This window comes from Clavibacter davisi (assembly GCF_052751415.1).
Genome location: NZ_CP199882.1, coordinates 1737142 through 1792862, shown reverse-complemented (window position 1 = coordinate 1792862; position 55721 = coordinate 1737142). Strand labels below are relative to the sequence as shown.

The window sequence follows — 55721 nt, the reverse complement described above, 5'->3', positions numbered from 1 at the left end:
CGCGGGACGGCTTCGACTTCGGGATCGACCTGCTGGTGCGCGGCCTGGCGTCGCTCCGCGGGCGGGAGACGGGATCCGGGGTGGGCCCTGCCGGGCTCGAACCGACGACATCCACGGTGTAAGCGTGGCGCTCTACCAACTGAGCTAAGGGCCCGGGCGGCCGGGGATCCGACGCCCCGCCATGCTAGCCGACCGCGTCGGCGCGCCCCCGCTCGGGGGACGGGGAGCGCCGTAGCCTCTCCCCCGTGCCCACCCACCCCTCGCGCCGCACGGTCGCGGAATCCCGCTGGCCCGCTGCGGCCGGCCTCCTCGCCGCGGTCGCGCTCTACGGCGTTGCGCCGACCGCCGTGCCCCCGGGCGTGCGGATCGCCGTGGTCGTCGCCGCCGTCGCCCTGCTCGTCCCGCTGGTCGTGCTCAACCCGCGCCGCCTCGATCGGGAGACCGCCTGGTCGCGCGGGCTCGGCCTCGCCCTCGGCGGTCTCCTGCTCGTCGCGAACCAGGTGAGCCTCGTGGTGCTCGTGGTGGCCCTCGTCGACGCCTCGGAGGCGGGTCCGGAGCTGCTCCTGACGGCGCTGCAGGTGTGGACGACGAACATGCTGGCCTTCGCGCTCGTCTACTGGGAGATGGACCGCGGCGGCCCCGTCGCGCGCCGGGCGCACGCCCGGGCGTCGCTCGCGCCGGCGGACTTCCGCTTCCCCCAGGACGAGGACGCGGGGGCCGTCTCCGAGGTGGCCAGACGGTCGTCGGAGCACGCCGACTGGGTGCCGGGCTTCGTCGACTACGCGTACTTCTCGCTGACGAACTCCATGGCGTACAGCCCCACCGACGTCATGCCGCTGTCGCACCGGGCCAAGGGCCTCATGGCGCTGCAGGCGTTCGCGGGCTTCGTGATCCTCGCGCTCGTCATCGCCCGGGCCGTCAACATCCTCAGCTGACGGCGGGCGACGACGGCATCAGGCGGGGACGAGAGCCAGGTCGCGGATGGCGGAGCGGTAGGCGTCGAGCTCGCGCGCCTCGCCCGGAGCCGTGATGAAGCTGCGGCGGATGATGCCCCGCGTGTCGATGAGGAACGTCGCGCGGTTGGCGAAGCCCTTCCCCTCCAGGAACACGCCGTACTCCTTGGCGACCTGGCCGTGGGGCCAGAAGTCGGCGAGGAGCTGGAAGTCGATGCCCTGCTGTTCGGCCCAGGCCCGCAGGGTGTGCTTGCTGTCGACGCTGATGCCGATGAGCTCCACGCGGCTGTCCGCGAACATGCCGAGGTTCTCCTCGAGCTGGCACATCTCGCCGGTGCACGTCCCGGAGAACGCCAGGGGGAAGAAGACGAGGGCGACCGCGCGATGACCGCGGTACTCGCTCAACCGGACCCGCTCGCCGAACTGGTTGGCGAGCTCGAAGTCGGGAGCCTGTGTGTCGTTGGCCAGGGCCATGGGGTGCGGTTCCTTCCGTGCCGGCAGATGTCCCCTGTCTGGCACGAGGACCGATCCTACGCCGGGGTCCCGCGATGTCCAGCGCCGCCGCCGCGCCGCTCCCGGCCGCCGTCGGTGACCGTCGGTCCGCATGGGTAGGCTTGCCCTCGGCGTACGCGCGGTCTCGCACCCTTCGAGCCCCGTGGCACCGAAGACGATGTCTGCACACCACAGGAAGAGGTCGAGGGTGACTGTCAACGACCAGGATCCGTACTCGGTGAACCACACCGACAGCGATCCGGAAGAGACCGCCGAATGGAACGAGTCCCTCGACGGGCTCGTCGAGGCGCAGGGTCGGGGTCGCGCGCGCGACGTCATGCTCAGCCTCCTCAAGCGCTCGAAGGAGCTGCACCTCGGGGTGCCGATGGTCCCGACCACGGACTACATCAACACCATCGCGCCGGAGAACGAGCCCGACTTCCCCGGTGACGAGGACCTCGAGCGCCGCTACCGCGCGTGGATCCGCTGGAACGCGGCCGTCACCGTGCACCGGGCGCAGCGTCCCGGCATCGCGGTCGGCGGGCACATCGCCACGTACGCCTCCTCCGCCGCCCTCTACGAGGTCGGCTACAACCACTTCTTCCGCGGCCAGGACCACCCGGGCGGCGGCGACCAGGTCTTCGTGCAGGGCCACGCCTCCCCCGGCACCTACGCGCGCGCCTTCCTGGAGGGACGTCTCAGCGAGCACCAGCTCGACGGGTTCCGCCAGGAGAAGAGCCACGAGGGCGGTGGGCTGTCGTCCTACCCGCACCCCCGCCTCATGCCGGAGTTCTGGCAGTTCCCCACGGTCTCGATGGGCCTCGGCCCCATCAACGCCATCTACCAGGCGCAGGCGAACAAGTACCTCACCAACCGCGGCATCAAGGACGCCTCCGACCAGCAGGTCTGGGCCTTCCTCGGCGACGGCGAGATGGACGAGGTCGAGAGCCGCGGACAGCTCCAGGTGGCGGCGAACGAGAAGCTCGACAACCTCAACTTCGTCATCAACTGCAACCTCCAGCGCCTCGACGGACCCGTCCGCGGCAACGGCAAGATCATCCAGGAGCTCGAGAGCTTCTTCCGCGGCGCCGGCTGGAACGTCATCAAGGTCGTCTGGGGTCGCGAGTGGGACGACCTGCTCGCCCGCGACACCGAGGGCGCGCTCCTCGAGCTGATGAACCGCACGCCCGACGGCGACTACCAGACCTTCAAGGCCGAGAGCGGCGCCTACATCCGCGAGAACTTCTTCGGGCGCGACGAGCGCACCGCGAAGCTCGTCGAGGGCTACACCGACGACCAGATCTGGAACCTCAAGCGCGGCGGCCACGACTACCGCAAGGTCTACGCGGCGTTCAAGGCGGCCAGCGAGCACACGGGCCAGCCCACGGTGATCCTCGCCAAGACCGTCAAGGGCTACGGCCTCGGCCCGAGCTTCGAGGGCCGCAACGCGACCCACCAGATGAAGAAGCTCACGCTCGACAACCTCAAGCAGTTCCGCGATGAGATGCGCGTGCCGATCACGGACGCCCAGCTCGAGGAGGACCCGTACCTGCCGCCGTACTACCACCCCGGCCAGGACGACGAGGCGATCCAGTACATGCACGAGCGCCGTCGCGCGCTCGGCGGGTACTCCCCCGAGCGCCGCACGAAGCACACGGCCATCTCGCTGCCGGACGACTCGGCCTACCGCATCTCCAAGAAGGGCTCCGGCACGCAGGAGATCGCCACGACCATGGCGTTCGTCCGGCTGCTCAAGGACCTGATCCGCGCGAAGGACTTCGGCAACCGCGTCGTCCCGATCATCCCGGACGAGGCCCGCACGTTCGGCATCGACGCCTTCTTCCCGACGGCGAAGATCTACAACCCGAACGGCCAGCACTACACGTCGGTCGACCGCGAGCTGCTGCTGTCCTACAAGGAGAGCCCGCAGGGCCAGATCGTGCACGTGGGCATCAACGAGGCGGGCGCGCTGGCGGCGTTCACGAACCTCGGCACCACGTACTCGACGCAGGGCGAGCCGCTCATCCCGATCTACGTCTTCTACTCGATGTTCGGGTTCCAGCGCACGGGCGACGCGATCTGGGCGGCGGGCGACCAGATGGCGCGCGGCTTCCTCATCGGCGCGACCGCCGGCCGCACCACGCTCACGGGCGAGGGCCTGCAGCACGCGGACGGCCACTCGCTGGTCCTGTCGGCAACCAACCCCGCGGTCGTCTCCTACGACCCGGCGTACGCCTACGAGATCGGGCACATCGTGCGCACCGGCCTCGAGCGCATGTACGGCGGCGAGCACGAGGACCCGAACGTCATGTACTACCTCACGGTGTACAACGAGCCGATCATCCACCCGGCCGAGCCCGAGGGCGTGGACGTGGACGGCATCGTCCGCGGCATCCACAAGCTCAAGGACGGCTGGGTCGACGGCCCGAAGGCGCAGCTCATGGCTTCCGGCGTCGCCGTCCCGTGGGCCCTCGAGGCGCAGCAGCTCCTCGCCGACGACTGGGGCGTGTCCGCGGACGTCTGGTCCGTCACGTCCTGGGGCGAGCTCCGCCGGGACGGCCTGGCGGCCGAGGAGCACAACCTGCTCCACCCGCACTCCGATGAGCGCGTGCCGTACCTGGAGGAGAAGCTCCGCGGATCCGAGGGCCCGTTCGTCGCGGTCACCGACTTCTCGCACGCGGTGCCCGACCAGATCCGCCAGTTCGTCCCCGGCGACTACTCGACGCTCGGCGCCGACGGCTTCGGCTTCTCGGACACGCGCCCGGCGGCCCGCCGCTTCTTCGCGATCGACGGCCCGTCGATGGTCGTGAAGACGCTGCAGCGCCTCGCCAAGCAGGGCAAGGTCGACCGGGACGCGCCGAAGTGGGCGATCGACAAGTACCGCCTGCTGGACGTCACCGCCGGCACGACCGGATCGGCGGGCGGCGAGGCGTGAGCTGCGCCGACCTGACGTGACGACGAGCGACCGGCACGACACCGACGTGGAGACCGGGGAGACGAAGGCGGAGACGCTGACGTGGCTCCGGTCCCTCTCGGGCGAGCTGGCGAGCGCGACGCTCAAGCGGCTCGAGGACACGCTGCCCTGGTACGGCGCGATGCCGCCCGGGCGGCGGTCCGCGGTCGGGCTCGTGGCGCAGGCCGGCATCACGTCGTTCATCCACTGGTACGACGACCCGGACTCCACGCCCTGGATCGCGGCGGACGTCTTCGGCGCGGCGCCGCGCGAGCTCCTGCGCTCGGTGACGCTGCAGCAGACGCTGCAGCTCATCCGCGTCACCGTGGAGGTCGTCGAGGATCGCGTCCGCGACCGCCACCGCACGGTGCGGGACGCGATCCTGCTCTACTCCCGGGAGATCGCCTTCGCCGCGGCCGACGTGTACGCCCGCGCCGCCGAGGCCCGGGGCCTCTGGGACGCTCGGCTCGAGGCGCTCGTGGTCGACAGCATCCTCTCGGGCGAGTACGACGACGAGCTGCCGTCCCGCATCGCCGCCCTCGGGTGGCACGGACACGGCGAGGTGTCCGTCCTCGTCGGCACGGCGCCCCCCGTGCTCGACGTCGACCAGCTCCGGCGCACCGCGCGGCACCTCGACGCCGACGTCCTCATCGGCGTGCAGGGGAGCCGACTCGTGCTCGTGATCGGGCGCGCGTCGCCCGCGGTGGCGGATCCGGAGGTCCCGGAGGCGGAGGCGACGCAGGTCGCGTTCCTCGAGATCGCCACGCAGCTCGAGCCGGAGTTCGGGAACGGCCACCTCGTGCTCGGCCACGAGGTGCCGAGCCTGGTCGAGGCCTCCCGCAGCGCGCGGGCCGCCCTCGCGGGGTTCGCCGTCGCGCGCTCCTGGCGCAACGCCCCGCGACCCACGCTCGCCGACGACCTGCTCCCCGAACGCGCCCTCGCCGGCGATCCGCTCGCGCGCTCGACCCTCATCAACCGCATCTACAAGCCCCTCCAGGCGCACTCGACCGAGCTGCTCGCGACGCTGTGGTGCTACCTCGACACCGGTCGGTCGCTCGAGGCGACCGCGCGGGAGCTGTTCGTGCACCCGAACACCGTGCGGTACCGCCTGAAGCGCGTGTCGGACGTCATCGGCTGGGATGCGACGGGGGCCCGCGAGGCGCTCATCCTCCAGGCGGCGCTCATCATCGGCAGCATCGCCGAGGCGGGGACCGTCGTGCCCAAGCAGCAGACGCCCGGTCGGACGCGGCCGAAGCGCCAGGCGGCCCGGTGACCCGCCGATCGTGTGGCCTCGTCACAACGTCGTGGAGGATCCTCTGTAGGACCTCGACTCCGACGCGGCTCGCGCACGCTGGGAGGATGGACGGATGATCATCGTCGTGTGCCCCGGCCAGGGCTCCCAGAAGCCCGGATTCCTCTCCCCGTGGCTGGAGCACCCCGATCACGCCCGGCTCCTCGGCGAGCTCGGCGACGCGGCCGGGCTCGACCTCGTCACGCACGGCACCACGTCGGACGCGGACACCATCCGCGACACCGCCGTCGCGCAGCCGCTCATCGTCGCGGCGGGCATCATGGCCCTCCGGGCGCTCCTCGCCGACGGCCGGGACGCCTACGTGGCCGGCATCGCCGGGCATTCGGTGGGCGAGATCACCGCGGCGGCGGGCGCCGGGATCCTCACGGACACGGAGGCCATGGCCCTCGTCCGCACGCGGGGCGATGCGATGGCCGAGGCCGCAGCCACCACGCGCACGGGCATGAGCGCCGTCGTGGGCGGCGACCAGGACGCCGTCCTGGCGCGGCTCGCGGAGCTGGGCCTGGAGCCCGCCAACTACAACGGCGGCGGCCAGATCGTCGTGGCCGGCGAGCCGGAGGCCCTCGCGGCCCTCCAGGCCGACCCGCTCCGGGGGACGCGCGTCATCCCGCTCCAGGTGGCGGGGGCCTTCCACACCCACCACATGGCGCCCGCGGTGGACGCGCTCCGAGACGCCGTCGCCCCGCTCGCGCCCCGCGACCCCCGCTTCCCCGTGTGGACGAACCGCGACGGCAGCCGGGTCGACTCCGGTGCCGCCTACCTCGACCTCATCGTGGGCCAGGTCGCGAGCCCGGTGCGCTGGGACCTCTGCATGGAGGCCTTCGACGCCGCCGGCGTCACCGGGCTCATCGAGGTCGCTCCCGCGGGCGCCCTCACCGGACTCGCCAAGCGCGGCCTCAAGGGGCTGCCGACCCTCGCGCTCTCCACGCCCGACGACCTCCCGGCGGCCATCGACATGCTCGACGCGCACGCCTGATCCCGCCGCACCCGACACCGAACAGGGACACATGACCGCCCAGCCCCGCCCCACCATCCAGACCGCGCCCGTCGTCGAGCGCTTCACCCGCATCTGGGGCCTCGGCGCCGCCCGCGGCGAGCTCGACGTCCCCAACGACGACCTCGTCGGGCCCATCGACTCGTCCGACGAGTGGATCCGCCAGCGCACCGGCATCGTCACCCGCAAGCGCGCGGGCGCGGACGTCGACGCCGTCGACCTCGCGACCACCGCCTCGCTCGAGGCCATCGCGAAGGCCGGCATCCGGCCCGAGCAGATCGGCATCGTCCTCGTCTCCACGGTGAGCAACACCGTGCAGACGCCGTCGATGGCCGCGCTCCTCGCCGACCGCATCGGCGCGAACCCGGCGCCCGCCTACGACATCTCGGCCGCGTGCGCCGGCTACACGTACGGCATCGCGCAGGCGGACTCCTTCATCCGCTCGGGTCTCGCGGAGTACGTGCTCGTGGTGGGCGCGGAGAAGCTGTCCGACATCGTCGATCCCACCGACCGCTCCATCTCGTTCCTGCTCGGCGACGGCGCGGGCGCTGCGATCGTCGGCCCGAGCGACACCCCCGGCATCTCCGCCACCGTGTGGGGCTCCGACGGCTCCAACTGGGACGCCGTCGGCATGACCGGCACCCTGAAGAGCATGCGCGACGGGTCCGCGTGGCCCACCCTCCGCCAGGACGGCCAGAAGGTCTTCCGCTGGGCGGTCTGGGAGATGGCCAAGGTCGCCAAGGAGGCGCTCGACCGCGCGGGCATCACGGCTGACCAGCTGGCCGCGTTCATCCCCCACCAGGCGAACATGCGCATCGTGGACGAGTTCGCCAAGCAGCTCGGCCTTCCGGATACGGTGGCCATCGCGCGCGACATCGAGACCACCGGCAACACGTCGGCCGCCTCCATCCCGCTCGCCACCCACCGCCTGCTCGAGGAGGACCCGTCGCTCTCGGGCGGCCTCGCCCTGCAGATCGGATTCGGCGCCGGACTCGTGTTCGGCGCGCAGGTCGTCGTCCTGCCCTGAGTCCCGCCCCATAAGCTGTTCCGGTCATCACGAACCACGAGGAGATACACATGGCACTGTCCACCGAAGAAGTCCTGGCCGGCCTGGCCGAGCTCGTCAACGACGAGACCGGGATCGCCACCGACACCGTCGAGATGGACAAGTCGTTCACCGACGACCTGGACATCGACTCGATCTCGATGATGACGATCGTCGTCAACGCCGAGGAGAAGTTCGACGTGAAGATCCCGGACGAGGAAGTCAAGAACCTCAAGACCGTCGGCGACGCGGTCACGTTCATCACCAACGCGCAGTCCTGACCGCGCGGAGGATGGCCGGCCCCGACCTCGGGGCCGGCCATCCCCCTCCCCTGTTCCCGACGTCGAGGAGACGCCACGCATGACCACCCCCAAGAAGATCGTCGTCACCGGCATCGGCGCGACGTCGCCCCTCGGCGGCACCGCCGAGGAGACCTGGCAGGCGCTCCTCCGCGGCGAGTCGGGCATCACCACCCTCGAGCAGGACTGGGTGGCGAAGTGGGACATCCCCGTGACGTTCGCCGGCCAGGCGAAGGTGCCCTCCTCCGAGGTCATGGCGCGCATCGAGACCAAGCGCCTCGACCCGTCCAGCCAGTTCGCCCTCACGGCCGCGCGTGAGGCCTGGGCCGACGCGGGATCCCCCGAGGTCGACCCGCTGCGCTTCGCCGTCGACTGGGCCACCGGCATCGGCGGCGTGTGGACCCTGCTCGACGCCTGGGACACCCTCCGCGAGAAGGGCCCGCGCCGCGTCCTCCCCATGACCGTCCCCATGCTCATGCCCAACGGACCGGCCGCGGCGGTCGGCATGGACCTCGGTGCGCGCGCCGGCATCCAGACCGTCGTCTCCGCCTGCGCGTCGAGCACCGAGTCGATCGCCAGCGCCTACGCGCACCTCCAGGCGGGCCGCGCGGACATCATCGTGGCCGGCGGCTCCGAGGCTTCCATCCACCCGCTGCCCATCGCGTCGTTCGCGGCGATGCAGGCCCTCTCGAAGCGCAACGACGACCCCGCGGGCGCCTCGCGTCCCTACGACATCTCGCGGGACGGCTTCGTCCTCGGCGAGGGCGGTGCCGCGCTCGTGCTCGAGACCGAGGAGCACGCCATGGCGCGCGGGGCCCGCATCTACGCGGAGCTCGTCGGCGGCGCGGTCACCAGCGACGCGTTCCACATCACGGCGCCCGACCCCGAGGGGACGGCGGCCGCGCGCGCCATGATCGCGAGCATCGAGGGCGCGGGCTACTCGCGCGGCGACGTCTCGCACATCAACGTCCACGCGACCAGCACGCCGGTCGGCGACATCGCGGAGTACAAGGCGCTCGAGCGCGTGTTCGGCGAGGCGGTGCACGGCATCCCCGTGAGCGCGACGAAGGCGTCCACCGGGCACCTGCTCGGCGGCGCCGGCGCGATCGAGGCGGTCTTCACGGTGAAGGCCCTCGCCGAGCGCACCGCTCCCCCGACGATCAACCTCACGGAGCTGGATCCCGACATCCGGCTCGACGTCGTGACGTCGCCGCGTCCCCTCGGCGACGGCGACCTGCTGGCGATCAGCAACTCGTTCGGCTTCGGCGGGCACAACGCGGTCATCGCGTTCCGCAGCGTCTAGCCCGCCACCGCACGCGAAGAGGCCCCGACCAGCAGGTCGGGGCCTCTTCGCGTGCGGTGCCCGGAGAAGATGACCGGGACTCTCGCGGGACGCGCTGACGGGTCAGGCCTGCATCCGCATCCCGGTGCTCCCCGCCGGACCGGGTGTCAGGCGGTGCGCGATGGCGGCCGGTTCCTCGTCGGATGCGGACGGCGTCCCCTGCAGCGTCTTCGCGTGCAGGCCGCTCGCGATCGCGACCGTCGCGAGGAGCAGGGTGAATCCGAAGCCGCGGTCCTCGAGCGGCGTGCCGAAGGGGATGTTGCAGAGCATCACCAGGAGCAGGCCCCACCACGCGGTCGTGGCGGGAGAGGGGCCCATGGCGCGCGTGGCCTTCCAGATCGACCAGCCCATCGCGGCGATGAAGGCCGCGACGGCTGCCGTGCCGAGCCAGCCCAGGCGGACGACCGTCAGGAGCGGGGTGTCGAGGACGATGGGGATGGTGTAGCCGAGCCCCATGCCGAACACCGGGCTGCTGTCGATGAGGCCCGTGGCCACGACGTAGGCGTTCTGCCTGATGGCATACGACTGGTCCGCACCGCCCTGGCCGTTGAGGACGGTCAGGGACGCCCGGATGCGGCTCTGCAGGAAGTCCGGATCCGCGATCGCCACGGAGGCGACGATCGGGAAGACCAGACCTGCCAGGACACCGCCGATCACGAGGAGCCCGAGCATCTTGCCCGGCGGCACGCGCATGCTCCGCTGGAGGCCCAGGACGGCGAAGACGGCCGCGAACACGATGAGGTTGGTGCGCGTGCCCGTGATCAGCATCGCGATGGGGATCCCGACGACGGGCACCAGCCAGAGGATGCGCGCCAGCCGCTTCTCCGCGTGGAACACCATGACGAGCGCCAGCGCGAAGGCGAAGGACGGCAGCATCAGGCTCGAGAGGATGAACCGACCCGTGGAGAGGGCGGTGACGCCCCGCCGGTCGAGCCAGTCGAAGGCGAATCCGACGGCCGCCACGAGTCCGAGGACACCCACGAGGGGGTACGTGATCCGGGGCGGGATGTCGCGTCCGGCGTCGAGCCCGATGACCGGACCCAGCACGATGAGGAGGTAGAAGATCGCCTGCCGGCCGAAGGTGCCCAGGTCGGAGCCCTCGGGTGAGGCGAGGAAGCTCAGGCTCACGATCGCGAGCAGGGCCAGTCCGACCCACACCAGCGACTTGAAGTGGCGCGCGTACGAGGGGGGCGAGGCGATGAGGCGCACCACGGACACCGCGGCGCACACGACGAGCAGTCCCGCGTAGACGATCTTGTTGGCGCTCAGGTCGCCGCTCGAGCCGAGCACGAGCAGGCCTCCGACGACGACGAAGAGGAACCGGACCACGGAGTTGCGGATGATGAAGAACAGCACGATCGGCGCCAGCCCGACGGCGGTGCCGACGAACGGGTCCCAGGCGAGGACGTACGTCGACCCGAGGATCCACAGGGCGCAGCCGAGCACGAGGGCCGGGCTCGAGAGGCCGGCCAGGCCGGCGGTTCGGGTCGAGAGTCGTTCCCGCATGGTGTCGTCGCCGATCTCGCTGTGCTCGTCGCACGTCCGGTAGGAGGGATTGCCCGCGAAGCCATCCGGTCGGACTGCGCTCCGCGTGCCCCGAGCATCGCCGGCGAGGCCCCCCGGTCTCTTCACGTGGAACCTATCACGCACCGTCGGCGCCGTCGGGCCGGGCGGTCGGCGTCGTTCGGCGGCGGACGGGAGGAGGCGCCCGCCGCGCGTACGGGTCAGCCGACCTTGTGCAACCAGACCACGGGGCTGAAGTCGCTCGCGTGGCGGAACGCCTCGAGCTCGTCGTCCCAGGCCTGTCCCATGGCGAGGCGGAGCTCGCGGTGCAGCTCCAGGGTGTTGGAGCCGGCGACGTCGAGGGCGTAGCGGATCCTGTCCTCGGGGATGACGGTGTTGCCCGCCGTGTCGGTCTGGGCGAAGAAGACGCCGAGGTCGGGCGTGTGCATCCACCGGCCCCCGTCCCGGCCGGGACCCGCGTCCTCGGTGACCTCGTAGCGCAGGTGCTCCCACCCGCGGAGGCCGCTGGCGATGGCGGCGCCGGACCCCTCCGGGCCCTCCCAGTAGTACTCCGCGCGCATGGCGCCCTTCAGCACGGGCTGCGGATCCCAGGTGAAGTTCACGGCATGACCGAGCGCGCGACCCGCTGCCCATTCGACATGGGGGCAGAGCGCGCGAGGAGAGGAGTGCACGTAGAGCACTCCTCGAGCCGGTCTTGAGTTGGCGACGGGTGCTTCCATGGGTCTCCTCCATCCGATCAGATGCGTCTTCCCCAACGATCTGCGTGCGATGGACGAGCTCCACACCTGCCGGTGCGGCCGGCGCGGACGCCGACGGTCCTCATCATGGCGGGTGATCCTGGGGATCGGCAACATCGCGGACGCGACGCGCCGAGGGAGACGTCATCCGGGCGATCGGGCGCCGGGGACGGCGGCGGGTCCCCCGGGCGTGCATGCCGGGAATGCCTATGCTCCAGGGGGCGGCCCGCCGGGCCGGGGGCGGAGGACGCATGTCGGTGCGGCACGCCCTCCTCGCGATCCTCACCGAGGGCACGTGCTACGGGTACCAGCTCCGCACGGAGTACACCGCTCGCACCGGGACCGCGGCGCCCCTCAACGTCGGTCAGATCTACAACACCCTCGACCGCCTGGAGCGGGACGGCCTCGTCGTGAAGGGCACGACCGACGAGGCCGGGCACGTGCCGTACACGATCACGGACGAGGGCCGAGCGGACGTCGGCGCGTGGCTGGACGAGACGATCGGGCCGCCGGCGACGCGCGACGAGCTGCTCGTGAAGGTCGCGCTCGCGCTGTCCCTGCCCGGCGCGGACGCGGGCGCCCTGGTCCGTGCCCAACGCGAGCGCTCGCTCGCGGACGCCCGCGAGCTCGCGCTGTCCCGCGAGGCGCACGACACCGACGTCCCGCTCGCCGTCTCCCTGGCGGCGGACGCGGTGGAGGCCGCCCTGACCGCGCGGCTCGCCTGGCTCGACGCGGCCGAGCGTCGGATCCTCGACGCCGGTGCCGCGGGCACCCGACCGACGGGCTTCGCCGCCGCCCCGCGACGCGGTCGACCCGCGCGACGCGACGCGCAGCCGTAAGGCCGCGCAGCCGTAGGGCCGCGGAGCAGGTCCCGAGGGCGGCTCAGTGCAGGAGGCCGCCGTCCTTGGCCAGCACGTTCTTCTCCCCGGCCTCGATGGGCACGGCGAAGCGGTTCTGCTTCGGCGGCATCGGGCAGTTGAAGTTGTAGCTGAACGCGCACGGCGGGAGGTAGGCGCGGTTGAAGTCCAGCGTGATCGTGCCGTCGGGCGAGGGCGCCACCATCAGGAAGCGGCCCACCCCGTAGGTCGACTCGCCGCTCGTGGCGTCGGAGAAGACGAGCAGGAGCGCGCGGCCCTCGCGGAACGCGGCGAGCGAGTACTCCACGCCGTCCTTGGTGAACGTGATCTCGCCGGGGACCACCTTGTCCTTGGTCGCCCCGTCGTCCTTGAGATGCTCGAAGCCCATCGCGCGTCCGCCCTCGATGGGCGTGAAGTCCGCCGTCACGACCCACTCCTCGGAGTAGGGGAACGCGTCGATGCCGCCGAAGTCGCGGATCGCCTCGCTCTGCGCGTCCCAGACGCGGAGCGCGTAGGTGCCCTCCTCGCTCGCGATGACGAAGGCGGAGACCGTGTCGCTCGCGACGACGGTGGAGGGGGCCGCGTCGTCGCGGCCGCGGACGACCGCCTCGCCGTCCACGAGCACGCCGTCCACGATGAGCCCGTCCGCTGGGGACGCGTGCACGCGCAGGCCGGAGGACCCGGGCTCGAGCGGCGACCAGGTGCCTGGGATGCCGTAGACGGGCTGCGGCGCGGCATCGTGCGAGATCCACTGGGTGTTGACGAGGGCCAGGTTGCCCTGCGGGAGGACGACCATCTGCTCGCGACGCGCGCGGAAGACGGCGAGGACCTCCGCCGGATCGGTGGGCGCGGGGGCGACGGGGGCGACGGGATCGGTCATGCCCCCATCCTCGCCGCCAGGAGGTCGGCGGCCAAGTCGACGCGGGCCGAATCGGTCGTCGTCGGCGGGGTTCCCCCGCGCGGGAGGCGGGCGTACGGTCGGGGCATGAGCACAGACCGAGAGAGCACCTCGACCGACGACGACGGCACGACGACGCACACCGAGGAGCACGTGGAGTCCTCCTCGATCACCGAGGAGAGCGGGTCCGCGGGATCCACGCCCGACGGCTCGGGCAGCAACACCTCGGAGGGCGAGGACCACGAGGGCGACGTCGGCTCCGGCGGCTGATTCCTGCCCACCGCTCCACCCGACGCCCGGTCCCCGTGAGGGACCGGGCGTCGTCGCATGCGGACGGGGAGGCGCTACTTGGCCTGGGCGTAGTCGTCGACCACCGCGATCGTGACCGGGAAGTCGACCGGTGCATCGCCGAAGAGCAGGCGCCCGGCCTCCGCGGCGGCCTCGGTCACGGCGTCGCGCACCTCGTCGACGCGGTCGTCGGGTGCGTGGACCATGACCTCGTCGTGCAGGAAGAAGACGAGGTGCGGACGGGACCCGGGCCGTTCGAGCGCGGCGAGCCGTCGACGCAGGCCGGCGAGCCAGCTCAGCGCCCACTCGGCGGCGGAGCCCTGGACGACGAAGTTCCGCGTGAAGCGGCCCTGGTCGCGCGCCGAGGTGCGTGCGCGGGCGGCGTCGGCCGGCGACGCCTCGGCGCCCTGACCGCGCTGGCGGACGTCCCGCCACGCGTCGGTGGGAGGCGGGGAGGAGCGGCCGAGCCGGGTGCTGACGATGCCGCCGCTCTCCCCCACCCGAGCCGCCTGCTCCACGTAGCCGGTGGCCCGCGGGTAGGCGCGGACGAGGCGCGGCATCAACCGGCCGCTCTCGCCGGAGGTGGCCCCGTACATGGCGCCGAGCATCGCGACCTTGGCGTGCGCTCGGGTGTCGACCACGCCGGCGTCGACGAGCCCCTGGTAGAGGTCCGTGCCCCGGCCCGCATCGGCCATCGCGCGGTCCTCGGCGAGGGCGGCGAGGATCCGGGGTTCGAGCTGGGCGGCGTCGGCCACCACGAGGCGCCACCCCCGATCCGCGCGCACGGCCGAGCGGATCTGCCTGGGGAGCTGCAGCGCGCCGCCCCCGCTCGCGGCCCACCGCCCGGTGACCACGCCGCCCGGCACGTAGCCGGGGTGGAAGCGGCCGTCGCGGATCCACGTCTCCATCCACGTCCAGCCGTTGGCCGTGAGCAGGCGGGACAGCTTCTTGTACTCCAGGAGGGGCGCGATGACCGGGTGGTCGATCTCCTGCAGCTCCCACTGCCGCGTGCTGGAGGCGTCGATCCCGGCGCGACGCAGGGAGCGGAGCACGTCGGGCGGGCTGTCGACGTTGAGGTCCGGGGCGCGGAGGATCTCCCGGATCCTCGTGCCGAGGCGCAGCAGCGCCGGAGAAGTGCCGCCGGGCGCCGGGCGCGGCCCGAGCGCGTCGACGAGGAGCGCGTCGTGCACGGCCGTGTCCCACGGGAGGCCGTCGTGCTCCATCTCCGCCGCGACGAGGGCGCCGGCGGACTCCGCCGCCAGCAGCAGGCGCAGCCGTCCGGGCGCGGCGCTGCCGGCGACGGCCGCGAGCTGGAGACGCAGCTCGGCGACGAGCTCGTCGGCGGATCGCCCCTCGGCCGCGTCGAGGTCGTCGAAGAGCGTCTCGCCCTGCGCCGGGTCGCGTTCGACGCCCGCGGGGCGGTCCCACGGGCCGGGCGGCGTGCGCGCCAGGGCGCTGTCCGCGGTGAGGGTGGAGAGGCGGAGGATCGCGTGGCAGAGCCGCAGGTCGTGGCACCGCGCGACGCGGACGCCCGCGGCCAGGAGCGGGCGCGCCCAGGTGCGGGTGTCGTCGAAGACCCAGCGCGGCGGGTCGGCGGAGCGCTCGCGTTCGGCGGCGACGCGCGGCCAGTCGGCGGATGCCACGTCGCGGGCGGCGACGACCCGGCCCGTCGCGTCGAGGTCGACGAGCCGCACGCCGTCGGGCGTCCTCGCGACCAGGATGTGCACTCCCCCATCATGGCGGCCGCCTCCGACGCCGCCGTCCCCGGAGGCGGGATCCGGATCGCGGCGGTCCGGGATGCGGCCCCTCCACCGCGTCATGCAGGGAAACACCGCACGCGAATCTGCCCGCATCCCCCTTTTGCGCCGCGGTACCCGCTAGGGTTGCTCACAAGTCGTCAGGTCCTCGAGATCCGCCCGGTCCGCCGGAGTCGTGTCAGAGGGGCGGACGACCCGCGGTCCCGGGTCCCGGGATCGATGCATCTCTTTTTGAAGGAAATTTCGTCATGGCAACAGGCACCGTCAAGTGGTTCAACGCTGAAAAGGGCTTCGGCTTCATCGCTCCCGACAACGGAACCGCGGATGTGTTCGCTCACTACTCCGCGATCGCGACGGGCGGCTACAAGTCGCTCGACGAGAACCAGAAGGTGGAGTTCGAGGTCGCCCAGGGCCCCAAGGGTCCCCAGGCTGAGAACATCCGCCCGCTCTAACGCCACCCGCCCACCCCTGGTGGGCGACGCACGCTGAGCTTCCGGGAACGGCTCCGACCATGCGGTCGGAGCCGTTCTCCCGTTAACGGGTGGCTCCGGGCGTGGGGGATCATGGGGCCGTGCCCTCCTACCGCATCACCATGACCGTCGGAGCGCTGCGGCCGGGCGCCGATCCCGCCGACGTGCTGCCGGCCGCCGCCCGCGAGGCCGCCGCGCGCGCCACGCTCGAGGCGAACGACATCCAGGTCGTGCGGGGCGAGGCCCGCCTCACCGTCCGCTTCACCGCCGACGACGACGCCATGGCCGAGCGCGTCGCCGGAGCCGTCCGGGCGCGGACCGCGGAGCTCGTCGCCGTCCCGCGGGCGAGCATCACGCGCCGCGACGGCGGCACGTGGACGCGCATCTGACCCCGTGATCCGCGTCCGCGGATCGCTGTGCTCCCGTCCGGAGAGCGCCATGCCGCCGGGCATGCGAGGGGTTCGCCTGTAGTCTCGGATCCTGGAGCCGATGACGCCTCAGGGGACGCACCATCGGCTTGGGGGGACAGTGATCGGACAGAGGGCGACGCACGGACCGGATGCTCAGGACACGGGCTCCCCGTCGCATCCGGAGGAGCGCGCCGCGCGCGGCACGCGTCCCGACGTCGGGCCCGTCACCGCGGCCGACGGCGCCCGCGCGAACGACTGGCGTCGCACCTACGCGTTCGGCCTCGTGATCACCGACCTCCTCGTGCTCATCTGGGTGGTATTCGGCGTGCAGATCGCCTGGTTCGGCGTGACGACCTCCGACGTCGCCTTCAACGGCGACTACGACGGCGTCACCGTCAGCTACTCCCTCATCTCCATCGTCATCGTCGCCTGCTGGATGCTCGCCCTCGGCATCTACGGCACGCGCGGCTACCGGGTGCTCGGCACGGGACCGCAGGAGTACCGGCTCATCCTCTCGGCCACGGTCCGGCTCTTCGGCATGGTCGCGATCGTCGCGTTCCTCGGCCGCATCGACTTCGCGCGCGGCTACATCATCCTCGCGCTGCCCCTCGGGCTCGTGACCCTCGTGCTCAGCCGCTGGATGTGGCGGCAGTGGCTCAACGTGCAACGCGCGAAGGGTCGCTACTCCTCCCGCGTGCTCCTCATCGGATCCGAGGCCTCGACCGGCTTCCTCGCCCGGGAGCTCGCCCGCCAGCCCTACGCCGGCTACCTCGTGGTGGGGGCCTGCATCCCGTCGGGCGTCATCGCGGCCACCCTCCCCGGCACCGGCATCCCCGTCCTCGGCAAGCTCGACGACCTCCCGGCCGCCATGCGCGCCGTCGACGCCGACACCATCGTCATCGCGAGCAACGACGAGCTCGCGCCGGAGCGGATCCGGGAGCTCAGCTGGTCGCTGGAGCCCGGACGGCAGCACCTCGTGGTCGCGCCGAGCCTCACCGACATCGGCGGCCCCCGCATCCACACCCGACCTGTCGCCGGCCTGCCGCTCATCCACGTGGAGACGCCGCGCTACGAGGGCACGAAGCTCTTCGCCAAGAGGGCCTTCGACATCGTCGCGAGCGTGCTCATCCTCGTGTTCGCGTCGCCGCTCTTCCTCGCGATCGCCGCCACCATCCGGTTGAGCACCCCGGGCCCGGTCCTGTTCCGCCAGGAGCGCGTGGGGATCAACGGTCGCCCGTTCCCCATGCTCAAGTTCCGCACCATGGTGACGGACGCGGAGGCGCGCCTGCTCGACCTGCAGGAGCAGAGCCGGGACGCCGGCAACTCGGTGCTCTTCAAGATGAAGGACGATCCCCGCGTCACCCCGGTCGGGCGGTTCCTCCGGCGCTACAGCCTCGACGAGCTGATGCAGCTCGTCAACGTCCTGAACGGCACCATGTCGCTCGTGGGGCCCCGGCCGCCGCTCGCCCGCGAGGTGGAGACGTACGAGATGAAGGTGCACCGTCGGTTCCTCGTGAAGCCCGGCATCACCGGGCTGTGGCAGGTGAGCGGCCGCTCGAACCTCTCCTGGGAGGACAGCGTGCGGCTCGACCTCTACTACGTGGAGAACTGGTCCATCGTGGGCGACCTGGTGATCCTCTGGAAGACGGCGCGCGCCGTGCTGCAGCGCGAGGGGGCGTACTGAGCTGACCCGGCTCGCGGTCCACGACGCGGGACGCGTCCGGCGAGCCGGGTCAGCCCGCGTCGGCCTCCCGGGGGCCCGCGACGCCGGCGATGCGGAGGTAGGCGCCCGCCGTGGCGCCGATGCTGAACTCCGCGCGGACGCGCGCGCTCGTCGAGGCCGCCCGGTCGAGCGCGGCGGGGAGGTCCGAGAGGACGGACCGGATCGCGGCCTCCGCCGACGAGGCGTCGCCGGACGCGAAGGTCGCGGCGGGCACGTGGGAAGGGAGGGTGGCCGCGACGTCCGCGCTGCACACCACCGGCAGCCCGACGGCCGCCGCCTCGAGCACGCCGATGCTGTGCGCCTCCCGGCTCGACGGGTGGAAGCACAGGTCGGCGGAGGCGAGGTCCGCACCGACGTCGTCCGAGGGCCCGGGGAGCAGGCGCTCGAGGCCGCGCGCCCGCACGTCCTCCCAGAACCGCGCGATCCTCGGGTCGGTCCGGAGGATCGGGCCCAGCCAGGAGAACGCGACGGCGGCGTCACCCCGCGCGAACCGGTCGACCACGTCGAGCCACAGCTCGGGTTCCTTCTGGCTGGCGACGCGCGCCATGGTGATGACGCGGGCGGGCTGACCCGGGGCCCCGGACCGGCGCGGCAGCTCGCCGGACACGCCGTTCGGGACGAGGACCGGGCGGGCCCTCCGCGGGAAGTGCGCCGCGTACTCGTCCACCTGCTTCCGGCTCACCGCGATGACGGCGCGCGCGCGGCGGCGGCTGTGCGCCTCCGCCTGCCGCAGGAGGGGGGAGGCGAAGTCGTCGGTCGCGCTGTGCAGCACGGACAGCAGCGGCGTGCGGCGGGGGGTCACGATGGCCGAGTAGAGGTTCGGGAGGGCGGAGTGGCTCACCACCAGGTCGGGGTCGATGTCGCGGATGACGCGCCGCAGCCGCCGCCCGCGCGCGACCTTGCCCGTGGAGGCCCCCTCCGGATCGAGGTAGGCCAGCTCGGCGGTGTGGCCGAGCCGACTCCACTCCGCGGCGAGGCTCGCGACGAGCGTCTCGGCGCCGCCGATCTGCGGCCGGAGGAGCAGCTGCAGGATCCTCACGATGCGTCTCCCCCGCCGGCCCGCGCGCGCCCCGTGCGGGTGAGCAGCAGCAGGAGGAGGAGCATGCACGCCTGCGTGACCAGGAAGGCGAACGCGGCCCCGACCGCGCCGGAGAGCGACGCCAGGACCGCGACGAGACCGAGCTGGATGGCGACGAGGGAGAGCGTCACGAACGACACCGCCCTGTCCCGACCGAGGCTCTGCAGGAAGACGGCGACGGGCTGGTTCACGATGGCGAACAGCGTCCCGAAGGCGAGGACGCGGAGGACGGTGGCGGACTCCGCGTAGGCGTCGCCCACCAGCACGTCCACGAACACCGGGGCGCCGATGATCACCACGAGGCACGCGGCCAGGGCGGCGCCGGGCAGCCACAGGGCCCTCTTGACCTGCGGCCACGCCGCGCTCCAGGACCGTGCGCGGGCGACCACGGGGACGGCCGCGGCCGCGAAGGCCGAGACGGCGAGCCCCATGGGCTGCGTCCAGCGGTTGACGGCCCCGTAGATCCCCGCGGCGGCGGGTCCCGCCACGGCTGACATGATGGCGACGTCGAGGACCTGGGACGTGGCGGCCATCGAGCTCAGCCCGTAGAACCCGGAGCCGCGCCACGGGTGGCGCCGCAGCTCGGGGGTGACCAGGAGCCGGCGGCGCCCCGGCATCTGCGACACGAGCAGCAGGGTGCCGCCGATGGAGCCGCAGACGAGGGCCAGCCACAGGGAGGCCGCGCCGTCCGCGCCGAGCAGCATGCCGCCGAAGAGGACGAGCATCCCCACCAGGCGGTCGACGACCAGGGACAGCGAGACGACGCCGATGCGCGAATGCGCGCGGAGCGGGACCTGGGCCGTCTGCGAGATCAGCAGGAACATGGCGATGGGCGCCGCGGTCCACAGCCACGGATTCGGTGAGAGGGCGTGGAGCAGGACGCCGCCGATCGTGAAGGCGACCAGCGCGATCAGCGTCTTGGCGAGCGCGCGGCGGGCGAGGTCGTGCGTGGTCAGCGCACCCTTCGCCGTCTCGCGGATCCAGAGCGAGTTGGTGCCGAAGTCGAGGACGCCGACGGCGCTCGTGGCGATCGCGATGGCCGTGACCACCTGCCCGAACGCGGTGGGGCCGCTGACCCGCGCGGCGAACAGGTAGATGAGCGCCGTGAGGATCTGCGCGAACGCGGTCGACGCGGCCAGGAAGGTGGCCTGCCGTCCGAGACCGCCGGACGGCGCGGGAGCGGGTGCCGCGTCCGTCACAGCAGCGCCGACGTGAAGCGGGAGGTGCCCATGTCGGGGACCGGGGCGGGACGGTCCGCGCGGCACGCATCGGCCATCCCCGACGCGATCGCGTCGACCGTGAGCGGGGTCCAGGTCGCGTGGGCGGGCACGGCGTCCGCATCCCTCCGGAGGCTCGCGGCCCCCGACAGCAGCAGGCGCGTGCCCGACATGACGGCCTTGCCGAGGATGCCGCTGGGGCCCTCGTTCGAGTGCGCGAGGACGACGCAGTCCACGGCGCCGATGGCGGCGTCGAGCTCGACGTCCTCGAGCATCCGGTCGACGACCACGATCCGGGCACCCCGCCGCCGGGCCTCCTCGAGATGCGGCTCGGCCGCGGCCAGCTGACCGTCGTAGACGGAGCCGCCGACGAACAGGCCGGTGCCCTCCCCGGCGATGCGGGCGAACGCCTCGGCGACCAGGGGCAGGTTCTTGCGCGCGGTGATCGCGCCGACCACGCCGAACCACCGGCGCTCCCCGTCGATGCCGAAGCGCTCGCGGAAAACCGCGACGTCCGCGGTCGCGGCGGCCAGCGTCACCGGGTCGTTCGCGACGGGGAAGCGGGACCTCCCGGCCCAGACCGAGGACTTCAGGACGGTCACGGTGGTGGATCGGCGCAGGCCGGCCAGCGCCATCGTCGCGCGCTTGGACCACTGACGGGCCAGCGGACGGAGCGCCTGGTCGCGACGCAGCACCGGTTCGCGCATCACCAGCGCCGTGACATGGGGCAGGTCCCTGCCACGGCGCGTCACCAGCGACACGAGGTGGCGGTCGCCGTCCGGGATGACGATGCGGCGGGCGCCCTCCCGGAGCGCCACCCGCGAGGCGGACGCCACGTCCGCGCGGGGGACGTCGACGACGGTGAACGCCGACGGCAACCCGCCGAGGAACTCCGCCGCATGCGGCCCGTCCATCTGCCCGGGACGGGTCACGAGCACGGGTCGCCCACCCTCGGCGAGGATCGCGTCCGCGAGGAGGCGCACGTAGTAGAAGCGGTGGCCGTCGCCGTTCCCCTCGAGGATGAGGACGGGTGCGCCGGTGGCGTCCGGCGCGGGTCGTCCGGCGCTCATGCGCGGAGCTCCTCGGCGTCCGACCGCAGCCGGGCTGCGCGGGTGGCCGGGATCAGCACGCGTGCCCGGGTCGTGTCGTGCGCGGGGAGTCCGGTGCGCACGGCACGGCCGCGCGCTCGGACTCCGACGACAGCTCCGGACATGCCCGTACCCCCATGCGACTCGTCCCCTCCCGACGTCGGCGAGAGGGACGAGCCCCCTGCCCGGACCAGTATGCCCGACCCCGTGCGGGTGTCCGCCCCGTGCTGCCGTCGGGGACCGGGACGCTCCGGCGACGCCGGGCTAGGGTCGTTGTGAGGGGTGGCGCCGTCGCGATGACGCGCACACCGGTCCGATCCACCGACGAGCTGGGGCCGTCGGGCGCATCACGGGTCGTCGGGCACCCCCGATCGTCGAAGGGGGAGACGATGGAGGACATCGTGCGCACGGGATCAGCAGACGAGGGCCGGACGTGAGCCGCCGGGTGGCGGTGACGCAGCCGTACGTGCCGGGGTACCGGGAGCGGCTGTGGTCCACCGTGATCGAGGAGCTCCGCGAGGCCGACGTGGACTGCCGGGTGTTCTACGGCGGGGACCGCGAGCAGGAGCGGGACGTCGCGGCGCGCGGCGACGGGATCGAGCCGGGCTGGGCCAGCCGCATCGGCGTCCTCACGCTGCAGCCGGTGCGCTCCGTGCCGAAGTTCGTGTTCCGGCGCCTCCCGCGCACCTGGCGGGGCCGGGACGTGCTCCTCGTGACCGAGATGCAGGGCACCAACCTGAACGCCTGGCTCCGTGCCGGGCTGCGTCAGAAGTACGTGACGCTCGGGCACGGGATCTCGGCGACGACCACCCAGTCCCCGCTCGCCGACGCCGCGGAGAACCTCCTCAACTCGCAGGCCACCCGCGCCCTGACCTACACGGAGACCGGTCGTCGCCACGTGCTCGCCTCGACACGGCTGCGCGACGACCAGGTGTCGGCGTTCCGCAACTCCACGGACACGTCGCGGCTGCAGCGGGCGATGGACGACGTCACCCCCGCGGACACGGCGGCGTTCCGCGAACGGCACGGCATGCCCGCCGACGCGCGCGTGTCCTTCTTCCTCGGCGCCCTCAACCGCTTCAAGGCCGTCGACCTGCTCGTGGAGGCCGCCCGCATCGTGTTCGCCGCGGATCCCGCGCAGTGGCTCGTGGTGGCGGGTGACGGGGAGTCCCGCGGGCTCGTGGAGCGTCTGGCGCGCGAGACGGGACGCGTCGTGCTCCTGGGGCAGGCGGGTCCCGCGGACTTCGCCCCGGCCGCCGCCATGTCGCACTCCCTGCTGAACCCCGGACGTGTCGGCCTCGTCGCGGTCGACGCGCTCGTCATGGGCCTCCGGGTGGTGACGACCTCCGGTGCCGCGCACGCTCCCGAGCACGAGTACCTGCGACCGGGGGTCGACGTCGTCGAGGTGCCGCCGACCCCGGAGGACTACGCACGTGCCTGGATGGCGGAGGAGGAGCCGGCCGACGCGCCGGCCGCCGACCACCCCACCATCGAGGCCGCCGCCCGCACCATCAGCGCGACCATCCTCGACGCGCTCGGACCGGCCTGAGGGGAACCGGGCGGGTCGGGACTCGACGCTGGCGGGACATCAGCGGCATCCCGGTGGAGAGATCGCGCGGAAGACGGGCCCTGCGCTCCTAGACTGCAGCCGCCGCGCCATTCCCACAGTGACGGACCAACCCGGGTCCGCAGTGGGTCTGCGTCGAGGGAGAGCAGTGAAGCACCACCACGCCCATGCCCGGGGGCCGTCGCACACCGTCCTGCGCGACTCCGCGCCGACACCCCGCCATGAGGACCGGCGCCTCCCCCGATGAGGATCGTGCAGTTCGTCTCCGCGGGCCCCGCGGAGCATGCCCTCGACGGTGCCCTCCCGGAGGCCGTCGCGCAGTGCCGCGAGCTGGAGCGCCGCGGCCACGACGTCATCCTGCTCGTCGCGCGCCTCGGCGACGCCGACCTCCGCGTCGCCGGCGTGCGGATGGTCCTGCAGCGCGTGGAGGCGATCCCCGGATCACCCGTGCTGCGCTCCCCCGCCGTCCGCGCCTGGCTCATCGCGCACGCGCGGGAGATCGACGTGCTCCACGTCCACGCGGGACCGGACCTGCTCCACCTCGAGGTGGCGTCCACCGCGCGGCGACTCGGCATCCGCTACGTCATGCAGGCGCACGTGACCGAGAGCCCGGGCGGCGGGACGCCATCGGCGTCCGGCCTCCGCGGCCCCGCCGCCCGGGCCATCCGGGGAGCGGCCGCCGTCCTCGCCCGGTCGGACGACGAAGCCGCGACGCTGCGGGCGCGGTTCGCCCACGTCACCGTGCTGCGGGTCGCCGACGGCCTCGTCGACGCCGGCCCCCTCGTCGAGACGCTCGAGGACGGGATCCCGGACGACCTCCGCGAGCTCGGGCCCGTCATCGTCCCCGACGCGCCGTCGGAGGTCGTCCCGCGTGCCGTCGGGGCGGTCCTCGCCGACAGCGCCCTCCGCGAGCGCGTCGCCGACGGGACGGACGCGGTCCTCCCGGAGCTCTCCTCGATCGGCGCGACGGTCGACGCGCTGCTCGCCCTCCCCGAGTCCGGCCGGAGCGCGGCGACCCGGCCGTCGGTCGTGTGGATGACCAACCTGGCACCGCCCTACCGCGTCCCCGTCTGGGACGCGCTCGCCCGCGAGGTCGACCTGGAGGTCTGGCTGCTCGAGACGGACGAGCGCCTCCGCAGCGACGACAACAACCGGGGCGACGACTGGACCGCGGGCGACCGCGCGGCCGCGTACCGCACGCGGTTCCTGCCCAACCGCGTCGTGCGGCGCGGCGAGGCCCGGCACTACGTGACCGGGTGGCTCCCGCGTTCCTCGCTCCGCGGCAAGGACGCGATCCTCATCGGCGGGTGGGACTCCCCCGCCTACTGGGTGGCGTCGTGGTCCGCGAAGCTCGCCGGCGTGCGGCGCGTGGGGTTCTACGAATCCCACCGGTTGTCGCAGCAGCACCACGGCGGCGTCGTCGCGCGCGTGCGCCGCGCGTTCTTCCGGAGCATGGACGAGATCGTCGTGCCGGGCATCGCCGCGTGGGAGGGCCTCGTCGCCGAGGGCATCCACCCGCAGCGCATCCGGGTCGGGTTCAACGCGGTCGACGTCGAGGGCATCCACGCGCGGACCCGGGCGGCGCGACTCGCCGCCGGCCGACCCACGGGGCCGGTGGGCTCGCGACTGCTGTGCGTCGGACAGCTCATCCCCCGGAAGAACGTCCTCAGCCTCATCGAGGCGCTGGCGGCGCCCGAGCTCGCCGCGTGCACCCTCACCGTGGTCGGCGCGGGCCCGGAGCGCGAGGCGCTGGAGGGTCGTGCCGAGGAGCTCGGCCTGGGCTCGCGCATCACGTTCGCCGGCTACGTGCCCGTGGCGGATCTCCCCGAGCAGTTCGCGCGCCATGACGTGCTCGTGCACCCGGCGCTCCAGGAGGTGTGGGGCCTGACGGTGAACGAGGCCCTGGCTGCCGGGCTGACGGTGGTCGTCGGCGAGCACGCCGGTGTCACCCCGTCCGTGCGGGACATGGCCGGCGTCATCGTCAGCCCGGTGTCCGTCGAGGGGCTCCGGACCGGGATCGCCGCGGCCGTGCCGGCCGTGCTCATCGACATGCCGGAGATCCTCCTGCGGACGCCCGCGGAGTTCGCGGCCACGTTCCGCGACGCGATGCTGGTCGACCGCGTCGGGTCCCGCCGCCCCGAGCGCGCACGCGGCACGCGGGCGTGACGGGCGCCGGGTCGTCGCACCGTCCCTGACGGGGATCCGTCCACCGCGTCCGCGCACGCGCATCCGGCGAGCCCGGGCGGCGCCGCGGTCGCGGGTACAGCGGTCACCGGGCGACAGCCTCCGCGGCGGGCCTCGATCCCGGTCGCCGCCCCCGGAGGAGCCGGTCGCCGGGCAGCTCCACCAGCCGGTGCAGGAGGAACGCGCCGACCAGCCCGAGGGCGAGGGCGAGCGCGAAGGCCGGCGCCCCGTCGATCCCGAGGTCGCGGAACCCGGGCTGGGCGAGGCGGATGACGAAGACGTGGTGCAGGAGGTAGAAGCAGTACGACGCCTCCCCCAGCCGCACCGGGAGCCGTGCCCGGAGCACGCCCGGCACCCCCGCGATGTCGCGCTGGGCGGCCGCGACGATGAGCAGCCCGAACGGCAGCACCACGAGCGCGGCGACGCCGTACGCCGAGGGCCAGATGCCCACGGAGAGGTACACGGCCGCCGCTAGCGCGACCGCCGCGTGCCAGTCCACCGCGGGGAGGGCGTCCCTCTTCGCCAGCACGCCGAGGATCATGCCCACCACGAACTCGGGGAGGCGCGACGGCGGGAAGTAGTACGCGAGCCAGATCGAGACGGTGTCCGCGTCGAGGCCCATCTCGCCGGCGTCCCCGGACACGAGGGCGGCGAGGGCCACGGGGACGGCGACCATCGCCAGCAGCAGGACCGCGAGCGCCCGGTTCGTGAGGCGCCGCAGCCCCCGGATGAGGAACGGGAACACCACGTAGAAGAACGCCTCGACGGAGAGCGACCAGGCCGGCACGTTGATCGCGAAGTAGGAGTCGGACGTCGGCGCCCACGCCTGCAGGAGGAACGGCGCGAGGGGTCCCCGCCCCAGCGAGCGGGGGTCGAGCACGGCCCAGAGCGCGGCCGCGAACAGCAGCGACGCGAGGTAGGCCGGGTAGATGCGCGCGAAGCGCCTCCGGTAGAACGGCACCGCGCGATCCGCGGGTCGTGACGACCAGGCGAGCAGGAAGCCGCTGAGGACGAAGAAGAAGGTCACCCCGCTCCGGCCCTGGCCGAACAGGACCTCGAGGACCCTCGCCGTGTCGCCCTCGAAGAACACCAGCCCGTGGAAGCCGAACACCACGAGCGCGGCGACGAACCGGAGGCTCGTCAGGCGGTCGAGGCGGGCCGGTGGCCCGGGCGCGACGACGGGGGGGGGGGAGCTCATGGGCGGATGTCATCGCCGCGTCCCTCCTCGTAGACGTCGGTCAGGCCGTCGACCACGGCCCGGATCCCGAAGGACTCCGCCACGGCGACGCGCATCCCCGCGACGAGCGCGTCCCGAGCGTCCTCCCGCGTGAGGATCGCCTCCACAGCGTCCGCCAGCTCCTCGGCCGACCCGTCGGTGACCGCGGCGGCGCCGAAGGCCTCGAGCTCGTCGGCGATGCCGCAGTCCCGGGTCATGACGACGGGGGTGGCGACCGCCATCGCCTCGAGCACGGTCATCGGGAAGACCTCCCGCACGCTCGGCAGCACGTACGCGTCCGCGCCCGCCAGACGTGCGCCGGACGTGCCGGGGGCGATGCTGCCCTCGTGCGCCAGCGGCAGGCCGGTGCGCGCGGCGATGAAGGCGGTCAGCGCGGGCAGGTCGCCCTCGTCCGGGCCGACCACCGCGAACCGCGCGCGGACCCCGCGTCCGTGCAGGAGCGCGGCCATCTCGGCGAACGCCATCACGCGCTTGCGCGGGTGCAGGCGGGCGAGGAAGAGGACCTCGGGGACCCGGTCGGCATCCCGCGTGCGCGCGACCGCGGCGGGCGACACCCCGTTGCGGATCCGGACGACGCGAGCGCGCCCCCGGGACACGACGCCGAGCCCGCGCTCCTCCTCGTCGGTGAGCGCGAGCACGGCCCGCGCGCCGGACAGGGTGCGCCGGACGGCCAGGGCGTCGAGCACGCGCGACTTCGCCCGGGCGTCGTCGGCGACCATCCCGTGCGTCTGCAGCACGTAGGGCACGCCCGCGCGGCGGCAGACGTCGGCCGCGGCGAGGGCCAGGAGGTGGCGGCCGAGATGGAGGTGGACGACGTCGAAGCCCCGGACCTGACGGCGCAGCCCCCGGATCAACGCGGGCGACAGGAGTCCGCTGAAGCCGAGACCCGGCAGGGGGCGAGCCCGGAACAGGCGCACCTCCACGCCCTCGACCTCGAACGGGACCTCGCCGTCCCACCCGGCGACGAGCACGACGTGGTGGCCCTGGCGGGCGAGCTCCCGGCACTGCTCGACGGCCACGGACACCGGGCCCCCGAACGCCCCGTCCGCGGAGACGTAGGGGATGACGTGCGCGATGCGCAGCGGGCGCGTCACGAGGAGGGGAAGCGCGAGCCGACCACGGCGCTGTCGGGCCCGGAGACGATGGCGCCGTCGGGCACCTCCCCGGAGATCACGGTCATGGGGCGGGCGAGCGCGGAGCGTCCGACGTGGGCGCCGCCGAGCACCATGCACCGGGACGTGATCCACGCCCCCGGCTCGACGACGATCGGCCGCGTGAGGAGCGCCATGTCCCGCCGGTGCGCGTGGCTGCCGGTGGTGAGCATCGTCTCCTGCGAGAGGACGACGTCGTGGCCGATGGTGATCCGGTCCTGGTTGTGGAACCAGACGCCCTCGCCGATCCAGGAGCGGTCGCCGATGCGCAGCTTCCACGGGAACTTCACGCGCGTGCGGGGCCGGAACACCACGCCCTCGCCGATCTCCGCCCCGAACGCCCGGAGCGCCCGGATGCGGAGCGCGGAGCTGATCTGCCACGGGTTCGTGACGAGCAGGAGCTCGACGGCCGCCCACAGGTACACCGTCCGCTTCGGGCGGTCCCAGGCCTGCCGCTCCCCCGGCGCGCGGGAGAGGTCGATGACGGGGACGGTCGCGGCGCGCGGGGCGTCCGCGGTCACGCCGAGACCCCGGTCCGGAGCCCGGCCAGCTGCTGGGCGAAGCGCACGTAGCGCGCGTGGGCGCTCACGGGCGAGTAGCGGTTCTGGAACATGCGCTGGGCGGCGGACGTGAGGTCGGCCGCCCGGGCGGCGTCGCCGCGGAGGTCCTGCGCGGCCTGGAGCAGCCGCTCCGGGTCGCCGGGCGGGATGATCGCCGCCGCGCCGTGCTCCCGCACCACGCCCTCGGTGATGCCGCCGTCCTCGACGGCGGCGATGATCGGCCGCCGGCTGCTCGTGTAGGAGGTGAGCTTCGACGGCATGCTCATCTCGCGGACGCCGGGCTTCTCGTTGAGCAGGAGCGCGTCGGCTGCGGCCAGCGCGTAGGGGTAGTCGTCGCCGTCGAGCGGCGGCACGAAGCGGAGCGAGCGGATCCCCGCGCCCTGCTCCTCGAGCGCGGCCCGCTGGTTGCCGTCGCCCACGAGCACGAAGTCGATGCCGAGGTCGCGCGCGTCCGACAGGCGGGCCGCCTCGACGACCGAGTCCAGACCCTGCTTCATGCCCATGTTGCCGGTGTGGACCACGGTGAACGCGTCCCGGGTCCAGCCGAGGCGCGTGCGCGCGGCCGCCGTCGAGACGTCGACGGGGGTGATGTGCGTGAAGTTCGGGAGGCTGACGATGCCCTCGTCGGCGACGCCCTGCTGGATGAGGAGGTCGCCGAAGCGCGGCGTGATGACGCCGATGCGGTCGGCGCGGCGGAGCAGCGCGTACTCCCCCCACGCGATGAGCCGCGAGGCCCGGCCGCCCGTGGTGCCGGACTCCCCCGCCGCGTTGCCCGTGAGGTCCTGCACGAGGACGCCCAGCGGACGCCTGCCGTGGCCGAGCGCCCCGGCGGCGAGCCCGGCGAGCGAGGGCGTCACGGCGATCACGATGTCGCTCGCGTCCCGGCGCACCTCGCGGAGCGCCCCCTGGAGGAAGGAGGCCTCGAGCTTCGCGCGCCCGACGAGGTCGGGCGTCTCGGGGATCGCGTGGCGGACGCGGGTGATGCGCACGCCGTCGCGCCTCTCCTCCCACCGTCGGCCGCGCTCGTACCGCGCGTCCTGCAGCTTCCACTGCGGGTAGTGCGGGATGCCCGTGATGACGTGCACCGTCGCCCCCGCGTCGGTGAGCGCCTCGGCCATCGCGGTCGTGTACGGCGCGATGCCCGTGCTCTCCGGCCAGTAGTTGATGCCGACCAGGCAGACCGCGAGGCCCCCCAGGTCCTCCGCCGCGCGCGTGCGCGCAGCGTCGGTCGTTCGAAGATCCCCCATGAGGACATTCTGACCCCTGGAGGTTTCGAAGGCGTAAATCCTGCGCTCCGCGGCCTCGCCGATTCCCGTGCCCCGGGCGCCGACCAGTAGATTCGACGGGACGGCCGGCCGCCGCGGCGACTCCGCGGGCGCCGCCGAACGACATCTGGGGGGACCATGGCCAAGAGGGCTTTCATCACGGGGATCACGGGGCAGGACGGCTCGTACCTGGCGGAGCTGCTGCTCCGCAAGGGCTACGAGGTCCACGGCCTCATCCGCCGCTCGTCGACGTTCAACACGTCGCGCATCGACCACCTGTACCAGGACCCGCACGAGGACGGCGCGAAGCTCTTCCTGCACTACGGCGACCTGAGCGACGGCTCGCGCCTCACGACGCTGATGATGCAGATCCAGCCGGACGAGGTCTACAACCTCGCGGCGCAGTCGCACGTGCGCGTCTCCTTCGACGAGCCCGAGCACACGGCCGACACGACGGGCACCGGCACCATCCGCCTGCTCGAGGCCGTGCGCCTCTCGGGCATCGAGACGCGCTTCTACCAGGCCTCCTCGAGCGAGCTGTACGGGGCCACTCCCCCGCCGCAGAGCGAGACCACGCCGTTCTACCCGCGCTCGCCCTACGGCGCCGCGAAGCTCTACGCCTTCTGGATCACCAAGAACTACCGCGAGGCGTACGACATGTTCGCGGTCAACGGCATCCTGTTCAACCACGAGTCCCCGCGTCGCGGCGAGACGTTCGTGACGCGCAAGATCACGCGCGCGGTCGCGGCCATCAAGGCCGGGAAGCAGGACCACGTCTACCTCGGCAACCTCGACAGCATCCGCGACTGGGGCTACGCCGCGGAGTACGTCGAGGGCATGTGGCGGATGCTGCAGGCCGACGAGCCCGACGACTTCGTGCTCGCCACCGGCGGGAACTTCACCGTGCGCGACTTCCTCGAGACCGCGTTCTCGCACGCGGGCCTCGACTGGTCCGACCACGTGCGGTTCGACCCGCGCTACCTGCGCCCCACCGAGGTCGACGCGCTCGTCGGCGACGCCTCGAAGGCCCGGGAGAAGCTCGGCTGGGAGGCGACCGTCGACACGACGATGCTCGCGCGCATCATGGTCGACGCCGACATCCAGGCGCTCGAGGCGGAGGGCAGCCCGTGGATCGACACCGTCCGCCTCGCCAGCTGGGGCACGGCCGAGCCCACGGCGGACCGGGCGTGACCGGCGCCGCGCACGTGGCCGACGAGCGCGACGCCGTCGCCTTCGCGCCCGCTCCGCTGGACCGGTCCGCGCGGATCTACGTGGCCGGCCACCGCGGCCTCGTCGGCTCCGCCATCGTCCGCCGCCTCGAGGCGGAGGGCTTCACCGACATCGTGGGCCGCACGTCCGCCGAGCTCGACCTGAAGGACCGCGATGCGGTCTTCGCCTTCTTCGCCGCCGAGCAGCCCGTGCACGTGGTGCTGGCGGCGGCCAAGGTCGGCGGCATCCTCGCGAACAGCACCTACCCCGTCGACTTCCTGAGCGACAACCTGCGGATCCAGGTCAACGTGCTCGACGCGGCGCTCGCCCACGGCGTGCAGCGGCTGCTGTTCCTCGGATCCTCGTGCATCTACCCGAAGCTCGCGCCGCAGCCGATCACGGAGGACAGCCTCCTCACCGGCCACCTCGAGCCGACCAACGACGCGTACGCGATCGCCAAGATCGCGGGCATCATGCAGATCCAGGCCGTGCGCCGCCAGTACGGCCTGCCGTGGATCTCCGCGATGCCGACGAACCTCTACGGCCCCGGCGACAACTTCTCGCCGCAGGGCTCGCACGTGCTGCCGGCGCTCATCCGACGCTACGACGAGGCGCGCGCGTCCGGCGCGGAGTCGGTGACGAACTGGGGCACGGGCACGCCGCGCCGCGAGTTCCTGCACGTCGACGACATGGCCGCCGCCTGCCTCCACCTGATGGAGCACTACGACGGGCCCGAGCAGGTCAACGTCGGCACGGGCAGCGACGTGACGATCCGCGAGATCGCGGAGACCATCGCGCGCGTCGTCGGGTTCGAGGGGCGCACCGAGTGGGACACCGCGAAGCCCGACGGCACGCCGCAGAAGCTGCTCGACGTGTCCAAGCTCGCCGAGGCCGGGTGGACCGCGTCGATCGGGCTCGACGAGGGGCTCCGCTCCACCGTCGAGTGGTACCGCGAGCACATCACGACGCTGCGCGAGTAGCGCCGCGGCGGCCGCGGGCCGCACCCGCCGACCCAGGGAACCACCCACAGACAGGTGCTCGATGTCCGTCTTCCTGATCTACACGTTCCGCGAGCCCGAGCTGCTGGCGCGCACGATCCGGCGCCTGGCGCCGCATCCGGTCGTCGTGCACGTCGACCAGAAGGTGGACCAGGCGCCGTTCGTCGCCGCCCTCGCCGCGGAGGACGCGGGACGTGTCGAGTTCCTGTCCGACCGCGTGCGGGTGAACTGGGGCGGCTACTCGCAGGTCGTGGCGATCCGTCGCCTCGTCCAGGCCGGCATCGCCCGGGCCCGGCCCGACGAGTACCTCGTCCTCCTCTCCGGGCAGGACTACCCGATCCGGCCCGTCGCGGAGCTCGAGGCGATGCTCGCGGGGTCCGGCGGCAAGCAGTTCCTGCGGTACTTCGAGGTCGCGGGGTCCGAGGAGAAGTACACCGCGCAGGTCGACCGGCGCTACCACCGCGACCTCGCGTTCCTCAGCACGCGGACCACGGATCCGCGGCTGCGGCGGGTCCGCAACCTCGCCGTCCGCGCCCTCGAGGCGGCGTCGCGCGCGGCGGGTCCGCTGCGGCCGCCCGCGGGCTTCCGCGTGGCGCACGGGGTCACCCACTTCGCCATGACCGCCGACTTCGCGGCCGAGCTGGAGGCGTCCGTCACCCCGGAGGTCGAGCGGTACTCCCGCCGGATCTTCGTGGCGGAGGAGAAGTTCTACCAGTCGCTCGCGCTGAACTCCGCCCGCGGCGGTGAGACGGGCGGACCGCTCCCCGGCGGCGCCGAGCCCTACGCGGGCGCCGGCAACTGGCGCTACGCGAACCTGCACCACATCGACCCGTCGCTCACCAAGGTCTACACCGAGGCGGACTGGCCCGAGGTGGCGGCGTCGTCCGCGTGGTTCCTGCGCAAGCTCGAGTCGGGGCGGAGCGCCGCGCTCCTCGACCGCATCGACCGCGAGCTCCTGCACGCGGAGCCGTAGCGGGCGGCGAGGGCTGCCCGCCGTCGCCGCGCACGCGGAGGACACCGACTCAGGGAGCGGGCGTCGCGCCGTCCGCCGCGCGTCGGAGCGCGTCGACGTCGAGACGGCCCATGTCGAGCATCGCCCGGACGGCCCGGTCCCGGCGTCCCGCGTCGGGGTCGCCGAGGAGCGCGGGCAGGATCGTCGGCACGATCTGCCAGGAGACGCCGAACGGGTCCGTGAGCCAGCCGCATCGTCCGGGGGCGCCGCCGTCGGCGACGAGCGCGTCCCAGATGCGGTCGAGCTCCTCCTGCGTCTCGACGGGCACGGACAGCGAGAAGGCGGGCGTCTGCGGGTGGGCGGGGCCGCCGTCGAAGAGGATGAGGCGGAGGCCGTCGACCTCCACGGTGGCCGACGGCGCGGGACCGTCTCCGTGCGGGATCTCCACGATCCGCGACCTCGGCACGACCCGCGCGTAGAGCTCGGCCGCCTCCCGCACGCGCCCGTCGAGCCAGAGGAAGGGGGTGATGGCCTGCATGACGATCTCGTCTCGGTCGGGGCGCCAGCGTACCGCCGCCCGGCGACGTACGGACCGGCGACGGGCGGACCGGCCGCGGACCCGGCCCCCGCGAGGTGGCCGGAGCTCCCATCCGGCAGTGCGGGAGTAGGGCGGATGGGACTTGAACCCATGACCGACGGATTATGAGTCCGCTGCTCTGACCAGCTGAGCTACCGCCCCGAGGCGGGAGGCCTAGGCGGCGCCTGAGCCGTCCGTGCGTCCGCGTGCCTCGTCCGTGACCGGTGCGGCCACGGGCTCCCCACGATACAGGCTCTCGAACGTCGAGATCGTGCGGTCGATGTCGTGGCTCGCGACCACCGCGAGGCTCTCGTGCTTCATCCGCTGGAACTCCTCCTCGGGCAGCTCGAGCACCTTCCGCAGCTTGGCGGCGAGGTCCCCCACGTCGCTCGGGCGGAACAGGTAGCCGTTCTCCCCGTCGTGCACGAGGTGCGGCAGCGCCATGGCGTCGGCCGCGACCACGGGCAGCGCCGATGCCATCGCCTCCATGGTGACGATGGACTGCAGCTCGGCGATGCTCGGCATCGCGAGCACGGTGGCGCGGGTGTACGCGCGGCGCAGCTCCCCGTCGGAGACGTAGCCGGTGAAGGTGGTGCGGTCGGCGATGCCCAGCTCCGCGGCGAGCCGCTCCAGCGCGTTCTTCTGGTCGCCGCCGCCGACGATCTCGAGCTCGGCGTCGAGCGAGTCCGGCAGGAGCGCGAACGCGCGGAGCAGCACGTCGATCTGCTTCTCCCCCGTCACGCGGCCGACGAAGACGACGCGGTTGCGCGTGCGCGGCGTGAAGTCGGGCGTGTAGTTGGCGGCGTCGATGCCGCAGGAGATCGCGATGACCCCGGTGAGCCCCGTGTACCGCTCCAGGAACTGCGCGGCGCGGCGCGTGGGCGTCGTGACGGCCTCGGCGCGGCCGAAGGTGCGGCGTGCGGCGCGCCACGCGGCCTTGATGGCCTTGTCCTGCCACGCCACGGGCAGCAGCGTGTGCTGCAGCATGTTCTCGGGCATGAAGTGGTTGGTGCCGATGATGCGGATGCCGCGCTTCTCCGCCTCGATGCTGAGGCCGCGCCCCGTCACGATGTGGGACTGGAAGTGGACGACGTCGGGCTGGACGGCGTCGAGGATCCGCGCGCTGTTCTGGTTGATGTTCCACGGCAGGGCGAACCGGAGCCAGTCGTGCGGGTACCAGCGCCAGCTCCGCAGCCGGTGCGCGGTGACCTCCTCGCCGTCGTGGACCTCGGTCCACGTGCCGTGCTTGCGCGTCGGTGCCGGGGCGACGATGTGCACCTCGTGGCCGCGACGCACGAGCCCGCCCGCGAGCCGCTCGGCGAACCGGGCGGCGCCGTTCACGTCCGGCGGGAACGTGTCCGCGCCGATCAGGATCCGCATCGGGCGGTCGGAGTTCGCGGGATGGTGCGGTGTCGCGTCCGAGGTGTTCGGCAAGAGGTGTCTCTCCAGGGGTGTCGGCGTCCGGGTCCGTCGCCCTCGTGGGGCGGGGGCCGGGTGTCGCGTAGCAACGTATCGCACGTGCTCCGTGGCGGACGGGCGGCGCACCGCGCACCCGGAGGTCGGGTCGCGCGCTCCCCCGGGCCGTCAGGACGCGTGCGGGTGGTGCTTCGCCAGCTGGAAGACGCCGGCGACGGCGACCGCTCCCGCGACGAGGAACATCACGCTCGCGTAGACGGGAGCGTCGGCCGCCTCGCCGAGGACGGTCACGCCGATGCAGACCGCGACGAGCGGATCCACGACGGTGAGGCCGGCGATGACGAGGTCCGGCGGACCGGACGAGTACGCGGTCTGCACGAAGTAGGCGCCGAGCAGCGTGGCCGCGACGAGCGCGACGACGCACACCACCGTGAGGGCGTCGAAGGCGCCGATCGTGATGCGGTTGATGACCACCTTCGCGAGCGTCGCCACGAACCCGTAGAGGACGCCCGCGCTGATGATGTAGAAGATGGCCTGCACGCGGCGCCGGAAGTAGAGGAAGAGGCCGCCGAGCACGACCAGCACCAGCGCGAGGATCACCAGGACCGTGATGAGCTCGGGCGTCCGGATGGGCGTCTCCTTCGCGAACACCGCCGCGAAGACCACGAAGAGCCCGACGCCGCCGATGCAGAGCGCCACCGCGCGCTTCGCCTTGAGGTCGAGGCGCTTGCCCGTGGCCCGCGAGTTGAGGATCGCGGTGACCACGAGGGCGACGGCGCCGAGCGGCTGCACGACGATGAGCGGGGCGAGCCGGAGGCTGACGAGCTGCAGGACGATCGCGAGGCCGAGCATCACGGTGCCCGCCACCCAGGACGGACGGCCGAGGAGCGCGCCGAGCTGGCGGAGGCTGAGGCCGGCGGTGCTCTTCTTGCCGCGGGCCTCCATCTTGGTGACGCCCTGCGACTGCAGCTGCGCGCCGAGGGACAGGAAGACCGCGCCGACGAGGGCGATCGGGATGCCGAGCGCCTGGTACGGGGTCAGCGATGCTGCCTGGAGCACGGGGTCGGCGTCGAAGGGCACTCCCCGACACTACCGGCCGCCTCGGCCGCGGACGGCCCGCGTCGCCGCCGCGCCTATCATCGGCAGCATGCCCGTCCTCCCCATCCGGATCAACGGAGACCCCGTCCTGCACGCCCGCGCACGGGAGGTGGAGGCGTTCGACGACGACCTGCGCGCCCTCGTCGCCGACATGTTCGTGACGATGGACGAGGCGCCGGGCGTGGGCCTCGCGGCGCCGCAGGTGGGCGTGTCGCTGCGCGTGTTCGTCTACTCCTACTCGACGGATGAGGGCGAGCCGCTCCGCGGGGTGGCCGTGAACCCCGACCTCTTCATCACGCCCGTCCCGGTGCGCGACGCCGACGAGGACCTCGAGGAGGAGGGCTGCCTGTCGTTCCCGGGCGAGCGCTTCCCGCTGGTGCGCGCGGAGCGGGCGATCCTCCGCGCCGTCGACCTCGACGGGCAGCCGTTCGAGATCGAGGCGGAGGGCTGGTTCGCGCGGATCCTGCAGCACGAGTTCGACCACCTCGACGGCTACCTGTACACGGACCGGCTCGCGCGCGAGCACCGGAAGCCCGTGGCGAAGGCGATGCGGAGGAGCGGCTGGGGCGTGCCCGGCAACTCGTGGCTGCCGGGACGCGACCACCTGGAGGACTGAGGGCGGGGGCGGGACGCGGGACGGATCGCGCATCGCCGCTCGGCCACGCGCCGGGAAAAGTAAAAGGCCCCGCGGGTGGAGCCGCGAGGCCTTCGCTCCCCGAGTTGGACTCGAACCAACAACCTGCCGGTTAACAGCCGGCTGCTCTGCCAATTGAGCTATCGAGGATCACGTGGAGCAACCTGGAAAGCGTAGCAAAGAATCCGGGCGCCTCTGATCACCTCGCGGTCCGGGCGCGTCCGCGGGGTCCGGCACGCGGGATCCGCGCGCGGTCGGCCGTCGGGATCGCGGTGTCGGGCCGCCCGACGGGCGACCCGGATGGCCCGTCCGCGGGTACGGTCGCCGCATGGGGATGTTCGAGGTGGTGCTGGCGCGGCCGAACGACGTGGACCGGCTGTGGTCGCTGCTCGACGAGGACCACCGGGAGCGCGCGGCGACGACCCGCCCGACGTCCTCCCCCGCTCCGGGGGCCGCCGACGGCACAGCGGGCGGCCCCACGGACCCGGATCCCGTGGACGTCGTCGTCACCGGCCTCCCCGCGGCCGAGCACGCTCCCGCCGACGCCCTGCCCCTGCTCGAGGCCCGTCGCGACCGCATCGTGGCGCTGGTGTCGGACCCGGGGCGCCCGGTCCTCCTCGCCTACTCGGGGATCCGCGCGGTCGGCTTCGCGCTCCTGGACCGCAACGGCGTCGACGGCCGGGCGTTCACCTCGGCGGGGTGGCGCGGGCTGGGCGTGGAGGAGGAGATCCGGGCGGCCGCGCCCATGCTGCTGCGCTGACGGTCACGGCGCGTCCCCCGCGGGCGGCGCCCCTAGCCGACGGGCAGCAGGTACGTGGGGCTCGGCACCGGGAGGACCGCCGGCGCGCCCGTCGGCAGCCCCGTCGCCGGATCGAGCCGGAACGTCGTGACGGTGCCGGATCCCTGGTTGGCGACGTGCAGTCGCTCGCCCACGAGCACGTGGTGCCGGGGCGTCGTGCCGCCGCAGTCGAAGGCGGACACCGGCGCGAGCCGGCCGTCGGCGTCGATCCCGACCACGGCGATGCGGTCGGACCCGCGGAGGCCGACGTACGCGAGGCGCCGGTCGGCGGACACCTGCACCTCGGCCGCGGAATCGCGGGGGTCGGGCTCGGCCGCGCACGGCGTGGACGCGGCGATCCGCCACATCGTGCCCGCTCCCTCAAGCGCGTGGAGGGTCCCGTCGAGCTCCCCCACGAGGAGCACGCGGCCGGAGTCGAGGAGCGCCAGGTGGCGCGGACCGGTGCCGGCGGGGAGGTCGACGCCGCCGACGCGCTCGAGCCGTCCGTCGCGGAGGACGTGGACGTGCACGGTGTCGGTGCCGAGGTCGGCCGTGAGCACGACGCCGTCGCCGACGTGGAGCGCGCTGTGCGCGTGCGGGCCGTCCTGCTGCGGGCGCGGGCCGGACCCCTCCGCGCCGAGGAGCTGGACGGCCTCGCCGATGGCGCCGTCCTCCGCGAGCGGGTGGACGGCCACCGTGCCGTCGCCGTAGTGGGAGGTGAGGAGCAGGTCGTCGACGACGTGCAGGTGGCAGGGCCCGGAGCCGCCGCTCGGCTGACCGCCGGCCCACCGGAGAGAGCCCCCGGGTCCGCGGCGGAAGGCCTCGACACGGTCGGCCGCCTCCCCCACGGCGTAGACGACGTCGCCGCGCGCGAGGAGGAACGACGGCGAGGGCGTCTCGACCGCGGTGCCCACGACCGCGGGCTCGCCGGTGGCCGCGTCGACCGCCAGGCCGGTGATGCCGATGCCGGATCCGCCCGAGTCGGACGTGTACCCGCCCGCCCACATGGACACCTCGGGCACGGCGGCTTCCTCGGGCGTCATCACGTGCACCACCCTACGGGGAGCCGCCGACGCGCCCCCGCGCCGGCGCCCGGCAGTCGGACGATCGGCGGGAGGCGCCCCGTCTCAGTACCCGGAGGACGGCGCGACGATGCCCACGAAGTCGCCCGTGCGCAGGAACGCCTCCGTGTTCAGCCGGATCCGCTCGGCGAGCAGCGGCCGCACCATGTCCGGGGTGTCGGCCGTGTGCGGCGTGATGACGCAGCGCTCCTCGGAGTACAGCGGGTGGCCGTCCGGCAGGGGCTCGGGGGAGGTGACGTCGAGGCCCGCGCCGTGGATCGAACCCGAGCGCAGCGCCTCGAGCAGCGCGTCGGAGTCCACGAGCGCGCCACGGGCGATGTTCACGAGGACCGCGGTGTCCTTCATCCGCGCGAGCTGCGGTGCGCCGATCAGGCGGGCGGTGTCGTCGGTGCTGGCGGCGGCGAGCATCACGACGTCGGCGTCGGCGATGACCTCGTCGAGGCGGTCGGACGTGACGGTGCGGGCGGCGCCCGCGACGGGCTCGGCGCTCCGGCGGACGACCGTGACCCGGACGTCGAACGGCTGCAGGAGCCGGATGTACTCCAGCGCGATGCCGCCCGCGCCGACCACGACGACCTCCGCGCCGTACAGGGAGAGGCCGCTCGCGGAGGCCCACGACGTGGCCCGGGCGCGCTTGGGCAGCTCGCGGAGCGCGGCGAGGGTCAGCGCGAGCGCGTGCTCGGCCACGGGCTGCGAGTACGCGCCCTTGGCGCTCGTCCAGACGAGGCCGGGCCGGTCGCACGCGCGCAGCGTGTCCGCGAAGGCGTCGACGCCCGCGAACGGGAGCTGGACCCACTGCACCTGCGGGTTCGCGGAGAGGGTGTCCGTGAGCTGGGCGGCCCGCGTGATCGAGAGCCAGACGATGCCGCGCGTCTCGGGTGAGAGGTCGGCCACCTCCCCGCCGCCGTCGCGGACGGCCTCGAGGTAGGCGTCCTCGGTGCGGGGCAGCATCGCGATGGGGCCGGGCTCGGGGCGCGCGTCGCCCTCGAGGCGGTGGGGCGTGGCGCCGTCGACCGCGCGGTGGACGCGGGTGGCGGGGGTGGGTGCGGCGGTGTCGGTCATGCGAGGGGCCTCCGGGGGTGCGGGACGCGGGCGGGGGGTGCGATCTGCGGGATCACGACGGGCGGGTCGGTCGGCTCGGGCTCCGGTGCGGCGGCGGGCGCGCCCCGGTCGGCGGCGGCGCGCGACTCGGCGAGCCCCTGCACGTACGGGTGCGTCGGATCCGCGAGCACGTCGTCGATGTCGCCGTACCCGACGAGCGTGCCCCGGTGCATCACGGCGAGCCGGTCGGTGAGGCGCTCGACGACCGCGAGGTCGTGGCTGACCACCAGCGCGGAGAACCCGCCCCGGGCCTGCAGGTCGCGCAGGAGGTCGAGGACGGCGACGCGGCTCATCACGTCGACGCCGGACGTCGGCTCGTCGGCGATGAGGAGGCGCGGACCGAGCACGAGCGCCCGGGCGAGGGCCACCCGCTGCCGCTGGCCGCTCGAGAGCTCGTGCGGATAGCGGTCCTGCGTGCCGGGCGGGAGGTCGAGGGCGGTGAGCAGCGTGACCACCCGGCGCGCGGCGACCTCCCTGTCGAAGCGGCGGTCCCGGGAGAAGATCGGCTCGGCGATCGCCTCGCTCGCGGTGAGCTGCGGGTGCAGCGTCGTGCCGGCGTCCTGGGGCACGTAGCCGATGGCGTAGGTCGTGCGCGTGCGCGCGCGGCGGCCCATGCGGCGGAGGCCCTGGCCGAGGACGGAGGCGTCGCCGCCCGTGATCCGCGGGACGGCGGCGCCCTCCTCGCCGGGCGGCACGAGACCCGCGAGCACGCGCGCGAGCGACGACTTGCCGGATCCGCTCGCGCCGACGACGCCGAGCACCTCGCCCGGCCGGATGCGGAGCGTCACGCCGTCGACCGCGGGCGGCGCGTCGGCACCGCGACGCGGGGCGTAGGCGAGACGGAGGTCGCGCGCGTCGAGCACGGGCTCGACGGAGCCGGATCCGGACCGGGCGGCGTCGGGCCCGTCCGGGTCGGCGGCTCGGGGGATGTGCGTCATGCGGCTGCTCCGTCCTCGGCGAGGCCGTCCGGCCGGGCGCGCTGCCCGGCCGGACGCCTGTGCGGGTCGCGACCCATCATGCCCGGCCTCGGCGGCGTTCCGCTCGGAAGCCGCCTAGCCGTCGGCCCGCTCGGCGGCGCGGAGGGCGTGCAGTCGGGCGCGGCGCTCCGCCTGCTCGGCGGGGTCCGGCACGGGCAGCGACGCCAGGAGGCGCTGCGTGTACGGGTGCTGCGGGTTCCCGAGCACCTGGGCGCCGGTCCCCTCCTCCACGAGCTCGCCGCGGTAGAGCACGGCGATCCGGTCGGCGAGCAGGTCGACGACGGCCAGGTCGTGGCTGATGAACAGCGCCGCGAACCCGAGCTCGCGCTGCAGCTCCGCGAAGAGCTCCAGCACGCGCGCCTGCACGGACACGTCGAGCGCGCTCGTCGGCTCGTCCGCGACGAGCAGCGACGGCTCGAGCGCGAGCCCGCGGGCGAGGCTCGCGCGCTGGCGCTGGCCGCCCGAGAGCTCGTGCGGGTAGCGGTCGCCGAACGCCTTGGGCAGCTGGACGGCCTCGAGCAGCTCGTCCACCCGGCCGCGCGCGGCCTGCGGGCTCTTCGCCCGGCCGTGCACGATGAGCGGCTCGGCCACGCACTCGGCGATGGTGAGGCGCGGGTTGAAGCTCGTGGCCGGATCCTGGAACACGAACCCGATGTCGGCGCGCCGCTTCCGGAAGTCGCGCTCGCGCACGCCGAGCATCTCGCTGCCGAGCACCTGCAGGGATCCGCCCGTGACGCTCGTGAGGCCCGCGATGGCGCGCCCGATGGTCGTCTTGCCGGAGCCGGACTCCCCCACGAGCCCCAGGACCTCGCCCGCCTCGATGTGCAGGTCCACGCCCTTCACGGCGCGGAATGCGGGTGAGCCGAGGCGGCCCGGGTACTCGATCTCGAGTCCCTTCGCCACGACGACGGGCGCCGTCTCCGTGGTCGACGCCTGCCGGGCCCGGGTGCGCACCGCGGCGCGCTCCTCGGTCGCGGCGACGCCCTCGCCGAGCTTCGGCACGGACGCCAGCAGGTTCCGCGTGTACTCCTCCTTCGGCGACGCGAAGAGCGTGGCCACGTCGGCCTGCTCCACGAGACGCGAGCGGTACATGACGGCCACGCGGTCGGCCAGGTCGGCGACCACGCCCATGTTGTGGGTGATGAGGATCACGGCGGCGCCGAACTCGTCGCGGCAGCGGCGCAGCAGGTCGAGGATCTCGGCTTGCACGGTCACGTCGAGCGCGGTGGTCGGCTCGTCCGCGACGATGAGGCCGGGGTCGAGCACGAGCGCCATCGCGATGACGACGCGCTGCTTCTGGCCGCCCGAGAACTGGTGCGGGTAGTGGTCGACGCGGGTCTCGGGGTCCGGGATGCCGACCCGGCGGAGGATGTCGACCGCCTTCGCGCGGCCCACCTTCCGGGAGACCCGGCCGTGGGCGCGGAGGCCCTCGATGATCTGCCACCCCACGGTGTGCACGGGGTTCAGGGCCGTGGACGGCTCCTGGAACACCATCGCGACGTCACGTCCGCGCACCTGGCGCAGCTTGTCGGCGGACAGGGAGAGCACGTCGACCGCGCCCTGGCCGGTGCGGTCGCTGAGGAGCACGGCGCCGTCGGTGACGGCCGTGTCGGGCAGGAGGCCGAGCACCGTGCGGGCGGTGACGGACTTGCCCGACCCCGACTCCCCCACGATGGCGAGGATCTCGCCGGGCGACACCGTGAGGGACACCCCGTCGACCGCGCGGACGTCGCCGCCGTCGGTCGCGAAGGTCACCCCGAGGTCGCGGATGGAGACGACGTCGCTCATGCGGACACCTTCTTGGTCGAGGCGCGCTTGCGGGCGCGCAGCTTGGGGTCGGAGATGTCGTTCACGCTCTCGCCGACGAGCGTGAGCCCGAGGACGAGCAGCACGATGGCGACGCCCGGGAAGACGCCGGTCCACCAGACGCCGCTCGCGGTGTCCGCGAGCGCGCGGTTGAGGTCGTAGCCCCACTCGGCGGCCGACGTCGGCGCGATGCCGAAGCCGAGGAAGCCGAGGCCCGCGAGCGTGAGGATGGCCTCCGACGCGTTGAGGGTGAGGATCAACGGCAGCGTGCGGGTGGAGTTCCGCAGCACGTGCACGAACATGATCCGCGGCGCCGAGGTGCCGATGACCTTGGCGCTCTCGACGAACGCCTCCGCCTTCAGCCGCACGACCTCCGCGCGGATCACCCGGAAGTACTGCGGGATGTAGACCACGGTGATGCTGACGGCGGCCGAGAGGATGCCGCCCCAGAGGCTCGACTGCCCGCCGTTCAGCACGATGCTCACCACGATGGCGAGCAGCAGCGTCGGGAACGGGTAGATGGCGTCGGCGATGACCACGAGGATCCGGTCGAGCCAGCCGCCGAGGTAGCCGGAGACCACGCCGAGCAGCACGCCGGCGAACAGCGAGAGCACGACGGCGATCACGACGACGGACAGCGCGGTCTGCGTGCCCCAGACGACGCGCGAGAACACGTCGTAGCCGCCGACCGTGGTGCCCCAGACGTGCGTGCCGTCGGGCGCGGACTGGCGTGGGAAGGACTCGCCGTCGGCCTGGCCCTGGGCGAAGCCGAACGGCGCGATGACGGGCGCGAGCGCCGCGAGGACGATGAAGATCCCGGTGATGACCATGCCCGCGACGAGCATGCCGCGCTGGAGTCCCACGCTCTGCCGCACGTGCGAGAGGAGCGGGAGGCGGGAGAGGAGCGAGCGGCGCGCCGGGGTGGTCGCGGGGGCGGTGGTGGTGTCGGTCATGTCAGTACCTCACTCGCGGGTCGATGAGCGCCGCGACGACGTCGACGATGAAGTTGGTCACGGCCACGATCACGGCGAGCAGCGCCACGATGCCCTGCACGGCCACGAAGTCGCGCGCGGCCAGGTACTGCGCCAGCTGGAAGCCGAGACCGCGCCACTCGAACGTGGTCTCCGTGAGCACCGCGCCGCCGAGCATGACGGCGATCTGCAGGCCCACGACCGTGATGATCGGGATGAGCGCGGGCTTCAGCGCGTGCCGTGTCGTGAGGCGGAACTCGCCCACGCCGCGCGAGCGGGCCGCGTCCACGTACTCGGTGCCGAGCGTCGAGATGACGTTCGTGCGCACGAGCCGCAGGAAGATGCCGGCCGTGAGCAGGCCGAGCGCGAGCGCCGGGAGCACCGCGTGCTCGAGCACGTCGCTCACGGCGGTGGGGCTGCCGAGGCGGAGCGCGTCGATGAGGTAGATGCCGGTCGGGTCCTCCAGCCGGCCGAGGGCGACCTCGACGCGCGTGTCCGCGCGGCCCGACAGCGGGAGGATCCCGAGCCAGACCGAGAACACGAGCTTGAGGAGCAGGCCCGCGAAGAACACGGGCGTGGCGTAGGCGAGGATCGCGAGGATCCGCAGCACGGCGTCGGGAGTGCGGTCCTTGAAGTACGCGGCCACGAGCCCGAGCGGGATGCCGATGAGGAACGCGACGATGAGCGAGTAGACGACCAGCTCGAGCGTGGCGGAGCCGTACTGGAGCAGCACCTCGCTGATGAGCCGGTTGTCGGTGAGCGAGCGGCCGAAGTTCCCCGTCGCGATCTGGCCGAGGTACTCGAGGTACTGCACGACGATCGGCCGGTCGAACCCGGCGGTCGCGAGGCGCTCCTGGAGCTGCTCGGGCGTCAGGCGGTCGCCGACGGCGGCGGAGATCGGGTCGCCCACGATGCGCATGAGGAAGAAGACCAGCGTCACGAGGATGAAGACGGTGGGGATAATGAGCACGGCGCGGATGAGGATGTACTGGCCGAGCCCGATCCCCTGCTTCCGGGCCTTGGGCGGCTTCGCCCCGGGGGGTGCGGACGCGGGGACGGCGTCCGGGATGACGGTCACGGCGGATGTGCCTTTCAGGTCGGCGGAGGATCGGTGCGGAGCGGGCGGGTGCTGCCGCCCAGGGCGACACAGGAGAGGGGCGTCCCGCCGCAGCGGGACGCCCCATCCGGGAGGGCGTCAGCCTATCGACCGCCCTCCCGCCGGTCGGCTCAGCCCTTGGTGATCGGGGCGTAGCGGAACTTGAAGGACGCGTCGAGCGTCACGCCCTTCACGTCCTTGCCGGCCACCGCGACCTGCGAGCCCTGGAGCAGGGGCAGGGTCGGCAGGTCGGCGGCGACCTCGTCCTGGATCTGGCCGATGAGCTCGGCGCGCTTCGAGGTGTCGGCCTCCGACAGCTGCTGCGTGATGAGGTCCGTCACGGCGGGGTTGTCGTAGTGGTTCTTCACGAACGACTGCGGGGAGAAGAACGGCGTGAGGTAGTTGTCCGCGTCCGAGTAGTCGGGGAACCAGCCGAGCTGGTACGCCGGGTACTCGTCGTTGACGCGGGCCTTGCTGTACTGGTCCCAGATGGTGGACTGCAGGTTCACCTGGAAGAGGCCGGTCGCCTCGAGCTGCTGCTTCACGAGCGCGTACTCGTCGTCCGAGCCGGCGCCGTAGTGGTCCGGGTTGAACTGGAGCTGCAGCGCGACGGGCGTGGCCACGCCGGCGTCGGAGAGGGCCTTCGCCGCCTTGTCCGCGTCCGGCCCGCCGTTCCCGTCGCCGTACATGCCCTTCAGCGCCTGGTTCGCGCCGGAGAGGCCGTCGGCCACGTAGGAGTAGAGCGGCGTGTAGGTGCCGTTGTAGACCTCGGTCGACAGCTCGTCGCGGTCGATGAGATCGGCGGCCGCCGTGCGGACGGCGAGGGCCTTGGCCGGGTCGGCCTCGCCCGTCGTCGTGCCGAAGGGCTGCGTGTTCAGGTTGAACGTGATGTAGCGGATCTCGCCGCCGGGGCCGTCGATGACCTGGACGGAGTCGTCCTTCTTGAGGTCGGCGATGTCGGTGGCGCCGAGCGAGCGGCCCGCCACGTCGATCTCGCCGTTCTGCACGGCGAGCTTCATGGTGGTCTCGTCCGCGTAGTAGCGCGCGGTGACGCCGCCGTTGGCGGCCTTCGGCAGGACGCCCTGGTAGTCGGCGTTCGGCGCGTAGGCGACGAGCTGGTTGAGCTGGAAGTCGGTGATCACGTACTGGCCGGCGAACGCGTTGGCGGCCACGATGTCGGCGGGGTCCGCCAGCTTGTCGGCCGGGAACACCTCCTCGTCGACGATGGGGCCGGCGGGGCTCGAGAGCACCTGCTCGAAGGTCTGGTCGTTCGCGGTCTTCAGCGAGAAGACGACCGTGGTGTCGTCGGGCGCCGCGACGGACTCGATGTTGGCGAGCAGCGACGACGGGCCGTTGCCGTTGTCGGCGCCGTTCGCCGCGATGGCGGCGGTGCGGTCGAAGCTGTACTTGACGTCGCTCGAGGTGAGCGCGTGGCCGTTCGCGAACTTCAGGTCGGGCTTGAGCTTCACGGTGAACTCGTTCGCCGAGGTGTACTCGCCGGAGACGGCGAGGTCGGGCTCGACGTCCGGGCTGCCGTAGGGGCTGTTGAACAGGAAGGGGAAGACCTGGTTCTGCACCGCGAAGGAGCCGTTGTCGTACGAGCCCGCGGGGTCGAGCGACAGGACCTTGTCGGTCGTGCCGACGACGATGGAGCCGCCGCCAGACGCGCCGTCCTCGGCGAGCGGGTCGCCGGATCCGCCGGAGCAGCCGGCGAGGACGAGGGCCGCGGCGGAGAACCCGGCCGTGGCGAGCAGGACGCGTGAGCGCCGGGAGAATGCGGACGTCATGTTCCGAGTGCCTCTTTCATGAAGGGGTTCGCGCCCGCGCATCGGGAGACACGGACGCTGTGCTGTGAATGATTTCTAACACACGGGAAACAGCAGTCCCGACCCCGGGGACACACGATGACGCTTCTTCACACGAATGAAACAAAGCCGCCGACGGGCGGGACCGCCTATTCGCGGAGGGCGCGGCGCTCGGCCTCGACCTGCATCAGCTCGCGCTGGATCTCCTGGTAGCGCTCGCGTTCGTGCGTCGCGTCGGTGCGCTGCAGGCGGCCGATGAGGTCGGCCTTCCGGCGCAGGAGATCGCGTCCGACGAGCTCGGCCGTGACGCCCTTCACGTAGATCGCGAGCTTGTCGGCGTCGCCGCGGTTCGGGAGCGGCGCCACGCCCAGCTGCTTCACCAGGGTGGCGAACGACTCGGGCACCTCGAGGGCCACACGCGACAGCCAGTCGGCGCCGCCGAGCGCGTCCATGCTGCCGATGACGCCGTCGCGGACGACGGCGAGGCTCTCGTTCACGAAGGTGACCTGCGCCGCCCGCATCACGAGGTCGTTCCCGACGAGCTCCGGGTGCTGGAGCATCGCCATGAGCGCGTCGCGCTCGAGGCGGGTGGCGAGGTCGGTGGGCAGGTCCATGAGCGACATCGAGCGGGAGCTCTCGACCGCGGAGCCGTCCTCGTCGCGACCGTGCTGGCCGGATCCGCCGCGCCCCGACGGCGTGCCGCCGGAGCGGTCGGCGCCGTCGGCCGGCATGCTGCGGCCCGCCGTCTGGACGGCGCGGCCGACCTCGGTGAGGTCCATGCCGAGCCAGCCGGCGAGCTCGCGCGCGTAGCCCGGCCGGAGCGACGGGTCGCGGATGTCCGCCACCACGGGCGCGGCGGCCCGGAGCGCGGCGACGCGGCCCTCGACGGTGTCGAGGTCGTGGTCGGCGAGGATCTGCTTGATCGCGAACTCGAACATGGGCTTCTTGCCCTGGATCATCCGGCGCACGGCGTCGTCGCCGCGCGTGAGGCGGAGGTCGCAGGGATCCAGCCCCTCGGGCCCGACGGCGACGTAGGTCTGCGCGGCGAAGCGGCGCTCCTCGGAGAACGCGCGCATCGCGGCCTTCTGGCCCGCCGCGTCGGGGTCGAACGTGAAGACGACCTCGCCGAGCCCGCTGTCGTCGCCGAGCACGCGGCGGAGCACCTTGATGTGGTCGACGCCGAACGAGGTGCCGCAGGTGGCGACCGCGGTGGTGACCCCGGCGAGGTGGCAGGCCATGACGTCCGTGTAGCCCTCGACCACGACGACCTGACGGCCGCGGCTCACGTCGCGCTTGGCGAGGTCGAGCCCGTAGAGCACGGAGCTCTTGTGGTAGACGGGCGTCTCCGGGGTGTTGAGGTACTTGGGCCCCTTGTCGTCCTCGCGGAGGCGGCGCGCGCCGAAGCCGACCGTGGCTCCCGTGAGGTCGCGGATGGGCCACACGAGCCGGCCGCGGAAGCGGTCGTACGCGCCGCGGTCGCCCTGGCTGAGGAGGCCGGCGGTCACGAGCTCGGCCTCGGAGTAGCCCTTCGCCTGGAGGTGCGAGGAGAGCGCGTCCCAGCTCTGCGGCGCGAAGCCGACCCCGAAGCGCTGCGCCGCCCCCTGGTCGAAGCCGCGCTCCCCGAGGAACGTGCGGCCGATCTCCGCCTCCTCGGATCCGAGCTGCTCGACGAAGAACTCCGCGGCGGCCTCGTTGGCGCCGAGCAGGCGCGAGCGGTTGCCCTGGTCGGTGGCGGCCTGGCCGTCCTCGTAGTGGAGCTGGTAGCCGATGCGCTGCGCCATGCGCTCCACGGCCTCGGCGAACGTGACGTGGTCCATGCGCTGCAGGAACGTGTAGACGTCGCCGCCCTCGCCGCAGCCGAAGCAGTGGTAGAAGCCGACCTGCGGCCGCACGTGGAAGCTCGGGGTGCGCTCGTCGTGGAAGGGGCAGAGGCCCTTGAGGGATCCGACGCCGGCGGACTTGAGGGTGACGTACTCCCCCACCACGTCGCCCAGGTTGACCCGGGAGCGCACCTCGTCGATGTCGCTCTTGCGGATCAGGGCCATTGGCTCATCCTACGTCCGGCCGCCCTCGTGATCCCGGGCCGCGGGACGCGCCGCACGGGCGTCAGAAGACGGGCCGGGCGCACAGGCGCTCGTACCAGGCGATGGCCGACTGGTCGGTGAGGCTGGCGACCTGGTCGACGATGACGCGCTTGCGCGCCCCGTCGTCCGCAGCGTCGCGCCAGTCCCCCGCGAAGCCCGGGTCGAGCTCGTCGGCGCCGCGCGCGTGCAGGGCGTCGGCGAGGCCGGCGAGCACCTCGCGCTGGCGGGCGTAGATGGGCTGGCGCGTGTTCTTCGACATGACGAACGCGGCGACGATGCCCTTGAGCACCGCGATCTCCGCCTGGATGGCGCGGGGCACGACCACGTGCGCGCCGAAGCGGATGAGGCTGCGGTCCGTGTGCGTGGCGCGCGTGAGCTGCGTGGCGGCGCCCGCGAACCGGCCGATGAGCTGGCTGGTGAGGTCCTTCAGCGCCGCCTGGGCGCCGCGGCCGCCGTCGTACTCGTCGACCCAGACGTCGAGCGAGTCGAGCCGGTCGAACGCCTGGATGAGCTCCTCGTGCGAGTGCGCCCCGCCGATCCACGCGACCATCGAGTCGACGAGCTCCTCGTGGTCGACCCGGGCGCCGAGCGCGCGCACGTCGACGTAGCCGCCCACGATGGCGTCCTCGAAGTCGTGCACGGAGTACGCGATGTCGTCGCTGAGGTCCATGACCTCGGCCTCGATGCAGCGGCGGCCCGTGGGCGCGCCCTCGCGGAGCCACGCGAACGCCGCCACGTCGTCGTCGTAGAAGCCGAACTTGCCACGGCCCGAGGGATCCGGCACCGACTGCGAGCTCGGCCACGGGTACTTGCAGCTCGCGTCGAGGCTCGCGCGCGTGAGGTTGAGCCCGTACGGCCGCCCTTCCGGCCCGATGACCTTGGGCTCGAGCCGCGTGAGCAGCCGCAGCGTCTGCGCGTTGCCCTCGAAGCCGCCGATGTCGGCCGCCCAGTCGTTGAGCGCCCGCTCGCCGTTGTGGCCGAAGGGCGGGTGGCCGATGTCGTGCGCGAGGCACGCGGTGTCGACCACGTCGGGATCCAGGTCGAGGCTCGAGGCGAGCTCGCGGCCCACCTGCGCCACCTCGAGCGAGTGGGTGAGGCGGTTGCGCGCGAAGTCGAGGCCCGCCATGGGGCTCAGCACCTGCGTCTTCGCGGCCAGGCGCCGGAGGGCGCTGGAGTGCAGGAGACGGGCGCGGTCGCGCGCGAAGTCGCTGCGGCGGGAGGAGTGCTGCTCCGGGTACCAACGCTCCGCGTCGGTCTCGCTATACGCCGACCGCGCCTCGGTGCTCTCAACCGCCACTGTTGTGGATCTCCCCGTCCGCGATGTCCATCGCATCCTGCGCGTCGATGTCGCGGCTCTCGAGCCAGCGGTCCGGCAGCGCCGTGCGCTTCATGCTGCCCTGGCGGCCGCGCGCGCCCTCGGCGCCGGCACCCGGGTAGGGCTGGTCGCGGTCGAGGGTGGCGAGCAGGCCGTCGATCTCCTCGAGCGACGACGCCGAGGCGAGCGCCGCCCGCAGGTCGCCGCCGACGGGGTAGCCCTTGAAGTACCAGGCGACGTGCTTGCGCGCGTCGCGGCAGCCGCGCTCCTCGCTCTCGAAGAACTCCGCGAGGAGCTCCACGTGGCGGCGGAAGGTGTCGGCGACGGCGCCCTGCGAGGGCTGCGCGCGCGGCGTGTCGGCGGGATCCGACCCGGCGGCGCGCGCGTGGAAGGCGGCGGCGAGGTCGCCGAAGAGCCAGGGGCGGCCGAGGCAGCCCCGGCCGACGACCACGCCGTCGGCGCCGGTCTCGTCCATCATGCGGATGGCGTCCTCCGCCGCCCAGATGTCGCCGTTGCCGAGGACGGGCACGCTCGTGATGGCCTGCTTGAGCTTCGCGATGGCCGACCAGTCGGCGTGCCCGCTGTAGTAGTCGCTCGCCGTGCGCGCGTGCAGCGCGATGGAGGCGACGCCCGCGGCCTCGGCGGCGCGGCCGGCCTCGAGGTAGGTGAGGTGGTCGGCGTCGATGCCCTTGCGCATCTTCACCGTGAGCGGCACGTCGCCCGCGGCCTTCACCGCGCCCTCGACGATGTCGGTGAAGAGCCCGAGCTTCCAGGGCAGCGCCGCTCCCCCGCCCTTCCGGGTGACCTTGGGCACGGGGCAGCCGAAGTTGAGGTCGATGTGGTCGGCGCGGTCCTCCGCGACGAGCATGGTGACGGCCTCGCGCACGGTCTTCGGGTCGACCCCGTAGAGCTGGATGGAGCGCACCTTCTCCGACGGATGGTGCGTGATCAGGCGCATCGACTCGGGGGTGCGCTCGACGAGCGCGCGGCTCGTGATCATCTCGCTCACGTAGAGGCCGGCCCCGAACTCCCGGCAGAGGCGGCGGAAGGCCGTGTTGGTGATGCCCGCCATGGGCGCGAGCACCACGGGCACGTCGAGCGGGATGCCGCCGATGCGGAGGGCGGGCCGGGCGGAGGCCGCGGGCGCGCCGGGGACGTCGGCCGCGGAGGGCACGGGGGTGAGGGTCGGAGACGACATGACGGCTCAATTCTCCCAGACGGGACGGCGGGCGGCGGACGCGGGCGGGCATCCGCTCGAGGAGCTGGCGGGGACGGCCTGGGGAGGGAGGGTCAGATGGCCCGTCCGGAGTCGATGGCGTCGCGCACCCGCGCGAGGTCGGCGGCGGGATCCGCGTCCGTCGGAGCGGCGGATCCCGCGTCGGCCGGGGCGGCGACGGCCCCGGGCACGAGGCACGCGTCGCCCTCGCAGGCGGCGGCGTCGGCGGATCCGCGCATCGCGAGGAGCGGGAGCCGCGGCGTCTCCGGAGCCGCGGGCGCGACGACGGGCAGCGTGCCCGTGGCGGGAGGGACGCTCATCGCGCCGCCTCCTCGCCCGCGACGACGCGCATGGTCTCGCCGTCGCGCGCGGCCAGGGCCTCGGCGAGGGCGGACGCGAAGACCGTCGGGTCCTGCGCGCCGGAGATGCCGAAGCGCTCCTCGATCACGAAGAACGGCACTCCCTGGATGCCGTACGCGACCGCCTGCGCCTGGTCGGCCCGCACGTCGTCGAGGTGGCGGTGCGACTCGAGCGCCTCCCGCGCCGCGTCGGCGTCGAGGCCGACCTCGGCCGCGAGCTCGACGAGGTCGGGCACCCGCCCGACGTGGCGCCCCTCCGTGAAGTAGGCGGACAGCAGGCGCTCGACCATCTCGAGCTGCAGCCCGTGCGCCCGCGCGTGGTGGAGCAGCTCGTGCGCGAGGACAGTGTTGGTGTGCTGCAGCGCGTCGTAGTCGTAGTCGAGGCCCTCGGCGGCCGCGAGGGAGGTCATGTCGGCGAGCATCGTGCGGACGCGCTCGGTGGGGATGCCCTTGTGGCCGGCGAGGAAGTCGACCTCCGTGCCCTGGAAGTCGACCGGGGTGTCGGGCGCGAGCTCGAAGGACCGGTAGGTGACCTCGATCGCCGGGGCGCCGGGCGTCTGCGCGGCGAACGCCCGCGCGCCGGCCTCGAACCGCCGCTTGCCGACGTAGCACCACGGGCAGGCGATGTCGGACCAGACGTCGACGCGGAGGGCGGGCAGGGCGGAGGCGGGGGTGTCGGTCACGGGTGGGCAACCGGTCGGGAAGGCGGGGCATTCCCGCGGTGTTGCCCGGTCATGGCCGACAACTCCCCCTCCCCCTCCCCCTCCCCCTCCCCGTCCGGATCCGACGACGCCGCTCCCCGCGGACGCGCCCGCGTCCTCGCCCATGCCGCCCGCCTCGGGATCGACGTCGAAGTGGTCGACCGACCGGAGGCCTCCTCGCTCGAGGAGGCGGCCGCGGGCCTCGGCATCGATCCGTCGCACCTCGTGAAGTCGCTCGTCGTGAAGCGGCACGACGGCGCGCTGCTCATCGCGCTCGTGCCGGGCGACCGGCAGATCAGCTGGGCGAAGCTGCGCGCTCTCGTCGACGTCAACAAGCTCTCGATGCCGGCGCCCGAGGTCGCGTTCCAGGCGACGGGCTACGAGCGCGGCACGATCACGCCCCTCGGCGCGGAGGGCGACCTGCCGGTGTACGCCGACGAGCGGATCCGCGGCCGCCGCATCGGCATGGGCGCGGGCGAGCACGGCGTCTCGGCGCTCGTCGACGCGGATGCGCTGGTGACGGCGCTCGGCGCCACCCTCGGCGACATCACCGACGAGCTGACGATCCGCCGCCCCTGATCCCGCGCGAGGCGGCATCGGGGACGGCGGACCGGTCGTGCACGGAGCGGGTCAGGCGCCGATGAGCTGCCCCGCGAGGTACCCCATGAGATCGTCGAGCGGAATGCGCTCCTGCGCCATGGTGTCGCGCTCGCGCACCGTGACCGCCTTGTCGTCGAGCGTGTCGAAGTCGACCGTGACGCAGAACGGCGTGCCGATCTCGTCCTGGCGCCGGTAGCGGCGGCCGATGGCGCCCGCGTCGTCGAACTCGATGTTCCAGACCTTGCGCAGCTCGGCGGCCAGCTCGCGCGCGACCGGCGACAGCCGCTCGTTGCGCGACAGCGGCAGCACCGCGACCTTCACGGGCGCGAGCCGGCGGTCGAGGCGGAGGACCGTGCGCTTGTCGACGCCGCCCTTCGCGTTCGGCGCCTCGTCCTCGTGGTACGCGTCCACCAGGAACGCCATCATCGACCGGGTGAGGCCGGCCGCGGGCTCGATGACGTACGGGATCCAGCGCTCGTTCTTCGTCTGGTCGAAGTAGGAGAGGTCCTGGCCGGACGCCTCGGAGTGCGTGCGCAGGTCGTAGTCGGTGCGGTTCGCGATGCCCTCGAGCTCGCCCCACGCGCCGCCGGCGAAGCCGAAGCGGTACTCGATGTCGACCGTGCGGGTGGAGTAGTGCGAGAGCTTCTCGGCCGGGTGCTCGAAGAGGCGGAGGTTCTCGGGGTCGATGCCGAGGTCGGTGTACCAGGCGTAGCGCTGGTCGATCCAGTACTGGTGCCACTCGGCGTCGGTGCCGGGCTCGACGAAGAACTCCATCTCCATCTGCTCGAACTCGCGCGTGCGGAAGATCCAGTTCTGCGGCGTGATCTCGTTGCGGAAGCTCTTGCCGATCTGGCCGATGCCGAACGGCGGCTTCTGCCGCGCCGCGCTCAGCACGTTCGCGAAGTTGACGAAGATGCCCTGCGCGGTCTCGGGACGGAGGTAGTGCATGCCCTCCTGGTTGTCGACGGGGCCGAGGAAGGTCTTGAGGAGGCCGGAGAAGTTCTGCGGCTCGGTCCAGGAGCCGGGCTGGCCGGTGTCCGGGTCCTTGATGTCGGCGAGGCCGTTGACGGGCGGGTGGCCGTGCTTCGCCTCGTACGCCTCGAGGAGGTGGTCGGCGCGGTAGCGCTTGTGCGTGTGCAGCGACTCCACGAGCGGGTCGCTGAAGACCTCGACGTGGCCGGACGCCTCCCACACGCGGCGCGGCAGGATGACCGAGGAGTCGAGGCCGACGACGTCGTCGCGGCCGTTGACCATGGTCTGCCACCACTGGCGCTTGATGTTCTCCTTCAGCGCCACGCCGAGCGGCCCGTAGTCCCACGCGGAGCGCGAGCCGCCGTAGATCTCACCCGCCTGGAAGACGAATCCGCGCCGCTTGGCGAGGTTGATGACGGGGTCGAGACGCGAGGGGGTTGCCACGATTGCTCCTAGGTGGGGCCGGACTGGGTGCCCGGTCGGCGGACGACGACCGGTGGGCGGGCGCCGCGGGTCGCCGGGAAAGGCGGCCCCCAGTCTACGGGCGGGCGCTCAGTCCTCGTCGCCCGCGGTCCGGCGGTGGGCCAGCTCGACGATGCGGACGGTCTCGAGGGAGTCGCGCGGCTCGACGGGCACGGGTCCGCGTCCGCGCACGGCGTCGGCCATCGCGGCGTAGAAGTCGGCGTAGCGGCCGCGCTGGGTGGGGATCCACTCGCCCGCGGGATCGCCCGTCGCCTCGACGAGCGTGCCCCACTCCGACTCGAGCGCCTCGCCGAAGCCGGCGTCGGTCGGCGACGCGCCCCGCTTGAGGAGCGGCTCCTGCGGGTCGAGCCCGTGCACGGCGTACGCGCCGGCGGTGCCGAGCACGCGGAAGCGCGGGCCCGCGAGGGCGGCGACGCGGCTGACGGTGATGTGCGACTGCACGCCCGACTCGTGCAGCAGCGAGTAGAAGGCGTCGTCGTCGCTGGCGGATCCGTCGCGCACCGTCGCGAGCTCGGAGGCGAAGTCGACGACCGGGCCGAAGAGCTGGAGCGCCTGGTCGATGAGGTGGCTGCCGAGGTCGTAGGAGATGCCGGCGGCGTCGGCCGGGGTCTCGCGGTCCTGCCAGCGGTCGCGGACCGGGCCGCCCCAGCGCTCGAAGGTCGACTCGAAGCGGTGCACGTCGCCGAGGCGCCCCGACTCGATGAGCGCGCGCACGGTGAGGAAGTCGCCGTCGAGGCGGCGGTTCTGGAAGACGGAGAAGGGCACGCCGAGCGCCTCGGCCCGCTCGATCAGCATGAGCGCCTCGTCGACGGTCGCGACGAACGGCTTGTCCATCACGACGGCGAGGTGCGCGTCGAGCGCCTGCATGCCCTGCTGCAGGTGCGCGGAGGCGGGCGACGCGATGACGACCATGTCGAGCTCGGACGAGCGCGCGAAGAGCTCGTCGGCGGACGCCACGACGTCGGCGCCCGGGTGGCGCTCGCGCACGAGCGCGGCGCGGTCCGGATCCGAGGTCGCGACGAGCGCGACGCGGTACTCCGGGCTCGCCTCGAGGAACGGCGCGTGGAAGACGCGGCCCGCGAGGCCGTAGCCGACGATCCCGACGCGGATGGGCGCCTCGGCGGCGGTGTCGGACGGGGCTGCGGCGGAGGCGGTGTCGGGTGTGCTCACCCGATCGATGCTACTGAGCGTCCGGGTCCCGGTCGCCGTCCGTCGGGGCGTCGGGATCCTCGGCGGACCCCTCGTCGGCGTCGCCCGCGTGCGCGTCGATCGCCCCGCCGAAGCGCCGGTCGCGGTGCACGTAGCTCTCGACGGCGTCCCAGAGGTCCTTCCGCCGGAAGTCGGGCCAGAGCCGGTCGAGGAAGACCATCTCGGCGTACGCCGACTGCCAGAGCAGGAAGTTGCTCGTGCGCTGCTCGCCGGAGCTGCGGATGAAGAGGTCGACGTCCGGCACGTCGGGCAGGTAGAGGTAGCGCTGGATCGTGCGCTCGTCGACGCGCGATGCCTTGAGGCGCCCGGCGTCCACGTCCTCGGCGATGCGCTTCACGGCGTCGCCGATCTCGGTGCGGCCGCCGTAGTTGATGCACATCGTGAGCGTCATCCCGGTGTTGTCCTTCGTCATCTCCTCGGCGACCCGCAGGTCGTTGATGACGCTGCGCCAGAGGCGGGGGCGGCGGCCGGCCCAGCGGATCCGCACGTTCCAGGCGTTCAGCTGGTCGCGGCGGCGGTGGATCACGTCGCGGTTGAAGCCCATGAGGAAGCGGACCTCCGCGGGCGAGCGCTTCCAGTTCTCGGTCGAGAACGCGTACACGGACAGGTGCGTCGCGCCGAGCTGCACGGCGCCGGCGACGGTGTCGAACCACGCCTCCTCGCCCGCCTGGTGCCCGGCGGTGCGGGGCAGGCCGCGCTGGTTCGCCCAGCGGCCGTTGCCGTCCATCACGACCGCGATGTGCTGCGGCACGAGGTCGGCCGGGATCTCGGGCGGACGCTCCCCCGTCCAGTCGAGCGGCAGGTCGGTGCGGCCGGGGACCTCGGGGCGTCGGCTCATGGGGTCGTCTCCTGTGCTCGGGATCGGTCGGCGGGGTCGGCGA

51 protein-coding genes and 3 tRNA genes (1 of these 54 running past the window's edge) are annotated in these 55721 nt (G+C 73.1%); 21 read left to right on the top strand and 33 right to left on the bottom strand.

Going from position 1 to position 55721, the window contains the following annotated elements; translation table 11 throughout:
• Positions 1-122 carry the 3' end of a TetR/AcrR family transcriptional regulator gene (locus ACU4ZT_RS08520; RefSeq protein WP_445338645.1) on the top strand. It extends 619 nt beyond the left edge of the window, so the window shows 122 of its 741 coding nt (coding positions 620-741); its start codon lies off the left edge, out of view; its stop codon occupies positions 120-122.
• On the opposite strand, the gene ACU4ZT_RS08515 is transcribed toward ACU4ZT_RS08520, so the two are convergent.
• Positions 82-154: transfer RNA gene (locus tag ACU4ZT_RS08515), tRNA-Val, on the bottom strand. The genes ACU4ZT_RS08520 and ACU4ZT_RS08515 overlap by 41 nt on opposite strands.
• Positions 155-245: 91 nt before the next feature.
• Between ACU4ZT_RS08515 and ACU4ZT_RS08510 the strand changes: the two genes are divergently transcribed.
• Positions 246-935: a DUF1345 domain-containing protein gene (locus ACU4ZT_RS08510; protein ID WP_063071891.1), complete on the top strand. Its 690-nt coding sequence runs from the start codon at positions 246-248 to the stop codon at positions 933-935.
• A gap of 18 nt (positions 936-953) precedes the next feature.
• Here ACU4ZT_RS08510 and ACU4ZT_RS08505 read toward each other — a convergent pair whose 3' ends face one another.
• Positions 954-1427 (bottom strand): peroxiredoxin, encoded by a 474-nt coding sequence (locus ACU4ZT_RS08505; RefSeq protein ID WP_063071892.1) that lies wholly within the window; start codon positions 1425-1427, stop codon positions 954-956.
• A gap of 226 nt (positions 1428-1653) precedes the next feature.
• On the opposite strand from ACU4ZT_RS08505, the gene aceE reads away from it, so the two are divergent.
• The 6 genes from aceE to ACU4ZT_RS08475 all read left to right on the top strand — a co-directional run bounded on the left by aceE (position 1654) and on the right by ACU4ZT_RS08475 (position 9351).
• Positions 1654-4380, top strand: a complete 2727-nt coding sequence (gene aceE, locus ACU4ZT_RS08500; protein WP_445337022.1) for a pyruvate dehydrogenase (acetyl-transferring), homodimeric type — start codon at positions 1654-1656, stop codon at positions 4378-4380.
• 16 nt (positions 4381-4396) lie between these two features.
• On the top strand, positions 4397-5671 hold the full coding sequence (locus ACU4ZT_RS08495) for a PucR family transcriptional regulator (RefSeq protein ID WP_445337021.1): 1275 nt from the start codon (positions 4397-4399) through the stop codon (positions 5669-5671).
• Positions 5672-5765: 94 nt separating this feature from the next.
• A complete protein-coding gene (locus ACU4ZT_RS08490; protein WP_445337020.1) occupies positions 5766-6686 on the top strand; it encodes an ACP S-malonyltransferase in 921 nt (306 codons plus the stop codon).
• A 31-nt stretch (positions 6687-6717) separates the two neighbouring features.
• Positions 6718-7731, top strand: a complete 1014-nt coding sequence (locus ACU4ZT_RS08485) for a beta-ketoacyl-ACP synthase III (RefSeq protein ID WP_063071896.1) — start codon at positions 6718-6720, stop codon at positions 7729-7731.
• A gap of 50 nt (positions 7732-7781) precedes the next feature.
• Positions 7782-8030 (top strand): acyl carrier protein, encoded by a 249-nt coding sequence (locus ACU4ZT_RS08480; RefSeq protein ID WP_012038305.1) that lies wholly within the window; start codon positions 7782-7784, stop codon positions 8028-8030.
• 79 nt (positions 8031-8109) lie between these two features.
• Entirely contained in the window at positions 8110-9351 is a 1242-nt protein-coding gene (locus ACU4ZT_RS08475) for a beta-ketoacyl-[acyl-carrier-protein] synthase family protein (RefSeq protein WP_063071897.1), read from the top strand.
• Positions 9352-9453: 102 nt separating this feature from the next.
• Here ACU4ZT_RS08475 and ACU4ZT_RS08470 read toward each other — a convergent pair whose 3' ends face one another.
• Together ACU4ZT_RS08470 and ACU4ZT_RS08465 are read right to left on the bottom strand one after the other, a co-directional pair.
• A complete protein-coding gene (locus ACU4ZT_RS08470) occupies positions 9454-10896 on the bottom strand; it encodes an O-antigen ligase family protein (protein WP_063071898.1) in 1443 nt (480 codons plus the stop codon).
• Positions 10897-11114: 218 nt separating this feature from the next.
• Entirely contained in the window at positions 11115-11633 is a 519-nt protein-coding gene (locus ACU4ZT_RS08465; RefSeq protein ID WP_012038303.1) for a DUF3145 domain-containing protein, read from the bottom strand.
• Positions 11634-11902: 269 nt separating this feature from the next.
• On the opposite strand from ACU4ZT_RS08465, the gene ACU4ZT_RS08460 reads away from it, so the two are divergent.
• Positions 11903-12490 (top strand): helix-turn-helix transcriptional regulator, encoded by a 588-nt coding sequence (locus ACU4ZT_RS08460; RefSeq protein WP_063071899.1) that lies wholly within the window; start codon positions 11903-11905, stop codon positions 12488-12490.
• A 43-nt stretch (positions 12491-12533) separates the two neighbouring features.
• On the opposite strand, the gene ACU4ZT_RS08455 is transcribed toward ACU4ZT_RS08460, so the two are convergent.
• Complete coding sequence (locus tag ACU4ZT_RS08455) at positions 12534-13388, bottom strand: DUF1684 domain-containing protein (protein WP_445337019.1); 855 nt, start codon at positions 13386-13388, stop codon at positions 12534-12536.
• A gap of 105 nt (positions 13389-13493) precedes the next feature.
• On the opposite strand from ACU4ZT_RS08455, the gene ACU4ZT_RS08450 reads away from it, so the two are divergent.
• Entirely contained in the window at positions 13494-13676 is a 183-nt protein-coding gene (locus ACU4ZT_RS08450) for a hypothetical protein (protein ID WP_063071901.1), read from the top strand.
• A gap of 74 nt (positions 13677-13750) precedes the next feature.
• On the opposite strand, the gene ACU4ZT_RS08445 is transcribed toward ACU4ZT_RS08450, so the two are convergent.
• Positions 13751-15421, bottom strand: a complete 1671-nt coding sequence (locus tag ACU4ZT_RS08445) for a bifunctional 3'-5' exonuclease/DNA polymerase (RefSeq protein WP_445337018.1) — start codon at positions 15419-15421, stop codon at positions 13751-13753.
• A gap of 278 nt (positions 15422-15699) precedes the next feature.
• Here ACU4ZT_RS08445 and ACU4ZT_RS08440 point away from each other — a divergent pair, with 278 nt between their 5' ends.
• The 3 genes from ACU4ZT_RS08440 (at position 15700) to ACU4ZT_RS08430 (ending at position 18015) form a co-directional block, all read left to right on the top strand.
• Positions 15700-15903 (top strand): cold-shock protein, encoded by a 204-nt coding sequence (locus ACU4ZT_RS08440; RefSeq protein WP_012038298.1) that lies wholly within the window; start codon positions 15700-15702, stop codon positions 15901-15903.
• A gap of 119 nt (positions 15904-16022) precedes the next feature.
• Positions 16023-16310: a hypothetical protein gene (locus ACU4ZT_RS08435; protein WP_063071903.1), complete on the top strand. Its 288-nt coding sequence runs from the start codon at positions 16023-16025 to the stop codon at positions 16308-16310.
• Between the two features lie 139 nt (positions 16311-16449).
• Positions 16450-18015 (top strand): sugar transferase, encoded by a 1566-nt coding sequence (locus ACU4ZT_RS08430; protein ID WP_063071904.1) that lies wholly within the window; start codon positions 16450-16452, stop codon positions 18013-18015.
• A gap of 49 nt (positions 18016-18064) precedes the next feature.
• Here ACU4ZT_RS08430 and ACU4ZT_RS08425 read toward each other — a convergent pair whose 3' ends face one another.
• Genes ACU4ZT_RS08425 through ACU4ZT_RS08415 form a run of 3 tightly spaced genes read right to left on the bottom strand, consistent with a single transcriptional unit; the run spans position 18065 to position 21419 of the window.
• Positions 18065-19093 carry a glycosyltransferase family 4 protein gene (locus tag ACU4ZT_RS08425; protein WP_063071905.1) on the bottom strand — a complete coding sequence of 343 codons (1029 nt, stop codon included), beginning with the start codon at positions 19091-19093 and terminating at the stop codon, positions 18065-18067.
• Complete coding sequence (locus tag ACU4ZT_RS08420) at positions 19090-20331, bottom strand: lipopolysaccharide biosynthesis protein (RefSeq protein WP_063071906.1); 1242 nt, start codon at positions 20329-20331, stop codon at positions 19090-19092. Before ACU4ZT_RS08420 ends, ACU4ZT_RS08425 begins: the two co-directional genes overlap by 4 nt.
• On the bottom strand, positions 20328-21419 hold the full coding sequence (locus ACU4ZT_RS08415; RefSeq protein ID WP_063071907.1) for a glycosyltransferase family protein: 1092 nt from the start codon (positions 21417-21419) through the stop codon (positions 20328-20330). Before ACU4ZT_RS08415 ends, ACU4ZT_RS08420 begins: the two co-directional genes overlap by 4 nt.
• A 451-nt stretch (positions 21420-21870) precedes the next feature.
• Here ACU4ZT_RS08415 and ACU4ZT_RS08410 point away from each other — a divergent pair, with 451 nt between their 5' ends.
• Positions 21871-22986, top strand: coding sequence for a glycosyltransferase (locus ACU4ZT_RS08410; protein WP_063071908.1), 1116 nt, complete (start codon positions 21871-21873; stop codon positions 22984-22986).
• A gap of 261 nt (positions 22987-23247) precedes the next feature.
• Positions 23248-25170 carry a glycosyltransferase gene (locus ACU4ZT_RS08405; protein ID WP_445337017.1) on the top strand — a complete coding sequence of 641 codons (1923 nt, stop codon included), beginning with the start codon at positions 23248-23250 and terminating at the stop codon, positions 25168-25170.
• A 103-nt stretch (positions 25171-25273) separates the two neighbouring features.
• Here ACU4ZT_RS08405 and ACU4ZT_RS08400 read toward each other — a convergent pair whose 3' ends face one another.
• From ACU4ZT_RS08400 to ACU4ZT_RS08385, 4 genes are read right to left on the bottom strand one after another with little or no spacing between them, the layout of a single operon-like run.
• Positions 25274-26386 carry an acyltransferase family protein gene (locus tag ACU4ZT_RS08400; RefSeq protein WP_445971900.1) on the bottom strand — a complete coding sequence of 371 codons (1113 nt, stop codon included), beginning with the start codon at positions 26384-26386 and terminating at the stop codon, positions 25274-25276.
• The gene (locus tag ACU4ZT_RS08395; protein WP_063071911.1) at positions 26383-27519 is read right to left on the bottom strand and encodes a glycosyltransferase; all 1137 of its coding nucleotides are present in this window, start codon (positions 27517-27519) and stop codon (positions 26383-26385) included. Before ACU4ZT_RS08395 ends, ACU4ZT_RS08400 begins: the two co-directional genes overlap by 4 nt.
• Entirely contained in the window at positions 27516-28097 is a 582-nt protein-coding gene (locus ACU4ZT_RS08390) for an LbetaH domain-containing protein (RefSeq protein WP_445337015.1), read from the bottom strand. The genes ACU4ZT_RS08395 and ACU4ZT_RS08390 overlap by 4 nt, the downstream gene beginning before the upstream one ends.
• Positions 28094-29383: a glycosyltransferase family 4 protein gene (locus ACU4ZT_RS08385; protein WP_445337014.1), complete on the bottom strand. Its 1290-nt coding sequence runs from the start codon at positions 29381-29383 to the stop codon at positions 28094-28096. Before ACU4ZT_RS08385 ends, ACU4ZT_RS08390 begins: the two co-directional genes overlap by 4 nt.
• 156 nt (positions 29384-29539) lie before the next feature.
• On the opposite strand from ACU4ZT_RS08385, the gene gmd reads away from it, so the two are divergent.
• The 3 genes from gmd to ACU4ZT_RS08370 all read left to right on the top strand — a co-directional run bounded on the left by gmd (position 29540) and on the right by ACU4ZT_RS08370 (position 32581).
• Positions 29540-30592, top strand: a complete 1053-nt coding sequence (gene gmd, locus ACU4ZT_RS08380) for a GDP-mannose 4,6-dehydratase (RefSeq protein WP_270981567.1) — start codon at positions 29540-29542, stop codon at positions 30590-30592.
• Positions 30589-31590: a GDP-L-fucose synthase family protein gene (locus ACU4ZT_RS08375; protein WP_445337013.1), complete on the top strand. Its 1002-nt coding sequence runs from the start codon at positions 30589-30591 to the stop codon at positions 31588-31590. Before gmd ends, ACU4ZT_RS08375 begins: the two co-directional genes overlap by 4 nt.
• A gap of 61 nt (positions 31591-31651) precedes the next feature.
• Positions 31652-32581: a beta-1,6-N-acetylglucosaminyltransferase gene (locus ACU4ZT_RS08370; protein WP_445337012.1), complete on the top strand. Its 930-nt coding sequence runs from the start codon at positions 31652-31654 to the stop codon at positions 32579-32581.
• A 49-nt stretch (positions 32582-32630) separates the two neighbouring features.
• Here ACU4ZT_RS08370 and ACU4ZT_RS08365 read toward each other — a convergent pair whose 3' ends face one another.
• From ACU4ZT_RS08365 to ACU4ZT_RS08350, 4 genes are all read right to left on the bottom strand, one after another.
• Positions 32631-33098, bottom strand: a complete 468-nt coding sequence (locus ACU4ZT_RS08365; RefSeq protein WP_270981570.1) for a VOC family protein — start codon at positions 33096-33098, stop codon at positions 32631-32633.
• 127 nt (positions 33099-33225) lie between these two features.
• Positions 33226-33299, bottom strand: a tRNA-Ile gene (locus ACU4ZT_RS08360).
• Between the two features lie 12 nt (positions 33300-33311).
• Positions 33312-34571 (bottom strand): glycosyltransferase, encoded by a 1260-nt coding sequence (locus ACU4ZT_RS08355; RefSeq protein ID WP_445337011.1) that lies wholly within the window; start codon positions 34569-34571, stop codon positions 33312-33314.
• A 150-nt stretch (positions 34572-34721) separates the two neighbouring features.
• The gene (locus ACU4ZT_RS08350) at positions 34722-35633 is read right to left on the bottom strand and encodes a DMT family transporter (RefSeq protein ID WP_063071919.1); all 912 of its coding nucleotides are present in this window, start codon (positions 35631-35633) and stop codon (positions 34722-34724) included.
• A 67-nt stretch (positions 35634-35700) separates the two neighbouring features.
• Between ACU4ZT_RS08350 and def the strand changes: the two genes are divergently transcribed.
• The gene (def, locus tag ACU4ZT_RS08345; RefSeq protein WP_445337010.1) at positions 35701-36267 is read left to right on the top strand and encodes a peptide deformylase; all 567 of its coding nucleotides are present in this window, start codon (positions 35701-35703) and stop codon (positions 36265-36267) included.
• 95 nt (positions 36268-36362) lie between these two features.
• Here def and ACU4ZT_RS08340 read toward each other — a convergent pair.
• Positions 36363-36435: transfer RNA gene (locus tag ACU4ZT_RS08340), tRNA-Asn, on the bottom strand.
• 178 nt (positions 36436-36613) lie between these two features.
• Between ACU4ZT_RS08340 and ACU4ZT_RS08335 the strand changes: the two genes are divergently transcribed.
• Positions 36614-37045 (top strand): hypothetical protein, encoded by a 432-nt coding sequence (locus tag ACU4ZT_RS08335; RefSeq protein ID WP_445337009.1) that lies wholly within the window; start codon positions 36614-36616, stop codon positions 37043-37045.
• Between the two features lie 32 nt (positions 37046-37077).
• On the opposite strand, the gene ACU4ZT_RS08330 is transcribed toward ACU4ZT_RS08335, so the two are convergent.
• From ACU4ZT_RS08330 to ACU4ZT_RS08275, 12 genes are all read right to left on the bottom strand, one after another.
• A complete protein-coding gene (locus ACU4ZT_RS08330; RefSeq protein ID WP_445338644.1) occupies positions 37078-38106 on the bottom strand; it encodes a lactonase family protein in 1029 nt (342 codons plus the stop codon).
• An 84-nt stretch (positions 38107-38190) separates the two neighbouring features.
• The gene (locus ACU4ZT_RS08325) at positions 38191-39096 is read right to left on the bottom strand and encodes a D-isomer specific 2-hydroxyacid dehydrogenase family protein (RefSeq protein WP_445338642.1); all 906 of its coding nucleotides are present in this window, start codon (positions 39094-39096) and stop codon (positions 38191-38193) included.
• A 107-nt stretch (positions 39097-39203) separates the two neighbouring features.
• Positions 39204-40184 carry an ABC transporter ATP-binding protein gene (locus ACU4ZT_RS08320; protein ID WP_063071923.1) on the bottom strand — a complete coding sequence of 327 codons (981 nt, stop codon included), beginning with the start codon at positions 40182-40184 and terminating at the stop codon, positions 39204-39206.
• Positions 40185-40298: 114 nt separating this feature from the next.
• On the bottom strand, positions 40299-42011 hold the full coding sequence (locus ACU4ZT_RS08315; protein ID WP_445337008.1) for a dipeptide ABC transporter ATP-binding protein: 1713 nt from the start codon (positions 42009-42011) through the stop codon (positions 40299-40301).
• The gene (locus tag ACU4ZT_RS08310; RefSeq protein WP_063071925.1) at positions 42008-42982 is read right to left on the bottom strand and encodes an ABC transporter permease; all 975 of its coding nucleotides are present in this window, start codon (positions 42980-42982) and stop codon (positions 42008-42010) included. Before ACU4ZT_RS08310 ends, ACU4ZT_RS08315 begins: the two co-directional genes overlap by 4 nt.
• A 1-nt stretch (position 42983) precedes the next feature.
• Positions 42984-44078 carry an ABC transporter permease gene (locus tag ACU4ZT_RS08305; protein ID WP_063071926.1) on the bottom strand — a complete coding sequence of 365 codons (1095 nt, stop codon included), beginning with the start codon at positions 44076-44078 and terminating at the stop codon, positions 42984-42986.
• A 149-nt stretch (positions 44079-44227) separates the two neighbouring features.
• Complete coding sequence (locus ACU4ZT_RS08300; RefSeq protein WP_445337007.1) at positions 44228-45883, bottom strand: ABC transporter substrate-binding protein; 1656 nt, start codon at positions 45881-45883, stop codon at positions 44228-44230.
• A gap of 167 nt (positions 45884-46050) precedes the next feature.
• Positions 46051-47946 carry a DNA primase gene (gene dnaG, locus ACU4ZT_RS08295; protein ID WP_063071928.1) on the bottom strand — a complete coding sequence of 632 codons (1896 nt, stop codon included), beginning with the start codon at positions 47944-47946 and terminating at the stop codon, positions 46051-46053.
• Positions 47947-48007: 61 nt separating this feature from the next.
• Positions 48008-49282: a deoxyguanosinetriphosphate triphosphohydrolase gene (locus ACU4ZT_RS08290; RefSeq protein WP_414763356.1), complete on the bottom strand. Its 1275-nt coding sequence runs from the start codon at positions 49280-49282 to the stop codon at positions 48008-48010.
• A complete protein-coding gene (dusB, locus tag ACU4ZT_RS08285; RefSeq protein WP_081235028.1) occupies positions 49272-50498 on the bottom strand; it encodes a tRNA dihydrouridine synthase DusB in 1227 nt (408 codons plus the stop codon). The genes ACU4ZT_RS08290 and dusB overlap by 11 nt, the downstream gene beginning before the upstream one ends.
• A 92-nt stretch (positions 50499-50590) precedes the next feature.
• Positions 50591-50836 carry a hypothetical protein gene (locus tag ACU4ZT_RS08280; protein WP_063071930.1) on the bottom strand — a complete coding sequence of 82 codons (246 nt, stop codon included), beginning with the start codon at positions 50834-50836 and terminating at the stop codon, positions 50591-50593.
• Positions 50833-51558, bottom strand: coding sequence for a DsbA family oxidoreductase (locus ACU4ZT_RS08275; RefSeq protein ID WP_270981585.1), 726 nt, complete (start codon positions 51556-51558; stop codon positions 50833-50835). The genes ACU4ZT_RS08280 and ACU4ZT_RS08275 overlap by 4 nt, the downstream gene beginning before the upstream one ends.
• Positions 51559-51609: 51 nt before the next feature.
• Here ACU4ZT_RS08275 and ACU4ZT_RS08270 point away from each other — a divergent pair, with 51 nt between their 5' ends.
• On the top strand, positions 51610-52155 hold the full coding sequence (locus ACU4ZT_RS08270) for an aminoacyl-tRNA deacylase (RefSeq protein WP_445337006.1): 546 nt from the start codon (positions 51610-51612) through the stop codon (positions 52153-52155).
• 51 nt (positions 52156-52206) lie between these two features.
• Here the strand turns inward: ACU4ZT_RS08270 and ACU4ZT_RS08265 are convergent, their stop codons facing one another.
• The 3 genes from ACU4ZT_RS08265 to ACU4ZT_RS08255 form a co-directional block, all read right to left on the bottom strand.
• Positions 52207-53592, bottom strand: a complete 1386-nt coding sequence (locus tag ACU4ZT_RS08265) for a glycine--tRNA ligase (RefSeq protein WP_063070259.1) — start codon at positions 53590-53592, stop codon at positions 52207-52209.
• Between the two features lie 108 nt (positions 53593-53700).
• Positions 53701-54801: a Gfo/Idh/MocA family protein gene (locus ACU4ZT_RS08260; RefSeq protein ID WP_445337005.1), complete on the bottom strand. Its 1101-nt coding sequence runs from the start codon at positions 54799-54801 to the stop codon at positions 53701-53703.
• A gap of 10 nt (positions 54802-54811) precedes the next feature.
• Positions 54812-55678 (bottom strand): isoprenyl transferase, encoded by an 867-nt coding sequence (locus tag ACU4ZT_RS08255; RefSeq protein WP_445337004.1) that lies wholly within the window; start codon positions 55676-55678, stop codon positions 54812-54814.
• Positions 55679-55721: the final 43 nt, after the last annotated feature.

Bases quoted from the DNA above. Each gene is read 5' to 3' on its own strand.
- ACU4ZT_RS08330 (WP_445338644.1), bottom strand. From the start codon at position 38,106: ATGACGCCCGAGGAAGCCGCCGTGCCCGAGGTGTCCATGTGGGCGGGC.
- ACU4ZT_RS08460 (WP_063071899.1), top strand. From the start codon at position 11,903: ATGTCGGTGCGGCACGCCCTCCTCGCGATCCTCACCGAGGGCACGTGC.
- ACU4ZT_RS08385 (WP_445337014.1), bottom strand. From the start codon at position 29,383: ATGGGGGATCTTCGAACGACCGACGCTGCGCGCACGCGCGCGGCGGAG.
- ACU4ZT_RS08335 (WP_445337009.1), top strand. From the start codon at position 36,614: ATGGGGATGTTCGAGGTGGTGCTGGCGCGGCCGAACGACGTGGACCGG.
- ACU4ZT_RS08455 (WP_445337019.1), bottom strand. From the start codon at position 13,388: ATGACCGATCCCGTCGCCCCCGTCGCCCCCGCGCCCACCGATCCGGCG.
- ACU4ZT_RS08315 (WP_445337008.1), bottom strand. From the start codon at position 42,011: ATGAGCGACGTCGTCTCCATCCGCGACCTCGGGGTGACCTTCGCGACC.
- ACU4ZT_RS08300 (WP_445337007.1), bottom strand. From the start codon at position 45,883: ATGACGTCCGCATTCTCCCGGCGCTCACGCGTCCTGCTCGCCACGGCC.
- ACU4ZT_RS08490 (WP_445337020.1), top strand. From the start codon at position 5,766: ATGATCATCGTCGTGTGCCCCGGCCAGGGCTCCCAGAAGCCCGGATTC.
- ACU4ZT_RS08475 (WP_063071897.1), top strand. From the start codon at position 8,110: ATGACCACCCCCAAGAAGATCGTCGTCACCGGCATCGGCGCGACGTCG.
- ACU4ZT_RS08255 (WP_445337004.1), bottom strand. From the start codon at position 55,678: ATGAGCCGACGCCCCGAGGTCCCCGGCCGCACCGACCTGCCGCTCGAC.
- dnaG (WP_063071928.1), bottom strand. From the start codon at position 47,946: ATGGCCCTGATCCGCAAGAGCGACATCGACGAGGTGCGCTCCCGGGTC.
- ACU4ZT_RS08415 (WP_063071907.1), bottom strand. From the start codon at position 21,419: ATGAGCGCCGGACGACCCGCGCCGGACGCCACCGGCGCACCCGTCCTC.
- ACU4ZT_RS08400 (WP_445971900.1), bottom strand. From the start codon at position 26,386: ATGAGCTCCCCCCCCCCCGTCGTCGCGCCCGGGCCACCGGCCCGCCTC.
- ACU4ZT_RS08465 (WP_012038303.1), bottom strand. From the start codon at position 11,633: ATGGAAGCACCCGTCGCCAACTCAAGACCGGCTCGAGGAGTGCTCTAC.
- ACU4ZT_RS08405 (WP_445337017.1), top strand. From the start codon at position 23,248: ATGAGGATCGTGCAGTTCGTCTCCGCGGGCCCCGCGGAGCATGCCCTC.
- ACU4ZT_RS08440 (WP_012038298.1), top strand. From the start codon at position 15,700: ATGGCAACAGGCACCGTCAAGTGGTTCAACGCTGAAAAGGGCTTCGGC.
- ACU4ZT_RS08485 (WP_063071896.1), top strand. From the start codon at position 6,718: ATGACCGCCCAGCCCCGCCCCACCATCCAGACCGCGCCCGTCGTCGAG.
- ACU4ZT_RS08320 (WP_063071923.1), bottom strand. From the start codon at position 40,184: ATGACGCACATCCCCCGAGCCGCCGACCCGGACGGGCCCGACGCCGCC.
- ACU4ZT_RS08505 (WP_063071892.1), bottom strand. From the start codon at position 1,427: ATGGCCCTGGCCAACGACACACAGGCTCCCGACTTCGAGCTCGCCAAC.
- ACU4ZT_RS08280 (WP_063071930.1), bottom strand. From the start codon at position 50,836: ATGAGCGTCCCTCCCGCCACGGGCACGCTGCCCGTCGTCGCGCCCGCG.
- dusB (WP_081235028.1), bottom strand. From the start codon at position 50,498: ATGTCGTCTCCGACCCTCACCCCCGTGCCCTCCGCGGCCGACGTCCCC.
- ACU4ZT_RS08450 (WP_063071901.1), top strand. From the start codon at position 13,494: ATGAGCACAGACCGAGAGAGCACCTCGACCGACGACGACGGCACGACG.
- ACU4ZT_RS08480 (WP_012038305.1), top strand. From the start codon at position 7,782: ATGGCACTGTCCACCGAAGAAGTCCTGGCCGGCCTGGCCGAGCTCGTC.
- gmd (WP_270981567.1), top strand. From the start codon at position 29,540: ATGGCCAAGAGGGCTTTCATCACGGGGATCACGGGGCAGGACGGCTCG.
- ACU4ZT_RS08270 (WP_445337006.1), top strand. From the start codon at position 51,610: ATGGCCGACAACTCCCCCTCCCCCTCCCCCTCCCCCTCCCCGTCCGGA.
- ACU4ZT_RS08370 (WP_445337012.1), top strand. From the start codon at position 31,652: ATGTCCGTCTTCCTGATCTACACGTTCCGCGAGCCCGAGCTGCTGGCG.
- def (WP_445337010.1), top strand. From the start codon at position 35,701: ATGCCCGTCCTCCCCATCCGGATCAACGGAGACCCCGTCCTGCACGCC.
- ACU4ZT_RS08310 (WP_063071925.1), bottom strand. From the start codon at position 42,982: ATGACCGACACCACCACCGCCCCCGCGACCACCCCGGCGCGCCGCTCG.
- ACU4ZT_RS08325 (WP_445338642.1), bottom strand. From the start codon at position 39,096: ATGCTGCCCCGCACCGAGGACGCCTACCTCGAGGCCGTCCGCGACGGC.
- ACU4ZT_RS08365 (WP_270981570.1), bottom strand. From the start codon at position 33,098: ATGCAGGCCATCACCCCCTTCCTCTGGCTCGACGGGCGCGTGCGGGAG.
- ACU4ZT_RS08470 (WP_063071898.1), bottom strand. From the start codon at position 10,896: ATGCGGGAACGACTCTCGACCCGAACCGCCGGCCTGGCCGGCCTCTCG.